General features: G+C 62.7%; 56 protein-coding genes and 1 pseudogene (1 of these 57 only partly in view). 16 read left to right on the forward strand and 41 right to left on the reverse strand.

The features are described 5' to 3' along the window. Positions 1 to 19, reverse strand: the 5' end (the start) of a protein-coding gene (coxB, locus tag E4O92_RS08385; RefSeq protein ID WP_229483174.1) for a cytochrome c oxidase subunit II. It extends 929 nt beyond the left edge of the window; only the first 19 of its 948 coding nucleotides appear in the window; its start codon is at positions 17 to 19; its stop codon lies off the left edge, out of view. Between the two features lie 469 nt (positions 20 to 488). Between coxB and E4O92_RS08390 the strand changes: the two genes are divergently transcribed. Next, complete coding sequence (locus tag E4O92_RS08390; RefSeq protein WP_135189314.1) at positions 489 to 863, forward strand: hypothetical protein; 375 nt, start codon at positions 489 to 491, stop codon at positions 861 to 863. Beyond that, complete coding sequence (locus E4O92_RS08395) at positions 860 to 1,081, forward strand: hypothetical protein (protein WP_135189315.1); 222 nt, start codon at positions 860 to 862, stop codon at positions 1,079 to 1,081. Before E4O92_RS08390 ends, E4O92_RS08395 begins: the two co-directional genes overlap by 4 nt. A 180-nt stretch (positions 1,082 to 1,261) precedes the next feature. On the opposite strand, the gene infA is transcribed toward E4O92_RS08395, so the two are convergent. From infA to bufB, 10 genes are all read right to left on the reverse strand, one after another. Then, on the reverse strand, positions 1,262 to 1,528 hold the full coding sequence (gene infA, locus E4O92_RS08400; protein WP_135189316.1) for a translation initiation factor IF-1: 267 nt from the start codon (positions 1,526 to 1,528) through the stop codon (positions 1,262 to 1,264). A gap of 441 nt (positions 1,529 to 1,969) precedes the next feature. Next, a complete protein-coding gene (locus tag E4O92_RS08405; protein ID WP_135189317.1) occupies positions 1,970 to 4,033 on the reverse strand; it encodes an alkaline phosphatase D family protein in 2,064 nt (687 codons plus the stop codon). A 199-nt stretch (positions 4,034 to 4,232) separates the two neighbouring features. Beyond that, the gene (locus E4O92_RS08410) at positions 4,233 to 4,649 is read right to left on the reverse strand and encodes an OsmC family protein (protein WP_135189318.1); all 417 of its coding nucleotides are present in this window, start codon (positions 4,647 to 4,649) and stop codon (positions 4,233 to 4,235) included. A gap of 245 nt (positions 4,650 to 4,894) precedes the next feature. Continuing rightward, the gene (locus tag E4O92_RS08415; protein ID WP_135189319.1) at positions 4,895 to 6,289 is read right to left on the reverse strand and encodes an adenylate/guanylate cyclase domain-containing protein; all 1,395 of its coding nucleotides are present in this window, start codon (positions 6,287 to 6,289) and stop codon (positions 4,895 to 4,897) included. Between the two features lie 14 nt (positions 6,290 to 6,303). Continuing rightward, positions 6,304 to 6,591, reverse strand: coding sequence for a BufA1 family periplasmic bufferin-type metallophore (locus tag E4O92_RS08420; protein WP_135189320.1), 288 nt, complete (start codon positions 6,589 to 6,591; stop codon positions 6,304 to 6,306). A gap of 136 nt (positions 6,592 to 6,727) precedes the next feature. Further along, positions 6,728 to 7,762, reverse strand: coding sequence for a patatin-like phospholipase family protein (locus E4O92_RS08425; protein ID WP_135189321.1), 1,035 nt, complete (start codon positions 7,760 to 7,762; stop codon positions 6,728 to 6,730). 60 nt (positions 7,763 to 7,822) lie between these two features. Next, a complete protein-coding gene (locus tag E4O92_RS08430) occupies positions 7,823 to 8,152 on the reverse strand; it encodes a BufA1 family periplasmic bufferin-type metallophore (protein ID WP_135189322.1) in 330 nt (109 codons plus the stop codon). A gap of 132 nt (positions 8,153 to 8,284) precedes the next feature. Next, on the reverse strand, positions 8,285 to 9,049 hold the full coding sequence (locus tag E4O92_RS08435; protein ID WP_135189323.1) for an MBL fold metallo-hydrolase: 765 nt from the start codon (positions 9,047 to 9,049) through the stop codon (positions 8,285 to 8,287). Beyond that, a complete protein-coding gene (locus tag E4O92_RS08440) occupies positions 9,040 to 9,843 on the reverse strand; it encodes an HvfC/BufC N-terminal domain-containing protein (RefSeq protein WP_167759736.1) in 804 nt (267 codons plus the stop codon). Before E4O92_RS08440 ends, E4O92_RS08435 begins: the two co-directional genes overlap by 10 nt. Then, a complete protein-coding gene (gene bufB, locus E4O92_RS08445; RefSeq protein WP_135189325.1) occupies positions 9,830 to 10,687 on the reverse strand; it encodes an MNIO family bufferin maturase in 858 nt (285 codons plus the stop codon). Before bufB ends, E4O92_RS08440 begins: the two co-directional genes overlap by 14 nt. Before the next feature lie 384 nt (positions 10,688 to 11,071). Between bufB and E4O92_RS08450 the strand changes: the two genes are divergently transcribed. From E4O92_RS08450 to E4O92_RS08470, 5 genes and pseudogenes are all read left to right on the forward strand, one after another. After that, the gene (locus tag E4O92_RS08450; RefSeq protein WP_135189326.1) at positions 11,072 to 11,875 is read left to right on the forward strand and encodes a winged helix-turn-helix domain-containing protein; all 804 of its coding nucleotides are present in this window, start codon (positions 11,072 to 11,074) and stop codon (positions 11,873 to 11,875) included. 608 nt (positions 11,876 to 12,483) lie between these two features. Continuing rightward, positions 12,484 to 12,825: a CzcE family metal-binding protein gene (locus E4O92_RS24775; RefSeq protein ID WP_167759737.1), complete on the forward strand. Its 342-nt coding sequence runs from the start codon at positions 12,484 to 12,486 to the stop codon at positions 12,823 to 12,825. A gap of 116 nt (positions 12,826 to 12,941) precedes the next feature. After that, positions 12,942 to 13,046, forward strand: a pseudogene (locus E4O92_RS08460) (metallophosphoesterase family protein); the annotation flags it as partial. 65 nt (positions 13,047 to 13,111) lie between these two features. Beyond that, on the forward strand, positions 13,112 to 13,783 hold the full coding sequence (locus E4O92_RS08465) for a heavy metal response regulator transcription factor (RefSeq protein WP_135189328.1): 672 nt from the start codon (positions 13,112 to 13,114) through the stop codon (positions 13,781 to 13,783). Further along, positions 13,780 to 15,171, forward strand: coding sequence for a heavy metal sensor histidine kinase (locus tag E4O92_RS08470; protein ID WP_135189329.1), 1,392 nt, complete (start codon positions 13,780 to 13,782; stop codon positions 15,169 to 15,171). Before E4O92_RS08465 ends, E4O92_RS08470 begins: the two co-directional genes overlap by 4 nt. Before the next feature lie 91 nt (positions 15,172 to 15,262). On the opposite strand, the gene E4O92_RS25445 is transcribed toward E4O92_RS08470, so the two are convergent. The 5 genes from E4O92_RS25445 to guaB form a co-directional block, all read right to left on the reverse strand. Next, on the reverse strand, positions 15,263 to 15,922 hold the full coding sequence (locus E4O92_RS25445; protein WP_135189330.1) for an ankyrin repeat domain-containing protein: 660 nt from the start codon (positions 15,920 to 15,922) through the stop codon (positions 15,263 to 15,265). Between the two features lie 1,764 nt (positions 15,923 to 17,686). Next, complete coding sequence (locus tag E4O92_RS08480) at positions 17,687 to 18,232, reverse strand: superinfection exclusion B family protein (RefSeq protein ID WP_229483176.1); 546 nt, start codon at positions 18,230 to 18,232, stop codon at positions 17,687 to 17,689. A gap of 285 nt (positions 18,233 to 18,517) precedes the next feature. Then, positions 18,518 to 18,721: a retroviral-like aspartic protease family protein gene (locus E4O92_RS25450; protein ID WP_135189397.1), complete on the reverse strand. Its 204-nt coding sequence runs from the start codon at positions 18,719 to 18,721 to the stop codon at positions 18,518 to 18,520. 166 nt (positions 18,722 to 18,887) lie between these two features. Continuing rightward, positions 18,888 to 20,498 carry a glutamine-hydrolyzing GMP synthase gene (gene guaA, locus E4O92_RS08490; RefSeq protein WP_135189332.1) on the reverse strand — a complete coding sequence of 537 codons (1,611 nt, stop codon included), beginning with the start codon at positions 20,496 to 20,498 and terminating at the stop codon, positions 18,888 to 18,890. Between the two features lie 135 nt (positions 20,499 to 20,633). Beyond that, the gene (gene guaB / locus E4O92_RS08495; RefSeq protein ID WP_135189333.1) at positions 20,634 to 22,094 is read right to left on the reverse strand and encodes an IMP dehydrogenase; all 1,461 of its coding nucleotides are present in this window, start codon (positions 22,092 to 22,094) and stop codon (positions 20,634 to 20,636) included. 150 nt (positions 22,095 to 22,244) lie between these two features. On the opposite strand from guaB, the gene E4O92_RS08500 reads away from it, so the two are divergent. Next, complete coding sequence (locus E4O92_RS08500; RefSeq protein ID WP_135189334.1) at positions 22,245 to 22,748, forward strand: DUF4124 domain-containing protein; 504 nt, start codon at positions 22,245 to 22,247, stop codon at positions 22,746 to 22,748. Here E4O92_RS08500 and E4O92_RS08505 read toward each other — a convergent pair. After that, a complete protein-coding gene (locus E4O92_RS08505; protein ID WP_135189335.1) occupies positions 22,745 to 23,044 on the reverse strand; it encodes an RnfH family protein in 300 nt (99 codons plus the stop codon). The genes E4O92_RS08500 and E4O92_RS08505 overlap by 4 nt on opposite strands. Then, entirely contained in the window at positions 23,037 to 23,468 is a 432-nt protein-coding gene (locus E4O92_RS08510; protein ID WP_135189336.1) for a type II toxin-antitoxin system RatA family toxin, read from the reverse strand. Before E4O92_RS08510 ends, E4O92_RS08505 begins: the two co-directional genes overlap by 8 nt. A 121-nt stretch (positions 23,469 to 23,589) precedes the next feature. Between E4O92_RS08510 and smpB the strand changes: the two genes are divergently transcribed. Beyond that, complete coding sequence (gene smpB / locus E4O92_RS08515) at positions 23,590 to 24,039, forward strand: SsrA-binding protein SmpB (RefSeq protein WP_135189337.1); 450 nt, start codon at positions 23,590 to 23,592, stop codon at positions 24,037 to 24,039. A gap of 166 nt (positions 24,040 to 24,205) precedes the next feature. Here smpB and E4O92_RS08520 read toward each other — a convergent pair whose 3' ends face one another. Then, positions 24,206 to 25,402: a multidrug effflux MFS transporter gene (locus E4O92_RS08520; RefSeq protein WP_135189338.1), complete on the reverse strand. Its 1,197-nt coding sequence runs from the start codon at positions 25,400 to 25,402 to the stop codon at positions 24,206 to 24,208. A 176-nt stretch (positions 25,403 to 25,578) separates the two neighbouring features. Here E4O92_RS08520 and E4O92_RS08525 point away from each other — a divergent pair, with 176 nt between their 5' ends. Further along, complete coding sequence (locus E4O92_RS08525; RefSeq protein ID WP_135189339.1) at positions 25,579 to 26,694, forward strand: TIGR03118 family protein; 1,116 nt, start codon at positions 25,579 to 25,581, stop codon at positions 26,692 to 26,694. Positions 26,695 to 26,707: 13 nt separating this feature from the next. Here E4O92_RS08525 and lepB read toward each other — a convergent pair whose 3' ends face one another. The 5 genes from lepB to ppsA all read right to left on the reverse strand — a co-directional run bounded on the left by lepB (position 26,708) and on the right by ppsA (position 32,137). Further along, positions 26,708 to 27,373: a signal peptidase I gene (lepB, locus tag E4O92_RS08530; RefSeq protein WP_135189340.1), complete on the reverse strand. Its 666-nt coding sequence runs from the start codon at positions 27,371 to 27,373 to the stop codon at positions 26,708 to 26,710. 59 nt (positions 27,374 to 27,432) lie between these two features. Next, positions 27,433 to 27,795 carry a hypothetical protein gene (locus tag E4O92_RS08535; protein WP_135189341.1) on the reverse strand — a complete coding sequence of 121 codons (363 nt, stop codon included), beginning with the start codon at positions 27,793 to 27,795 and terminating at the stop codon, positions 27,433 to 27,435. A gap of 46 nt (positions 27,796 to 27,841) precedes the next feature. Beyond that, positions 27,842 to 28,762, reverse strand: coding sequence for an SPFH domain-containing protein (locus E4O92_RS08540; RefSeq protein ID WP_135189342.1), 921 nt, complete (start codon positions 28,760 to 28,762; stop codon positions 27,842 to 27,844). Between the two features lie 31 nt (positions 28,763 to 28,793). Next, on the reverse strand, positions 28,794 to 29,213 hold the full coding sequence (locus E4O92_RS08545) for an NfeD family protein (RefSeq protein WP_135189343.1): 420 nt from the start codon (positions 29,211 to 29,213) through the stop codon (positions 28,794 to 28,796). Between the two features lie 476 nt (positions 29,214 to 29,689). After that, on the reverse strand, positions 29,690 to 32,137 hold the full coding sequence (gene ppsA, locus E4O92_RS08550; RefSeq protein ID WP_267873784.1) for a phosphoenolpyruvate synthase: 2,448 nt from the start codon (positions 32,135 to 32,137) through the stop codon (positions 29,690 to 29,692). 176 nt (positions 32,138 to 32,313) lie between these two features. On the opposite strand from ppsA, the gene ppsR reads away from it, so the two are divergent. After that, positions 32,314 to 33,162, forward strand: coding sequence for a posphoenolpyruvate synthetase regulatory kinase/phosphorylase PpsR (gene ppsR / locus E4O92_RS08555; RefSeq protein WP_135189344.1), 849 nt, complete (start codon positions 32,314 to 32,316; stop codon positions 33,160 to 33,162). A gap of 148 nt (positions 33,163 to 33,310) precedes the next feature. Here ppsR and E4O92_RS08560 read toward each other — a convergent pair whose 3' ends face one another. From E4O92_RS08560 to rpsB, 17 genes are all read right to left on the reverse strand, one after another. After that, on the reverse strand, positions 33,311 to 34,507 hold the full coding sequence (locus tag E4O92_RS08560; RefSeq protein WP_135189345.1) for an EAL domain-containing response regulator: 1,197 nt from the start codon (positions 34,505 to 34,507) through the stop codon (positions 33,311 to 33,313). Between the two features lie 53 nt (positions 34,508 to 34,560). Next, the gene (locus E4O92_RS08565; RefSeq protein WP_135189346.1) at positions 34,561 to 35,346 is read right to left on the reverse strand and encodes a TrmH family RNA methyltransferase; all 786 of its coding nucleotides are present in this window, start codon (positions 35,344 to 35,346) and stop codon (positions 34,561 to 34,563) included. Further along, a complete protein-coding gene (gene rnhB / locus E4O92_RS08570) occupies positions 35,343 to 35,990 on the reverse strand; it encodes a ribonuclease HII (RefSeq protein ID WP_135189347.1) in 648 nt (215 codons plus the stop codon). Before rnhB ends, E4O92_RS08565 begins: the two co-directional genes overlap by 4 nt. Then, positions 35,987 to 37,147: a lipid-A-disaccharide synthase gene (gene lpxB / locus E4O92_RS08575; protein WP_135189348.1), complete on the reverse strand. Its 1,161-nt coding sequence runs from the start codon at positions 37,145 to 37,147 to the stop codon at positions 35,987 to 35,989. The genes rnhB and lpxB overlap by 4 nt, the downstream gene beginning before the upstream one ends. Continuing rightward, entirely contained in the window at positions 37,131 to 37,919 is a 789-nt protein-coding gene (gene lpxA, locus E4O92_RS08580) for an acyl-ACP--UDP-N-acetylglucosamine O-acyltransferase (protein ID WP_135189349.1), read from the reverse strand. Before lpxA ends, lpxB begins: the two co-directional genes overlap by 17 nt. Beyond that, the gene (gene fabZ, locus E4O92_RS08585; protein ID WP_135189350.1) at positions 37,919 to 38,404 is read right to left on the reverse strand and encodes a 3-hydroxyacyl-ACP dehydratase FabZ; all 486 of its coding nucleotides are present in this window, start codon (positions 38,402 to 38,404) and stop codon (positions 37,919 to 37,921) included. The genes lpxA and fabZ overlap by 1 nt, the downstream gene beginning before the upstream one ends. Then, positions 38,401 to 39,450: a UDP-3-O-(3-hydroxymyristoyl)glucosamine N-acyltransferase gene (gene lpxD, locus E4O92_RS08590; RefSeq protein ID WP_135189351.1), complete on the reverse strand. Its 1,050-nt coding sequence runs from the start codon at positions 39,448 to 39,450 to the stop codon at positions 38,401 to 38,403. Before lpxD ends, fabZ begins: the two co-directional genes overlap by 4 nt. A gap of 31 nt (positions 39,451 to 39,481) precedes the next feature. Continuing rightward, positions 39,482 to 40,027 (reverse strand): OmpH/Skp family outer membrane protein, encoded by a 546-nt coding sequence (locus tag E4O92_RS08595; protein ID WP_135189352.1) that lies wholly within the window; start codon positions 40,025 to 40,027, stop codon positions 39,482 to 39,484. Between the two features lie 40 nt (positions 40,028 to 40,067). Next, entirely contained in the window at positions 40,068 to 42,404 is a 2,337-nt protein-coding gene (gene bamA, locus E4O92_RS08600) for an outer membrane protein assembly factor BamA (RefSeq protein ID WP_135189353.1), read from the reverse strand. 67 nt (positions 42,405 to 42,471) lie between these two features. Beyond that, on the reverse strand, positions 42,472 to 43,809 hold the full coding sequence (gene rseP, locus E4O92_RS08605) for an RIP metalloprotease RseP (RefSeq protein WP_135189354.1): 1,338 nt from the start codon (positions 43,807 to 43,809) through the stop codon (positions 42,472 to 42,474). A 17-nt stretch (positions 43,810 to 43,826) separates the two neighbouring features. After that, entirely contained in the window at positions 43,827 to 44,999 is a 1,173-nt protein-coding gene (ispC, locus tag E4O92_RS08610; RefSeq protein ID WP_135189355.1) for a 1-deoxy-D-xylulose-5-phosphate reductoisomerase, read from the reverse strand. 12 nt (positions 45,000 to 45,011) lie between these two features. Next, positions 45,012 to 45,842, reverse strand: a complete 831-nt coding sequence (locus E4O92_RS08615; RefSeq protein ID WP_135189356.1) for a phosphatidate cytidylyltransferase — start codon at positions 45,840 to 45,842, stop codon at positions 45,012 to 45,014. Continuing rightward, positions 45,836 to 46,594 (reverse strand): polyprenyl diphosphate synthase, encoded by a 759-nt coding sequence (gene uppS, locus E4O92_RS08620; protein ID WP_135189357.1) that lies wholly within the window; start codon positions 46,592 to 46,594, stop codon positions 45,836 to 45,838. The genes E4O92_RS08615 and uppS overlap by 7 nt, the downstream gene beginning before the upstream one ends. A 112-nt stretch (positions 46,595 to 46,706) precedes the next feature. After that, positions 46,707 to 47,267, reverse strand: coding sequence for a ribosome recycling factor (frr, locus tag E4O92_RS08625; RefSeq protein WP_135189358.1), 561 nt, complete (start codon positions 47,265 to 47,267; stop codon positions 46,707 to 46,709). A 179-nt stretch (positions 47,268 to 47,446) separates the two neighbouring features. Continuing rightward, positions 47,447 to 48,163 (reverse strand): UMP kinase, encoded by a 717-nt coding sequence (pyrH, locus tag E4O92_RS08630; RefSeq protein WP_135189359.1) that lies wholly within the window; start codon positions 48,161 to 48,163, stop codon positions 47,447 to 47,449. A 165-nt stretch (positions 48,164 to 48,328) separates the two neighbouring features. After that, on the reverse strand, positions 48,329 to 49,237 hold the full coding sequence (tsf, locus tag E4O92_RS08635) for a translation elongation factor Ts (RefSeq protein ID WP_135189360.1): 909 nt from the start codon (positions 49,235 to 49,237) through the stop codon (positions 48,329 to 48,331). A 142-nt stretch (positions 49,238 to 49,379) separates the two neighbouring features. After that, complete coding sequence (rpsB, locus tag E4O92_RS08640) at positions 49,380 to 50,129, reverse strand: 30S ribosomal protein S2 (RefSeq protein ID WP_135189361.1); 750 nt, start codon at positions 50,127 to 50,129, stop codon at positions 49,380 to 49,382. Positions 50,130 to 50,488: 359 nt separating this feature from the next. On the opposite strand from rpsB, the gene map reads away from it, so the two are divergent. From map to E4O92_RS08665, 5 genes are all read left to right on the forward strand, one after another. Further along, the gene (gene map, locus E4O92_RS08645; protein ID WP_135189362.1) at positions 50,489 to 51,313 is read left to right on the forward strand and encodes a type I methionyl aminopeptidase; all 825 of its coding nucleotides are present in this window, start codon (positions 50,489 to 50,491) and stop codon (positions 51,311 to 51,313) included. Positions 51,314 to 51,330: 17 nt separating this feature from the next. Continuing rightward, on the forward strand, positions 51,331 to 53,910 hold the full coding sequence (locus E4O92_RS08650; protein WP_135189363.1) for a [protein-PII] uridylyltransferase: 2,580 nt from the start codon (positions 51,331 to 51,333) through the stop codon (positions 53,908 to 53,910). Positions 53,911 to 54,109: 199 nt separating this feature from the next. Beyond that, complete coding sequence (locus tag E4O92_RS08655) at positions 54,110 to 54,856, forward strand: pseudouridine synthase (RefSeq protein ID WP_135189364.1); 747 nt, start codon at positions 54,110 to 54,112, stop codon at positions 54,854 to 54,856. Positions 54,857 to 54,975: 119 nt separating this feature from the next. After that, on the forward strand, positions 54,976 to 55,239 hold the full coding sequence (locus E4O92_RS08660) for a hypothetical protein (protein WP_135189365.1): 264 nt from the start codon (positions 54,976 to 54,978) through the stop codon (positions 55,237 to 55,239). A gap of 117 nt (positions 55,240 to 55,356) precedes the next feature. Then, positions 55,357 to 55,746, forward strand: coding sequence for a hypothetical protein (locus tag E4O92_RS08665; protein ID WP_135189366.1), 390 nt, complete (start codon positions 55,357 to 55,359; stop codon positions 55,744 to 55,746). The last annotated feature ends 185 nt before the right edge of the window (positions 55,747 to 55,931 follow it).

A 55,931-nucleotide genomic window follows, 5' to 3' on the forward strand; every position in this document is an offset into this window, starting at 1 on the left:
CGGTTTGCAGGTAACTCATTGGGGCCTGCGCGTGTGCAGGTAGCAAAGCCGCAAAGAGCGCGCCGCAGAATGCAAGTGTCCATCTGGATACGTAGGGCTGCGTTTTTTGCATAGGCTCACTCAGCGAAAGCGAGGTCCAACCGTGCACGGACGCCCTCTTAGAGTACGCGTGCGTGCTGCAGGTTCATGGCGCCACTCCGGCGGTACCGGTTGCAAGGTGCGCATGATGCCCCAACGCTGGCAAATGGACGACAAAAAAGCCGTTGATCATTCACTCAAATGATCAACGGCTTCGGTAGATTGACTTTTAACTTCAGCTGAAATACCACGTGCGGAAAACAACGCCCACGCCCGCCGAAAAAGAGCGGCCAGGTTGGCGGGAAGAGGATATAGTCGTCGTGGCGGGCATGGGGCCCGCATCGCCAGTGCCTCCTGTCATGGGCCAGGAACCACCCGGTTACTTTCGTCACCCAGTCAAAAGGCCCCACATGCGGACCACGCAATCCAGAGGAGAACCGCCGCTTGACGAACCGGACCTGGGCATCTGGTTCGACGGCCGCACCTGCCACTATCAGGAAGATCGCCACGACATACTGGAGGATGCTATTGCCTATGCGAAGGTAGTCCAGCGCCGGCCCGGGTACCGTCCGATAGCGCTGCCGCAGATCTGGGAACAATGGCTGGGCTCCACCAGTGACGAGGCCGACCTCATGGCGACCTTCGGCATCGACTCCGAGCGCGGCACATATCGCTACAGGGAGTTCCATTACGATTTCCTGGAGCAGGCGCTCGATTACGCGCGCCGTATTTCAGCGGCCCCTACCGAGGATGCAGCCCGGCCGCGCAAGGCCGGCATCCCATGACCGCCCGGCAGCGACGCAGTGATGAGGCGACGGCCAATGCGGTCGCCCGTGGGCTCAATATCTTGGCTGTGCGCAACGCCTCGCTGGCGCGCCGCTACATGGAATACAAGCACGTTCCCGCCACCGTGATCGCGCGCGTTCTTGCGGACCCCGCCTTGCGGCGCCGGGAAAGCGCTGAGCAAGCCATTTCGGAAGCGATCACACCGGACAAACCGTGATGCCGCAGCACAAGGAACCATCGCATATCACAGCAAGCAAGAGACCGGCCTGAACAACAGGCATGTGCACCAGCACCGAGGGGGCTATCCCGACATCGCCCTCCTCGCCCGGCTGCAGACCAACCTGGATGCGTTCAATTTCTTGCGGCAACGTTCGTACCAGCGGCATTGCCGCTTGGCTCAGCGGTTACGCCGGAAGGTCTGGCGCGCAGCTGTCCGCTTGGGAGTATCGATATGGCGGAACGTGATGCGGCCTTTGCTCAGATCGTACGCCGACAGTTCCAGGGTTACCCGGTCGCCGGCAAGGATGCGAATAAAGTTTTTCTTCATGCGGCCGGCTGAGTAGGCAACCAGACGATGGCCATTTTCCAGCTCAACGCGGTAGCGGCTGTCCGGCAGGATTTCTTGCACCACGCCTTGCATTTCAATAAGGTCTTCTTTTGCCATCGCTTACGACCGTGGCACAACGTGGATCTGGGTGGCGCGCCCGCCAGATGCCGACTCGACCAGCTCATAGGAGACTAGCTTGCGCTCGAGACTCCCCGGAGGCAGAGAACAGTCGAAGTCCCCGATATCGGCCAGGACATCGTGTCCGCCAGCATCCGGCCTGATCTGTCCGATGCCCTTCAATCTGCTGAACCAATGAATGGTCCCGGTATATGTACTCATGTGATGCTCCTTACTGTAGACGAGCGAACCCAGTTCTCAAGTAGAGCCAGTGGTCGAGGATCGGACAGGAATGGCCAGATGGCCGAGACAGGAAGGAAACCGGACGGTGACAAAGTACCGAAGTGGGTCACACAGTGTACAGGACATTGCGGGATTCGCCTAATGCATCAGTGACAGCGCGTCAAAAGGCCACGATCTTGGAATAACGGCCTGAGTCCGTCACATTGCAAGTCCAATATCGCCTTCCAGCACGGACGTCTTCAGTTGCGGTCGCGCTCCGCTCTTCCACAGCGCAGCGGTGTGCACTACCCGATACCTGATGGGCCCCCCATCCGGTCCTTCGCTGCGCGTGATTGGGCGCGGGATGCAGACAAACTCCGTACGCATCTCATCGCCCGACAATCGAACCTTCGAATAGCCGTGTCCTCCAAGATCGACGAATTCGAGGTGAGGCGCCAAGTCCGGATTGGATAGGGATCGTGCGCGCTTGAGGTCAAAGCTCTTTGCATATTCCAGGCATGAACGCACACCGTGCTTCAGCAGCATGTTGTGGGTCCAGTCCGGCTTGGCTCCCCCCTCCTTGTCCGCAAGGAACAGCGCACGCAAGGGCGCGTCCTTTGGAAGCTTGTGCTCATAGGCTTCCATGGTGCCGGCACTGGTAAGCGACCCGCCCACGAAACTCAAGCCGACCGGCTCGAACTTACCGGGCGGAAGCTGCGCAGACGCATATCCAGCCCAGAAGCTGTGACGGTCGCCCGAAACGATCGCAAAGCCAGTGATGTGTGCGTCGCGCACGTGCTGGTAGATTTCAGCGCGCTCCGTCCAGGCTGTGCCGTAATCATATCCGCTCAGGGCTGCGAAGGTATGAGGCGGCCAGGGCTCCTTGGTCAGTCCGGCAGGCAGGTTCTGCGGGTCGGCGCGCGAATCAAGCGCGCCAAGCGAATTCCCCCAGATTTTCCACGTCGCCGTTGATGTCCGCAGCTTGTCCTTGAACCACGCCTTCTGCTCCATGCCAAGGATCGTTTGCGGCGGCGCGTTTCGTTGCGGGTTGGGCACATGGACGTCGTTGTGGCTGACGACCGCAGGAGGATTGCCGCCGTTGAAGGCGCGCCCGCCGTCCAGGATCTGCATCACTGACTCAGGAAGCATCCCCATGAACTCCTTACCGACCAGTTTATTGAGCGACGGATCGCCGAAGGAGTCCGCACTCCGATAGCTGTGCTGATCGGTAATGATCAGGTCCAGGTGCCGACCATACCGCAGCGCCCGATAGCCCTTGAGGCTGTTAATCGCTGCCAAGTTGTTCGGCTCCATCCCTAGCCCATGGTCATCGAACTCTTTAATCGGAACGTTTTTTACGGCGGGCGGATCGAAGCGTTCGAGCAAGCGGCTCCCGCGCGTGACCCGTGCGGGGAGATACTCAAACCAGGCTTGATTCGCCGCCACCTTAACGCTCTGGCCAGGCTGCTCGAACGAGCCCGCCTTGACGATGCTTTGCCAACCTTGAAACGAGAATTCGTGGTTATCCCACATGGCGACGAACGGCCAGCGCGCGCGCGCGTCCTGAAGGTCGGGGTCAAGGAGATAGCCCTTGTAAATGGCCCTGTATCCGTCGACGGTCAGCGGGATGTGGAAGTTGCCGACCTTGTGGCCGTCCGGGATGCGCGCGACCTCATAGATCGTGCGATCGTAGCGGGTCTGCACTTCGTCCGGGTACTCGACCATCTCGTAGATGAAATCGCCCAGGTGCAGAACGAAGCCGAGCTGTTCGGCGGCAGGCGCGCGTTCGTCTTCGTAGATCATCCGGCGGTAGGCGTTGAGCGTGCCCTCATTGACATCCTGGCAGCTCACGAATGCGAAGTTCACCGTGCGCGGATCGTTGGGCAAGGGCGCGGTGATCGTGCGGCCGACCCGGCTGCCGTTTCCGTCGGCGTCGGCAAACCGATACCAGTAGATGCGCGCCGGGCTGAGACCGCCAAGCAAAACGCGCGCGGTCCAGTCCGCGGCGCTGGAGACCGGTACCTTGGCCTGCGCGATGACTCGGTGGAATGCCTCATCCTCCGCGACCTCTACAGTGAGGAATTGGTGCGCTTGCCCGTCAAACGGACGCCGGGTCCAGAGAATGACGCTGTGCGGGTCGGGATCACCCGAGGCGACCCCTTGTGGATACAGATCACGCCGCTCCTGCCAGTGGATACGCGAAGCCCGGGCCGGGCCGACCCATGCCAGAGAAGCGCCTATTGCTGCGGCAGCTTTGAGGAAGGATCGGCGGCTGGTCGTCATTGTTGTTTAGTCCGTTCGATTGGGGGTGGCGCGGCCTCAGGATTCGGCCGCCAACGTGCACTATAAGAATTATATCGTTCGTGCATCATAGCCTGATGGCAATATGGTCGAGAGAACAAAAAAGCTCGCCGAAGCGAGCTTTGTAAAAATATCAGAGCGGGAAATTCCTCAAGAAAATCTCCCCGGCTTGGACGAATTGTTAGGCCGCAGACTCATGCCATGCGACCCGCTGGACCGGGCAGCCCGCCCTGAGTGTGTTGTGAACCTCCGCCATGCGATCTGTTTCCGCGAGCAGCAGCTCGATCTGCTCTGGTGCGGCGGATGAATCCACCTTGGCGGAATAAACAACTGACTCGGCGGCCAGCCCAACCCCGTTGAACTGCGCGGTGGCGATGACCTCACAACCGTTGATTGCGATGCCAAGGCGGGCGGCTTCACGGTAGAGGTCATTGCAGTAGCACGTTGCTAGCGCGGCCATAAGGAACTCGCCGCCATTTACAGCGCTGCCCCGGCCCGCGGCCTTCGCGGAGACAGCCAAATGCTGCTCGGTGCCGGCGGTGGAAAGCCGAACTTCGTGCTCGCTCGAACCATTGAGGACATGGGCTGAAATTTCCATACACGAAATTCCTTCTCAAGCGGCCTAACGTGGAATTAACCGGCGTGCTTTAGCGCGTCGTGTTGAATGGCTGGTTATGCGATGCCAAAGTGACACCTGGACGAAGACGTCTTGGAACAACTGGAGTACGTGACGGCCAGCCTCCGCGTGATCGGCCAGTGCGCTCCAAACTCGCCTGATTTTGATCGGTGAGGCCAACTGCAGACGGCATCGCCGGACAAGCCGCGCTGATGCTGGTTACAGTCTTATGTTTGACGCACGTGGCCAGCCAAACGCTCCTGCATTTCTGTCGCGGCAAGGGGCGCCGCCACCACAAGATCGACGGTTTGCCCCGCCACCGTGCGCGCCGAAAGTACAGTCTTGACCATGCCATAGCCTTGGGCTTTCGCCAGCTCATAGGCGGCCAGGGTGGTCAACGCACGGGTGCGCTCCACCTTGTTGTGCTTCTCCAGCTTGGCCGCGAGGTTGACCGCGTCACCGATCACCGTGTATTCGAGCCGGCTGCGTTCGCCAATAATGCCGAACACGACCTCGCCACAGGCGAGCGCGGCGCCAACGTCAGGCGCGCACTTGCCCGCGCGCCGGCGCTGTTCGCGCCACCCGTCCACGGCGTCCATGATCGCATCCACGCAGCGCAACGCGGCCGCCGCATAGTCCGGGCGGCGGGCCACTGCGCCAAAGCTCGTCAGGATGCCGTCGCCCAGGAATTTGTCAATACTGCCGCCATGCGCCTTAATGATCGGCACCAGCAGTCCCTGGTACTCACCGAGCAACCCGATCACCTCATCGGGGCTGAGTGCGGCAGCGGCTTCGGTGAATCCCCGCATGTCGAGAAAAAGGATGGCCGCTTCCCGCAACTCGCCCTGCCCCGCCATGATTTCCCCTTCCGATTGGGTGATGCGGCGCGCCACCGAGTCATCGAAGAACAGTGACAGGTCGGCCACCGCCTGTTCACCCGACACCGCCTTGGCCAGCAGCTCGCGCGCGCGATACAGCGCCAGCGCCAGCACCGCAGTGACCATGAGAACGGCGAGTAGCTTTTCGAATTCCCCGCCGTAGTAGATCTGAATCGAACGCAGCGAGGTGACGTAATCGTGTGTGACCGGATTGGCCGGGGCATGGGTGATGGCATATCGCAAAATCGCAAGCCAGCCGCCGAACGCGGTCAGCCCCGAAAGAATCACCCAGGCCGGTTCGAAGCGCAGCGCCCGCAGCGCGATCAGGATAAAGACAAAGGTGAACTCGGTGCTCTTCAGGGAAAACTGCGGCGGCTGCTCGTATTGCAAGTGGCAGGCCCAGATCGTGAACAAAAGCACCGCCATCTCGCCGACCACGGTGCAGGCCAGCAGCCAGCGAGTCAGCTGCCCGGTCAGCGCAAAATAGAGGCGTAGCAACGCCAGTACGGCGAACAGGGTTAGCCCCAGCGGCGCGGCCATGATGGGCGCATCCGGCGAAAAGTCAGGCGGAGCTCCGGCATGCAGCGCCGCCAGCGTGCCGACGATGGCCAGCTGCACCACAGTGACCAGAAGCTCGCTGCGATACTGCTCCCGCTCCAGTTCACGCTGCACCCGCAGTGGCGCACGTATGCCGCGGCGCGCAGGCAGGATCAGTTCTACCAGCTGTTTCCATTGTCCGGACATGGCTTGCCGCTCTTTCAGACCGGCGATGGCCAGAGCGTGCCGCCGACGATCTTGTCGCAGGTGCCGGCCGGCAGCATCAGCCATTCCTCGGGCTGGGCATCGCGCGTTGCCCGTCCGGCGCATACATGCACCGCGTTGCCACAGTCGTTCTTGCCCGCCCGCACCACACCGTAGCAACGCTCGCGCGCCAGCGCGAAGCGTTGGCTCGATCCCGGCAGTGTATGGGTGGTCTGCTGTACCGCGACCAGCACGGTAGCGATGGCGGCGGAGATCACCGCAGCATTGCTGATCCGGTAATCCATGCCTGCTCCCGCCGGATCACGTTTTGCATGATCTCGATCTCCTCACAAGAATCGCGCTGGACGGCCGAGCGATGTGCGCACTTGGCGTCTGGACGTTGCACGCTAGTTTAAGCAAATCTCAGGTCTCCTTCACAGTTCACAGGAACTCCGCCTGCAGGTCGACGCTCGACAACGTGCCAATGGCGTCATAGTTGCGCGCCAGCCAACGCTCGGCCTCTGCCCTGCCCTTCTCATGCAAGAAGCAGAGAAAGTCCCAGTCGGCATTGAACTTGCTCGATACGCCCAGCTCGGCCATGGTTTCATCCGAGCGCACCGAATGGATAAAAATTTCCTTCATCTCGCCCGGCGCGATCTTGCCTTGCTGGATCAGCGAAGTGACGAAGCGGATCGCCCGCATCTCCCGCATCAGCGACGAATTGAAACTGACTTCATTGATGCGGTTGAGGATCTCGGGCGCGGTCCTCGGCACGCCGCGGCGCACGATCGGGTTGATGTGTACGATCACGATATCGCGTGTGGCGCAGTTGTAGATCAGCGGGAAAATTGCGGGATTGCCCATATAGCCGCCATCCCAGTAGTACTGGCCATCGATTTCCACCGCCTGGAACAGGAACGGCACGCAGGCCGAGGCCAGCACGGCGTCGATGCAGATCTCGTCACTGGGGAAAATCCGTATCTTGCCGGTCTCGACATTGGTCGCGGACAGGTAAAGAAGTATCGGGCAGGCTCTTCTCAACGCCTCGAAATCCACGTGGCGGCCAAGCACGTCGCGCAGCGGGTTGAGGTTGCGCGGGTTGAATTCATAGGGCGACATCACGCGCAGCAGCAGGTCGGTCAGGAAGTACAGCGGCGATTGGTCCAGGGTATAGGAATGGCTGAAGAAGCGTTCCCAGGGCAGCTTGCGAAAGGGGCTGCTGGCCTGTGCCGCGTTCGCAATGTCGCGCCAGAACTCCCTGAGCGCGGCGCGGGCGCGCTCCGGTCCGCCCTGCAGCAGACCGTAGGTCAGCACCGCGGCATTCATCGCGCCGGCGCTGGTCGCGCTCACGCCTTCCACCGACAAACGCCCGTCTTCCAGCAGCCGGTCCAGCACGCCCCAAGCGAATGCCCCATGGGCGCCACCGCCCTGCAGCGCCAACGCAATTGGCTTTGGACGGCGTGTGCTGGCATTCATGCTGCGCCCCTCAATGCTGCGTCCAGCCATTGTCCATGGTGGCCCACCGCGACGCCAGGCCTAGCCGTGGCCAGCTGCCTGCGCGGCCTTGGCTGCAGGACTCAGTTGCCCACTCTTGCCGCCCGGCTTGGCATCGAGTGAGGTCTGCAGGCGCCCGCCGGCGATCCTCTCGCAAGTGCCCTTGGGCACCAGGATCCAGGCTTCCGGCTCGCGATCCGCCTTGGCCGTGGCAGCGCACGAACTGACACTGGTGCCGCAATCGTTCTTGCCAGCCTTTGCGATGCCCGCGCATTTTTCCGAGTCCCCCTTTGCCGCCTCGGCCGGTCCGGGGATCACAACCATCGCGAACAGACTGGCAATCGCGCCCTGTACGATGTGCTCGGTCTTCATGGCTTGACCTCCCCTCGTGGTGGGTAAGCATCTGTTGGAATGAAGTCCATCCCGGGAGCGCAGTATGCGAAGGCAGCATCACGTGGCGGTCACAGAAAAATCACATTTTTGTCGCGGTGGGTGACCAGCTTGTCAGAACTGCAGCACCTGGCCGTGCGCCAGCACCTGCGGCCGGTATTCGGACGCCGCCTCTTCGATTTCGCGGATCAATGATTCCCTGTCGGCTGGCTTCAGGTGGGTAACATGAATCTGCACCGGCCGTTTGAGCATGCCGAGTTCGTGCCTGAGCAGCCGCGGGCACAGGTGCCGCGCGGCCAGCGCCAGCGCGCAATCGCGGTCGCAAAAAGCGGTCTCGATCAGTAGGTGGCGCAGATTCGCGATGGCATTGACGGCTTCCCACAGTGCCGGGTTGGGGCCGGTATCGCCGCTGAACACCAGGCTGGCGGCGCCGCTGTCGATCCAGTAGCCCACCGCCGGCACGGTATGCGCAGCCGGAATCGCCGTGAAGCCGCGCCCCGCGATCTCGACCCGCTCCCCCGTCCTGATCTCGTGCAATTGCAGGTAGGGCGAGCCGGGCCGCGGCAAGCGGGTGAAATCAGGCCACAGTTGGCCATTGAACAGGTGCCGGCGCAGCGCCTCGATCGTTTCGGCCAGCGCGTGCACCATCAACGGTTGCGCGCGCTGCCGGCCGACGGCGTCGGCCAGCAGCGGAAGGCAGCAGACATGGTCGAGATGGGCATGCGTGAGAAAGACGTGGTCAATGCATGCCAGTTCAGCGATGGCGAGATCGCCCACCCCGGTGCCCGCATCGACCAACACATCGTGGTCCGCCAGCATCGCGGTCGTCCGCAGGCCCGGCCCGATGCCGCCGCTGCATCCGAGTACTTTCAGCCGCATGGCGTGCTCCCGGACGCGGTGCTGGCGGCCACACGGAAATCGACGAGAGTCTGCTGCGCCACGTGGCGCAGCAGGGAACCTGCAAGATCGAATCCAGGATCCGCCCCGAGGGCGCGGCCAAGGGCCGCGGCCAGTGACTCGCCTTCGGACATTGCATGAAGCAGCACCAAGTCCGCTTCGGCAAGCGCGCAGCATTCGGCCGTGTCGCCGCTGCGCCGGACCAGGAGATGGCCGCCCTCGCCGGAGATATCGAGCATGCCGTCCCGCTGCCCACAAGTTTGATGCCACTCCCATATCCGCAGCACCGGGAAGGACGAGCTCAGCAAGCGGCACGCGGGATGCAACCTGAACACGAGGGCGGCATGGCTTTCGATGGGCACCTGCTCCAGCCTGACCAACTCCAGCGGCGGATGGTCGGCTGCATGCAGGCATTCGTGCAGCGCCCATTCCAGACGGGCGACATCGGGCAGGTAGGCCAGCGCCGCCGCCGGCGGAAAGTGTTGCAGGAATGCGGGGAAGGCGCCGCCGTAGACGTTCAGGTCCCCCGATGCCGACGGATGGCTGTCGATGTAGCGGCTTGCCGCGCCATCGAAGAAAGCTTTCCCGACCAATTGCTCGACTACAGAATAGACGCCGCGCAGGGCTTCGCGTAGGTTGTGGTGCATGTTGTTGCGGTAGACCTCAAGACGCCTGTCAACCTTGACACCGCCTTCCACGATCCAGGATTTCAGCGCTTCCCCCTCGCCGCCGGCCACGGCCGCAGCGAACGCGTCCTGCAGCTCAGCAAGCAGCATGGTATACCTCGAGGAGTTGCTGCGCCCTGCCGGCCTCATCCTGCAGCACAGGGAAGGCGGGTAGATTCGTGTCCCATTCGATCAGGGTCGGCAGCGGGCCGAAGCGCTCGACCGCAGCGCGGTACAAATCCCATACAGGATCGGCGATCCGGGTGCCGTGCGTATCAATCAGCAGATCGCCGGCATCCTCGAAGCCGGCAAGATGGAATTCCCGCACCGCGCCGCTTGGAATTCGACGCAGGTAGGCATGCGGATCGATGGCATGGTTGACAGCATTGACGTAGAGATTGTTCACGTCGAGCAGAATGCCGCAGCCCGTCGCTGCAACCAGTTCGGCGATAAACTCGTCTTCCGTCATGATGGAATGGCGGTAGCTCAGATAGGCGGAAATATTTTCGATCAGGATCTGCCGCCCAAGAAAGTCCTGGGTCTCGTCGATGTGCGTGCACACCTGGCGCAAGGCCTCCTCCGTATAAGGCAGGGGCAGCAAGTCATTCAGGTGGCGTCTGCCGATCGCGCCCCAACTCAGGTGTTCCGACACCAGGCCGGGGGCGAAACGGTCGACAAGGCCCTTTAGCTTGACCAGGTGTTCCCGGTCCAGGGCATCGCTTGACCCCAGCGACAAGCCGACGCCATGCAGGCTCAATGGATAGCGGCTGCGGATCCGCTCCAGATAATGAATGTGCGGCCCGCCCTCGGCAAAATAATTTTCGGCATGCACCTCGAACCAAGCGGCGGGCGAGGCGGACGACAGCGCCGCGTCGTAATGCGCTGCGCGCAAGCCGATTCCCGCCGCGTGGGGTATTCCCGATGCAGAATCATCGCCGCTTCTGTGCGAGCTCATGGCATCCCCTTGCCCTCGGGTGGTGGACCTATTCTTCGCTACGAAAATCACGAAATTGTCACGGCAGGTTCAAATATTGGTCACGCGCGGTGGGCGCGGCAAAGCGGCCCCGAGGCAAGCGCCCTCGAGCGCGGATAGCTGCTCGAATAGGGATGTTCGTTGGATCCGGCCAGTTGCTTATAGCGCGGCAGGAAAAAACATCGACAGCTTGCGTAACTGCCTCGTGCAGCGGGTCGAAACACATTGACCAAACCGCGCATCCGCCGGTGCGTTCCCGGGCAGGCAGCCCCGGCATTGCGGCTGATTGCAGTCCGGAAATCGTGCAAAAGGATTACGACAAACTGCGCCTGCCCGAAATCCGCTGCAGTGCAAGGAGAATTGCTTATGTCACGTCAAGTACTGGTCATCGAAGCAGACGAGGAAACCTTTGTTGCAATTGGCGCCGCGCTGGGCGTGCTGTCCTGCGAGGTCAAGCATGTAGGCGATGGCCGGGAAGCCTTGGCCGAGGCCATGTCTCATCCCTATGACCTCATCATTTTGGACCTTTCCCTGCAGCAGCTCAATGGACTGGAATTGTGCTGCCGCATCCGCGGGATTGAACCCTACATGCCCATCATCATGCTCTCATCCGAAGCAAGCGAAACCGACCATGTGCTCGGTCTGGAATTGGGGGCAGACCTTTTCGTGACCAAGCCGTTTAGCGTGGCCGAATTGATTGCACGCATCAAGGCGATCTTCCGCCTGGTCGACAAGCTCTTGCAGTCGCCGTCCGCCGCACCGCAAATCCTTCATTGCGGCAACATGCGTATCGACGCGGAGAGCCATGAAGTGAGCATGGGCGGCAGGCAGGTCGATCTCACTGCCAAGGAATTTCAATTGCTGCTGCACTTTGCGCGCAATCCGGGGCGGGTGTATAGCCGCTTGCAGCTTCTGGAACAGGTATGGGGTTACCAGCACAGCGGTTACGAACACACGGTCAATTCCCACATCAACCGCCTGCGCGCAAAGATCGAGAACCACCCGGACGAGCCGTCGTTCATCCAGACGATTTGGGGTGTCGGCTATAAGTTCAATGCCCAGGCGACAAGCCCGGGGCGGACAGGTGATCGTGCGGCGTCTTCCACGGGCACCAGCAGCAACGCAAGACGCTCGGCCAGAAGTCGCCATGCTTGGTCGGGTCGCGCATAAGCGGAGCTACTGCATCGCGGCTTGCGCGACCTTGTCGTGGATCTGGCGCTTGAATTCAACCAGGTCTTGCGCATTGATGTCGGAGATAGCGGAAAACTGCATGCCATTCTGGCTCCAGGGTAGCAGCTGGAAGCCCTGACGCGAGCTGACGTGTGGCGCGGTGTCGTGGCGCCGGGGCACGCCCGGCGCGCGGTCGGTGAAAGTGATTGCCGTACCCTTGACCAGCCTGTGTCGCGCCGCCGTGAGCAGTATGTTGCCATCGGTGCTGCGGCGATACGCCGCCTCGCCGCCATGGCATTTCCGGTCTGTTCTGGACCTCAGATGCCGCGTCCTCAATCACGGATTTTTCAAAAGCCACCACCTCAGCGCCGGGAGATCGTGCGCTGGGTAGTCAATCAGGGGCGCGCAACGATCAAGACGGCATGCATGGCGTTTGGCTTCAGCCAGACGTGCCTTCGATATGCCCGCGGCAACGGCATGAGGGACGTCGCCGCCTTCGTCATCAACTCGTAATGCCGGTGACATTCTGCCGTCAGAGCCGCCTTCTTAGACTGTCTTCACTGTCTGCACATCGGGTTCAGACGCCAACCACACTGGAACTCAAGATCATGATCACTCTGCCTCGCCTCGCTCTCGCCGCTTCCTTCCTCCTCGCCCTGAATGCGCCCGTTTACGCCATCGGCCTAACCGGCACCGTCGCCGACTATGGCAATCCCGCCCCCGAAAAGGCCGCCGGCCGCGTGATCACGCTCGGCGCCGACAGCAAGTACATCAACGTCGAAAACGGCGAAACTGTCACCATCCGCGTCAACGGCAAGGCCATCACTTGGGCCTTCTACACCTTCCCTAGCATCACAAGTTTCGATCTTCACACGATCGCCCCGCAAGACGTCGCGGCAGGCGCCATCCGCGTCTACGTCGCCGACAACCCGCTCTACCGGGGGGGATGATCATGAAAGCGTTGCTCGGCGCCGCTGTCCTGTTCGCCGCCGCCAATACCCGGGCGGCGGGCAGTATCGAACAGGGTCAGAAGCTCTCCGCCGCCATGTGCGCGGCCTGCGTACGCCTCATCCCGGGCGAGCACGACACTTCGCTCGACCACGGCGCCCCGTTCAAGGAATTCTTCGGCCCGACCTTTTATACCTTCGACCACAGGGGAGTACACTTTATCTTTTGCGGCAGCGGCCATGAAGAAATGAACGGCAAGTTCATCGTCAAGGCCTGAACGGAGCCCCCATGCGTTTGCTGATTGTCGAAGACGAGCCCAAGACCGGCGCCTACCTGCGCAAGGGCCTGAACGAATCGGGATTTGTCGCCGATCTGGCGGCCACCGGTCTCGACGGACTCGACATGGCGCTCGAACTCGACTACGAACTGGTCGTGCTCGACGTCATGCTCCCCGGCATGGACGGCTGGACCTTGCTACGCCAGCTGCGCGCCAGCAAGGACACGCCGGTGTTGCTGCTCACCGCCCGCGACGAGGTCAGCGACCGCGTCAAGGGCCTCGAGCTCGGGGCCGACGACTATCTGGTCAAGCCTTTCGATTTTTCCGAGCTGGTCGCACGCATCAAGACCATCATGCGGCGCGGCAAAGCACGCAATGTCGACACCGTGCAGCTGGCCGATCTCGAAATCGACGTCTTTAAGCGCAAGGTGACCCGCGCCGGCCGGCGCATCGAGCTAACCGCCAAGGAATTCGCCCTGCTCCATCTGCTCGCCAAGCGCCCCGGCGAGGTGCACTCGCGCGCGATGATTGCCTCCCAGCTGTGGGACATGAACTTCGATTCGGACACCAATGTCGTCGACGTCGCCATCCGCCGCCTGCGCGCCAAGATCGACGATCCATTTGAGAAAAAGCTCGTGCACACTATGCGCGGCATGGGCTACCTGATGGAAGAACGAGATTGAACCGGCTCGCTTCCTCCACTTCGATCACCCTGCGCCTGACCCTGCTGTTCGCGGTGGTGGCGGCGCTGACGTTTGCATCGGTCGGCGCCTACCTCTACGGCGCGCTGGCCGGGAGCATGGCCCACAACGACGACCTCGAAATCCTTACCCGGGTGCGTCTGATGCGCCAGTTCCTGTCGACTGCGCCGTCGGCCGAGGCGCTGCACACGGCGCCCCATCCGCTGATCGACGCCGTCTTCTTGAACGAAGGCTGCGTACTACGTGTCGCCGGGCTCGATGGCCGGCTGCTGCTGCAAACCTCGGTCCCCTCGCATCCGCTGCCGGCAATGGCGCCGATATCGGTCGCCATCGCGCCGAAGGTAACCGATCTCGTGGACTGGGGCGTAGGCCGCTCGGTGCAGGTTGAGGCCAGACTTGGCGACGGCACGCCGGTAATTGCGACCATCGCCCGCGAGCGTTCGGACCGCGCCGCCATGCTGCAGCGTTACACGCGCAACCTCACCGCCGCCATCGCCGCCGGCGCCCTGCTGGTCGCCTTCCTTGGCTACCTCGCCGTGCGCCACGCCATCGGTTCGCTGCGGGCGGTCATCGGCAAGGCCAACGACATCAGCACCCACTGCCTGCAAACCCGGTTGGCCATCGACAGCATGCCCAGCGAAGTGCGCGAACTGAGCGCCGCCTTCAACGGCATGCTCGACCGCCTGGAAGACGGCGTGCAGCGCCTTTCCGGCTTTGCCGCCGACCTGGCGCACGACCTACGCACGCCGATCAACACCCTGATGGTGCAGACCCAGGTGGCCCTGTCGCGCCCGCGCCAGCCCGAGGATTACCGGGCGCTGCTCGCGTCGTCCATCGAAGAATACCAGCGCTTGGCGCGCATGATAGAGAACACGCTGTTTCTCGCCCGCGCCGACAACGCGCAGCTGGCCGTGCACCGCGAGATGCTGGACGCCGAAGCGGAGCTGCAGCGCATTCGCGACTACTTCGAGGGCGTGGCCGAGGAAGCCGGCATCATTCTCGATGTCAGCGCCAAGAATGTGCGCGTACACGCCGATCCTATCCTGTTTCGCCGCGCCGTCAACAACCTGGTATCGAATGCCATCCGCTACACGCCGCGCGGCGGCGTCGTGCACCTGAGTGCGGGCCAGCCGGGCGGCGGCGTCGAAGTCGTCGTCGAGAACACCGGGCCGGGCATCGCCGTCGAACACATGCCATACATCTTCGACCGCTACTACCGCGGCGACCCGGCGCGCTCGGCCGCTGGCCATTCGGTGGGTCTGGGTCTGTCGATCGTCCAGGCCATCATGAGGCTGCACAGCGGCGAAATCGACGCCGACAGCACGCCGGGCGTACGCACGCGCTTCTGCATGCGTTTCGGTACTGCCTGAAAAATACATCCCATACTTAGCGGTGACATAGCCAAAAATAATGGCTCCGAGAGATGAGAACTGCCTCTTGCGCCTCGGCTCGCGCGAGGTATTAGGCGTCCTCGCGGCAGCACCTACCGGCCATAAGTGTTGAACGCAGGTTGTAGGTAGCTGATGAGCTGCTTTTCCAATGGGCCACGCTCATTGCGTTCGTGCCACCGTATCCAGATACCGGAGTCCGTATGACCGAATGCACGATACCTCTGCTGAAGTTCGATGAGGAGCAGCACCTTGCCGGGGTGACGTAACGAAGTGGATAGACGCTGCCCTCCCGATCGTGGGGACAACAACAAAATCTCGTTGGGATCGGCGAGGTAGCTTTGGAGTCGCTCGTGAAGTGTCTTGGCCTTCCCAACATACAACACTCCAGTGTTGCGTTCGAGCGGCCCATCGTAGTTTGTGAATACTCCTGAAGATCAGCGCCGCGCGCCGCGAACCAAGCAAACAACTCCTTGTATCCGAGTTGAGCTACCTCGAAAACAACGGGAGTTCCAAACTTGTTCTTCGTATCTATGTCCGCCCCTTTTGCATGAAGCCACGCGACTGCCTCCATGTCATTCTCCAAAGCGAGGAAATGAAGCACCGTCTCGCCGAGTGAGTCGGCTAGATGGACTAGCGCTGGGGTCTCTGCGAGAAGCTTTTCCGCAACTTCGAACTCGCCGGCGTAGAGCACATCTCGGAACTGGTACCAAATTTGGGGCGTCTCGCTCATAAAGCGCCTAACGTAGAGCTAAGCGGCTGCCGCCAGCAAACTAAATCCGTTTCGAACGACCTGTTAGCGTTCATGCCGCAACGCGCGCACTCTTGAACCATGCGCTCGCGTTCCCGGTGAACAAGGGAACCAGGGCGGACACTTGCACGAGCATAGGGATTACATCAAGCGGGTCACTTGGGCGCGGAGGAGCAACGAGAATGCCGAAGACCAATAGCAGTGGGTAAACCCACCGGGCCGAGTTGCGGCCGCTTGAGATCCCGACGATGAAGTATCCATGAATTGCCACCCCGATAACCGAGAGCCAAAGGAGCTTCGCTAGGCTCACTCCATATGAATCAAATAGCGCGAAGCGAACGATGATGCCGAACGCGAGGACGGCCCAGAGAACGTGGACCGAAAATCGCACGCGCTTTGGGGCGTCGAATGGAGGAAGGAGCTTCATAGTTTGAGCTCAAACGTTGCGATTAACCGGCGCGCTTTAGCGCGTCCGGGTTGAATGGTTTGTTAGGGCCTCCAATTGGCAGGAGGAAGCAACTTGCACAAAGGACGAGCAGTACTAGGACGCAGATAACTGATGCCGCATGCAATGCCACGGAGCCAAGACAGTAAGCAGCCAATAGCGCCGCTACCAACGCGGCGCACAGAGCCATTCGAATCCGAACTAGGCGTTTCAGCGGGAGGACGGCCGCCGTAGCGAGGCAAACAGCGAGGAAAAAGACCGGGGAATAGATTTCAAAGAACAATGGCCAAGCTATGACACCGAGAATGCCGAGATTTGAAGCCCAAAAGAATGGCGCAGCCCCCGCCAAAGCGGCAGCAAGTAAGAACAGCATTCTCAGGGCAAAGACTTTCAAGATCATTCCCTAACGTGAAATAGGCACCCAAATGGGTGTGCTTGTTTCCGACAAAAGCCTGCTATCCGATCATGGCGCAGCGCCCATTCCTCACTATTATCAAATACTTACATCCACTTTAGCACGCCCTAATAGCTCCCTGCAACCGGATAGCGCCCGCTGGTTGGGACCTTCGTAAGCGGGCCAGGTACCGAACCTCTCACGCTGGAGTAGTTCATTTGAGGGCGGACGTAAGGCACCCGGTGTTTTCATTTGCCACGCGCGGCGGCTTCGCTGTCGGGTTTGGCTGGAAACGCTGCTGCTTTCATTGCCCGCCAGCGCCCGCCGCCCGCTAGCTGGCCGCCGATACCGCAGCGCGTCCGCTTCACTGCGGCGAGCTGATCAGCCTCGCGCAGCTAGTGGCCTCTCCGGTACCTGGCCGCAGGTCAGGTGCGCCGCCAACGTCCCCAACGCGAACGAACTGATCACTGGCGCCGGGGCTTGCTGTCAGGGACAGAAGCCCGAATGGGCGAGACCGCAGGCCAGAGCCGTCCCGGTTTTCGCGGCCGCGTGCTCGCGAAAATGCCCCTGCCCTTGCCCTTGCTTCTTACGCTGGTGTTTTTTTCAGAGGGTTGTCTCGGATGCCCGGGCGAGCCGTACCAACTGCCACTTCCCACGCCGCTGCATTGTCGGCGGCGCGCGAGCCGATTTACCAAAGACGCCAGGCGGCAAGTCGAACGTCGCCGCCGGTAGCAAGCTGCCTTGGGCGAACCAGCGCGTTCCGTCAAGCGCATGAGAATCATCGCAGCGCCACCAGCCGCTTGCAGGGCACGTCCGGCCTGTGCTCAGATAACAGGCCCGGAAAATAACAGTAGCGCGGCACGGCTACTGACCGGTGCTCGCGCTTCCGCGCGAGGTTTTCCCGGTACTATAGCGCCATCCAGTCATGCTGGCCACGCGCAACCTCCTCGGCTCCGTCGAGAAATTCAGGGCGCGCCAAAAGAGCTTCGCGAGCCCAAGGCTGGAGGTTGTAAGGGAAACCACGGATCGCGTGCCCAAGATTCGATGCGCGATACAGAATGCCCTTCCTTTGAAGGCCGCCGACGACTCCGTCCTCAATGGGAAACGTGACCGATGCGCGTTCGTCTCGAATGTAGGGTATCAATCGTCCCTTCTCGTCAGGCGTCAGGCTTGCTAGCCACTTCGTACGTTGCTTATCGAGCGACCGAGCAGCCTGCCACCCTCTAAGGCTATCCGTAAGATATTTGACGGCATGGGCCAACAAGTACGCACACGAAAGCGTGAAGGTGCCGCCGACCCACGGTCGATACTCGCTCACCAGCTCGGTCATTCCGGCCGGGCCAAGAATTGACACCGGTGCGAAAATTAGAAAGCCACTGCCAAACGCCAATGCGAGAAGCGGCTTTACTGCTATTTCACCGAACGCCTTTATGCCTTCCTGGATTTCATTCACTACACCCACATGAACTCCCTTCAATTATCGACGATAGAGGGGCCAAATGTGCGCGCACTACGAGTCGAGCTTGCCCAAATATACAGCGCTGGTGACTTAGCTCTACGCGGTTGGCCGTTACACCGACCGTGCTCATGGTTTCCTCAATATGGTTTATACCGTTTCCCCAAGGAACGTCAACGTAGGTGCAATCCATAACCGGCGGCCGGGCCCTCTCAATGCCTCAGCCCCGTCGTGCGGGGCGTGATGTACTGCTAGGCTTTTCCTCGATGTTGAATTATGTCATCACGTCGCGGCGTTGGCCGCTGTCAGCGGGCCAACAATGGAGCTATTTGCCAGGGCGTCTGCGGAGCACCATGTAGTCCCGCGCGCTACTTCGTTCGTTATGGATACGGCAGTTGCGCCGGTGTCAATGAGGAATCGAACATGTACGCCATTGACCGCCCCGTTGGTCTCAAAATGACCAATTTCCCCTCGCTTGATACGCAGTGGTACAGCGCCACGACAGCACCATCATCGATACCATCAAACTTTGCTGCTTCATGTTGCCCGCAATTGCCGGTTCTTGCCGAACCGGGCATTAAAAAAGCCCCTGAAATCAGGGGCTTGGGTCACTTCAAATGCCTGAGATTGCCAGGCATTGCCGAGCTGCGAATCACTCCCACTCAATCGTCGCCGGCGGCTTCCCCGAGATGTCATACACCACACGGTTAATCCCGCGCACCTCGTTGATGATGCGGTTCGACACCTTCCCCAGCAGCGAATGCGGCAGGTGCGCCCAGTGCGCCGTCATGAAGTCCAGCGTCTGCACCGCGCGCAGCGCGACCACGTACTCATAGGTGCGGCCGTCGCCCATCACGCCCACCGACTTTACCGGCAGGAACACCGCGAACGCCTGGCTGGTCGCCTCGTACCAGTTCACCGGCGCCTTGCCGGGGTCGATGCCCGGCACCAGCGGCGCTTCGAACGGGGTCTTGCGCAGCTCTTCGATGAAGATCGCGTCGGCTTCGCGCAGCAGGTCGGCGAATTCCTTCTTGACTTCGCCCAGGATGCGCACGCCCAGGCCTGGACCCGGGAACGGATGGCGATACACCATGTCGTGCGGCAGGCCCAGCGCTACGCCCAGCTTGCGCACTTCATCCTTGAACAGTTCGCGCAGCGGTTCAAGCAGCTTGAGGTTCAACGTTTCCGGCAGACCGCCCACGTTGTGGTGGCTCTTGATGGTCTGCCCTTTCTTGCCCTTGCCGGCCGATTCGATCACGTCCGGGTAGATCGTGCCCTGCGCCAGCCACCTGGCGTTGGTCAGTTTCTTGGATTGTTCCTGGAATACCTCGACGAATTCGCGGCCGATGATCTTGCGCTTCTGCTCGGGATCGGTCACGCCGGCCAGATGGCCCATGAATTGCGCGGACGCGTCGATGTGCAGCACCTTCACGCCCAGGTTCTTGGCGAACATGTCCATGACCATCTTGCCTTCGTCCTTGCGCAGCAGGCCGTGGTCGACGAACACGCAGGTCAGCTGGTCGCCGATCGCGCGGTGGATCAGGGCCGCCGCCACGCTCGAATCGACGCCGCCGGACAGGCCGAGGATCACCTCGTCGCCGCCGACCTGCTCGCGGATCTTGGCAACGGCTTCGCCGATGTAGTCGGGCATGTTCCAGTCCGACTTGCAGCCGCAGATCTCGTGCACGAAGCGGCCGATGATGGCTTCGCCCTGCGTCGTATGCGTCACTTCCGGGTGGAACTGCAGTGCGTAGAAACGGCGCTCCTCGTCGGCCATGGCGGCGATCGGGCAGCTTTCGGTGCTGCCCATCAGCTTGAAGCCCGGCGGCATGTCGAGGACCTTGTCGCCGTGGCTCATCCAGACCTTGAGCATGCCGTGGCCTTCGCCGGTGACGAAGTCGTTGATGCCGTTCAGGAGCTTGGTATGGCCACGCGCGCGCACTTCGGCGTAACCGAATTCGCGCACCAGGCCATTTTCGACCTTGCCGCCCAGCTGAGCGGCCATCGTTTGCATGCCGTAGCAGATGCCCAGCACGGGCACGCCGATTTCAAACACGGCTTGCGGGGCGCGCGGCGAATCGCCTTCCAGCGTCGAGTTGTGGCTGCCGGACAGGATGATGCCGGCGGCGCCGTAATTGCGGACGAATTCGTCGCTGACGTCGTAGGGATACACTTCGGAGAAAACGCCGGCGTCGCGCACGCGGCGCGCGATCAGCTGGGTAACCTGGGATCCGAAGTCGAGAATGAGAATTTTCGAGTGCATGTAATGCGAGAAAAGTGGCTAAATCGGTGACACGTAGGGTGTATGCGAGCGATTGCGGTGCGATTGCGTCCGCGTGCGCACTGGTGCGCACCCTACGAAAAAAACGCGGCCGGAATGGGGCCGCGTTTGTTCAATTTATTCCGAACGGTAGTTCGGCGCTTCCTTGGTAATCTGCACGTCGTGTACGTGCGATTCGCGCATGCCGGCCGACGTGATTTCGACGAACTCGGCTTTCTCGCGCAGTTCTTCGATGGTCTTGCAACCGCAGTAGCCCAGCGACTGGCGCACGCCACCGACCAGTTGGTAGACGATCGCCAGCACGCTGCCCTTGTAGGCGACGCGGCCTTCGATGCCTTCCGGGACGAACTTCTCGGCCTTGGCCTGCGCGTCCTGGAAGTAGCGGTCGGCCGAGCCTTCGGCCATCGCGCCCAGGCTGCCCATGCCGCGGTACGATTTGTAGCTGCGGCCCTGGTACAGCACCACTTCGCCCGGCGCCTCTTCGGTACCGGCAAACATGCTGCCCATCATGACGGTATGCGCGCCCGCTGCCAGTGCCTTGGAGATGTCGCCCGAGTAGCGGATGCCGCCGTCGGCGATGCATGGCACGCCGGTGCCTTCCAGCGCCTGCGCCACATTCGAGATTGCGGTGATCTGCGGCACGCCCACGCCGGCCACGATCCGGGTGGTGCAGATCGAGCCCGGTCCGATGCCGACCTTGACCGCGTCCGCGCCATGCTCGACCAGCGCCTTGGCCGCGGCAGCGGTGGCGATATTGCCGCCGATAACGTCTACGTGCGGGTATTGTTCCTTGATCCACTTGACGCGGTTCAGGATGCCCTGCGAATGGCCGTGCGCGGTGTCCACCACCAGCACGTCCACGCCGGCCTGCACCAGCAGGTGGATGCGCTCTTCGTCGCGCTCGCCGACGCCCACCGCCGCGCCTACCAGCAGTTTGCCTTGCGAATCTTTCGATGCCAGCGGGTGCTCGTGCGACTTCAGGATGTCCTTGACCGTGATCAGGCCGCGCAGTTCGAAGTCGTCGTTGACGACCAGCACGCGCTCAAGGCGGTGCTTGTTCATCAGGCGCTTCGCCTCAGCCGTGTCCGCGTCTTCCTTCACGTACACCAGCTCTTCGCGCGGGGTCATCTTGGCACGTGCTTCCGCGTCCAGGTCCTCTTCAAAACGCAGGTCGCGGTTGGTGATGATGCCCACCACTTGCTTTCCCTCCACCACCGGGAAGCCGCTGATTCCGTGCTGGGCAGCCAAGGCCAGCACTTCGCGGATTTTCATGGTCGGCGGAATCGTGATCGGGTCGCGCAGCACGCCGGCCTCGAAACGCTTGACGCGTGCCACTTCGCGCGCCTGGTCCTTCGGGCTCAGGTTCTTGTGCACGATACCGATACCGCCTTCCTGCGCCATTGCGATTGCCAGGCGTGCTTCGGTGACGGTGTCCATCGCCGCCGACAGCAGCGGAATATTGAGCGAGATATTTCGGGTCAGCTTGGTGCGGAGGGAGGTTTCGGCCGGAAGAACGTTGGAGTAGGCCGGGACGAGCAGCACGTCATCGAACGTGAGTGCTTTTTGGAGTAGACGCATAGCATTTTCCTATAGGCGCAAAAGCGAATTATACAGAAAGACGCTGCGCACGTCTCGACGCTGCCCGAAAAATTGCAGCCGAGCTTGCCTGAGATTGACAGCCTCGGCAATTCGTGGCGAAATCGGACGAGTTATCCGAGGAACCATCACATGAACCAGCTCGTCCGTTCGATTCCGCTGCGCCGGTTCGCCTGCGCCGCCCTGTTGCTGTATGCCGGCCTCGCGCAAGCGCAATACGTGTGGATTGATGCCAAGGGCGTCCGCCAGTATTCGGACCGTCCGCCGCCGCCAGGCACCCCGCGTGCGCAGATCCTGAAGGCGCCGAAGGGGCTGGCGCAGGAGCCCGACGCGCCGCCAGCTGCCCAGGCCCAGATTGACAAAAAGAAGGGGCCGCCCACGCTCGCGGAACGTGAGCAGGATTTCCGCAAACGCCAGCAGGCCCGTGCCGAAGAGGATACCAAGGCTGCCGAGGAAACCCAGCGCAAGCAGGCGCAGGCGGAAAACTGCGAGGCGGCGCGCCGGTACAAGGCTGCCCTCGAGTCCGGGGAACGGATGAGCACGACGACCGCCAGCGGCGAGCGCGGCTTCCTCACCGACGCGGAGCGCACACTGCGTCTGGCCAAGACCATCCGCGTGCTCGCGGATTGCCGCTAAGCCTGGCGCGCGGCGTCCTTTTTGGCGGCGCGCTTGCGGCGCGAATCCTTGGGATCGGCCACCAGCGGCCGGTAGATCTCGATGCGGTCGCGCTCGCGCAGCACCGTCTCGAGCGTTTTCTTCTTGGCGTAGATGCCAACCGGCTGGGTGACCAGGTTAATTTCAGGGAACTGGGCCAGCACACCGCTCTGCTCGATCGCCTGGCCGATGGTGGTGCCCTGCTCCACCCGCATCGGGCGGATGAATTCGCGCTGCGCGGTGGCGTAGCAGACGTAAACCTGAAGAGGCTCAGCCATATAAAGTCTCCGCACGCTTGCAGAACGAATCGACCATGTTATTGGCAATCATGCCGAACACCGGTCCGATCAGCTGTTCAAGGATGATGCTCGAAAATTCATAGTGCAGGTCGAACTCGATCTTGCACGCATCGGCGCGCAATGACTTGAAATTCCAGGTCCCTTCCAGCACCTTGAACGGCCCGTCGACCAGATGCATTTTCATCAGCTGCGGGCGCTGGTTGTGGTTCGAAGTCGTGAAGCTTTGCTTGACGCCGTGAAAATTGATCGAGAGGCAGGCCACCAGTTTGTCCTCGGACTGCTCGATCACCTTGACCCCGCCGCACCAGGGAAGAAACTTGGGATAGTCTTCGACTTTCGCCACCAGGTCGAACATCTGTTCGGCGCTGTAGCCGAGAAAAACTGATTTGTGTACTACTGCCATCGGTCAACCGTTTGTTATGATGTTGGGTGTGTTGCTTTTTTCGCTTCCAGAGGTTTGTCGAACAACCTGTTGGGAGCGGGAACAACAGTAGTTTAACCGACCCGCGGAATTTAGCGATTTCATGAGCATTGTTGATAATAAAAAAGCCTTTTTCGACTACTTCATCGAGGACCGATACGAAGCCGGCCTCGTGCTTGAAGGGTGGGAAGTGAAGGCGATCCGCGAGGGACGCGTACAGATCAAGGAAGCGTACGTTGTGGTTCGCAATGGCGAACTGTTCCTGTTCGGCGCGCACGTCAGCGCCTTGACCACCACCTCCTCCTTCAGCCACCCGGAAGCGCTGCGCACCCGCAAACTGCTGCTGCACAAGGCCGAGATCGACAAACTGGTCGGCAAGGTCGAGCGTTCGGGATACACCTTGGTGCCGCTGAACCTGCACTTCAAGGCCGGGCGCGTCAAATGTGAGGTCGGGCTGGCCAAGGGCAAGAAGCAGCACGACAAGCGCGACACCGAAAAAGACCGCGATGCCAAGCGCGAGGTGGAAAAGGCGATGAAGCAGCATCGGCGCTGAGGGCGAGGCGCGAAAAGCCCGTCCACGCATGCCGACTTGCGGCTGCCGCATCGATTACGCTACGTTCGCGAACCGCGTGCGCACAGGTGCGCACCCTACGCCTCCTGCTATTGTTAGGTTGATGCACGCTCTGTTTGAACGCGTCGGCGGGAGGACCCGCCCACCCTTAACCAACCACCGCCGAGGCAGCTTCCGAACGCGACCGCACGCTCATCCTCCAGCTCAGAAGGCTTAGCACCAGCCCCACAGCAAGCCCGCACGCCAGCTTGAATGCGCTGCCAAACAGCAGCGGCGCCACCAATCCCGACATCAGCGCGAACGCCATCATCTGCACGAACGACAGCATCGACGAGCCCAGTCCGCGGTTGTCCGGGAACAGCGCCAGTGCCATCACCTGCACCGCCGGCATCGCGACCGACAGCCCAAAGGTGTAGACGAACAGTGGCAGCACCGCCCACGGAAGCGCGGGCGCGAACAGGGCCGTGTAGCCGACGTTCAGCGCCGCCGCCGCCCCCATGATCGCGTAACCGGTCCACTTGCTGCGCGCCGGCGTCCACTTCGCCGCATGGCGCCCACCCCAGGCCGCGCCGATCACCGAGCCCGAGATGAGCGGGATGAACAGCCAGCCGAACGCGGTCTCCGGCTGGTGCAAAATTTCCATCACGAAGTTGGCGGCCGAGCCGATGTACAGCGACAGGCCGCCGAACGCCAGGCCCACCGACAGCGCCAGCAGCAGGAACTGCGGGTGCCCCAGCACCTTGAGGTAGTTGCGTCCGATGGCGACCGGATGGAAGGCATGGCGCTTTTCAGGCGGCAGGCTCTCGGGCAGCAGGTGCCACGCGAGCGCGATCATGGCGGCGCCAAACAGCGCCAGGAACAGGAAGACCGAACGCCAGCCGAAGCTCACATACAGCCAGCCGCCGAGCACCGGGGCGACCGCCGGCGCCAGCCCGAACACCATCATGATGTGGGACATCATCTTCTGCGCCTGCGCCCCGGCAAAGCGATCCTGCACGATAGCCTGGCCGATCACCATGCCGGCGCCCGCCGACATGCCCTGCAGCGCGCGCAGCGCCAGCAGGGCGCCAAAGCTTGGCGCGCAGGCGGCGCCAAGCGAGGTCAGGGTGTAGACCGACATCGCGGCCAGGATGACGGGCCGGCGCCCGAACGAATCGGACAGCGTGCCGTAGAACAGCATCATGAACGCGAACGCGAACAGGAACACGCTCAGCGTCTGCTGCACCGCGACCGGGCCGACCGCAAACGCGCGGCCGATCGCGGGCATCGAGGGCAGGTAGGCATCGATCGCGAGCGCGCCCACCATACCGAGACAGGCCAGGACAACAGTCAGCAATCGGTGCATCAGTACTACTCCAGAAAATAAATGTCGGCGCCGTAATCCGTGCGCCAGGGAACGGGATTGTACCGGCTTTCCAGAACGGATGAGTACGCCTGTTTAGGCAGCCTCAACACGAGCCGCGAGGGCGCGCGCAAGATGAGTCGCACCGACCTGCACATCAACCTTTAGGGGACTTGCAAATGAACACCTTGAACAAGCGCCTGGCCACCGCGCTGGGCACGCTCCTCATCGCGGCGCTCGCCACCGGATGCGTCACCCCGCCACGTGAGGGCATCTATCGCCAGCGCAATCTCGTGACCGACACCCCGACCATTCCCGCCGAACACATCGACCCCAACCTGGTCAACTCCTGGGGTGTCGCCTTCAATCCGTTCGGCCCCGCGTGGGTGGCAGACAATGGCACGGGCGTGGCCACCCTGTACAACGGCAACGGGGTGCCGCAGCCGCTGGTGGTGACGATCCCTGGCCCCTCGCCGGATGTGCCGGGCACGCCGACCGGTGTCGTGTTCTATGGCGGACCCGGCTTTATCGTCACCCAAAACATATTTTCAGGCCCAGCCCGCTTCATCTTTGCCGCCGAGGACGGCGGCATTTCTGCCTGGGCACCGAATGTCAACACTACCAGCGCGATCCGCGTGTTCAGCAGCACCGACGGCGCCGTCTACAAGGGCATTGCGCTCAGCGCAAATGGCACCGAGCCGCTGCTGTACGCTGCCGACTTCCATAACAACCGGATCGATGTGTTCGACACCAACTTCCACCTGGTCACCCTGCCCCCTAAGCGCTTTCACGACCCGCGCCTGCCGAAAGGCTTCGCCCCGTTCGGAATCCAGGCGATTAATGGCGACATCTACGTGAGCTACGCCAAGCAGGACGAAGCCCGCCATGACGATGTGCCCGGCCTGGGCAACGGTTTCGTCAACGTGTTCGATCCGGAAGGACGCCTGCTGCGCCGGCTGATCTCGCGCGGCGAGCTCAATTCGCCGTGGGGAATGGCGCTCGCTCCAGCCAGCTTCGGAGAATTCGGCAGCCGTTTGCTGGTCGGCAATTTCGGCAATGGCAGGATCCATGCCTACGAGCTCGAAAGCGGCAAGTTTGTAGGAACGCTGCGCGGTGTGGACCGCAGGCCGATTTTTATCGACGGGCTGTGGGCTCTGCAGTTCGGCAACGGCGTGGAGAGCCAGCCGACCAATACCCTGTTCTTCGCCTCAGGCCCCGATGGTGAAATGCACGGGCTGTATGGGCGGCTGGACCCGGTGGGCCGTGACGACGGCAACGTCGTCATCACCAAGTAGTGACTGCCGCGCGTCAGTGGAGCTTCATCCCGAAGCGCTCGGTGCGCGGCATCCAGTTGCCCTGGTAGTCGGCCGATACGAGCACGCGTACGGCGCGGCCGATCAGGAGATTGCGCGGCACCAGGCCAATAAAACGCGAGTCGGCGCTGTTGTCGCGGTTATCGCCCAGCATGAGGAACTGGTCGGCAGGGATGGTGACGGGACCGAAATTGCGCGCTGCGTCGATCTGCGGGACCACCTGGATGTCGTGCACGCGTCCGCCCAGCGTCTCGGACAGGCGCAGCGCCGGCGCCAGCTGCCCGGCGATCGGCTCGAGAGTATGGCCCAGCAGCGCGTAACTGGCGCCGCGTCCGTTGATGAACAGGCGCTCGTTGCGCATCTCGACCACATCGCCCGGCAAAGCGACCACGCGTTTGATCAGGCGCGTGCCGTCGCGCGGCGAGGCAAAGGTGACCACGTCGCCGCGCTGCGGGTCGCCCAGGCGCGCCAGCACCACGTCAGTCAGCGGCAGCTTGAGGTCGAACGCAAGCCGGTTGACGAACACCACGTCTCCCTCCAGCAGGTTCGGGTGCATCGATCCGGACGGGATCGGATTCCAGTCCGCCACGGCGGTCCGGAAGATGCCGAACAACAGGAGGAACGCGACAAAGCCTTTGTTCGCACGCAGCCAGCTTTTCATGACGGATTCCCTGATGAGTTGTAATAACAGCGTTATACCCGCCGAATCTTTAACGATGCTTAAACCGCATGCCTGCCCAACAATACGCCGACCGCGGACGCCAGTAACATGAGAAAGGCAAAACCCGCACATTTGAAAATTGCGCGCAACTTCTCGCCGCGCTGGCGGCTACGTACCAGGTAGTACGGCACCGCGAACGGCATCAATCCCACTATGCAGACATTGAGCCAGCGCGAGCGTATGTAGTGACGCGCATCGCTGTCGTAGCGATACCAGGCGAAACCGAGGAAGTTAAGGGCCAGCTCCAGTGACAAGTTCCAGCCAAGCGACTGCGGCAGGCCGCTTGCGCGATAAGCCGCGTCCAGCCCGCTGAAAAAGCCGATCATCACCAGCATGATGATCAGGACGCGTTTGGAGGTCATGGGAATTCCCGTTTGGCGCTTCCTCGTAGGTTACTGGTTTGCGCCCTTACTTTTGCGCCTTCACGATTTGCAGCGCGCTGGCAATCAGGCCGCTCATGTCGCCCAGATCGGCCGGCACGATGATCGAGTTGTTGGTCTTGGCGAGGCCACCGAAAGCATCGACGTAACGCTCGGCAACGCGCAGGTTCACCGCGTCCATGCCGCCCGGCGCATGGACCGCCTCGCCCACCTGACGCAAAGCGCTGGCACTGGCCTCGGCCAATGCCACGATCGCCGCGGCTTCGCCCTGCGCGCGGTTGATCGCGGCCTGCTTTTCGCCTTCCGAACGGGCGACGGCCGCCGCGCGGTCACCCTCTGCGATGTTGATCTGCTCCTGGCGGCGGCCCTCGGACGCGGCAATGCGTGCGCGCTTTTCCCGTTCGGCGGTGATCTGGGCCTGCATCGCATGCAGGATTTCGGCCGGCGGCGTCAGATCCTTGATCTCGTAGCGCAGTACCTTGACGCCCCAGTTGGCAGCCGATTCGTCGATCGCGTTGACGATCGTGGTGTTGATGTGCTCGCGCTCCTCGAATGTCTTGTCGAGCTCCATTTTGCCGATCACGGAACGCAGCGTGGTCTGCGCCAATTGGGTGATGGCCTGGATGTAGTTGGACGAGCCATACGATGCGCGCATCGCGTCGGTGACCTGGAAATACAGGATGCCGTCAACCTGCAGTTGGGTGTTGTCCTTGGTGATGCAGACCTGGGGCGGCACGTCGAGTGGAATCTCCTTCAGGACGTGCTTGTAGGCGATGCGGTCAACAAATGGAATCACAATGTTCAGGCCAGGCGCCAGCGTCGCGTGGTATTTGCCAAGCCGCTCGACCACCCAGGCATGCTGCTGCGGTACCACGTTGACCGTCTTGATTACGAAGACCAGCGCGAGAATAAAGATAACCAGTGCGACCGAACCGAAAGTCATGTGCATCCTTTATTTGTCAGTGAGTTTTTGGTGAAGCTTACGAATCCGAGACGATCAGGCGGCTGCCCTGGATCTCGACGATCTTGAAGTCGCCCGGGTGCGGCGCTGCGCCTTGGCCTAATTCGACGTCCCACATGGCGCCACGGTATTTGACGCGCGCCTTGCCCTGCTCCCAGACCGGCACCGTGATGTGCTGGCCGATGTCGAGATTGACATTGCGGTCGCGCGCCGGATTGGTCCTGGGCCTGGCGATCCGGCTGCGGTGCAGCATTCCGGTGGCAAGCACGCCGACGGCGCCTGCCACGATCGCCTGCAGCGACATGCTGGCTCCCAGCAGCGCGGCGAGCGCCCCGAAAGCCAACCCGATGGCGATCATCAGCAAGTAAAACGTCCCGGTGAACAATTCCAGAATCAGCAGCAGGCCGGCCGCGGCGAGCCAACTTAACCAAATCGACATCTCGTCCTCCATACGTCGGTCAATTGCAAAAATCCCGCAGCCATTGGCGCCAGTGCGACGCGCCGGGCGACAAAAAGCCCCCGCATCCCTTTTAGGGCTGACGAGGGCTTATGGTTGCGCTGGTCACAGTTAGAATGCTTATTTACCAATCAATTCAATATTCATAGTCTAACTGGTTTTAGCGATTAGTCAACACGTGCGAATTCAAGCTTTATACGGCCTTTAAATCGACAATATCAAACAATGCTGGATTGCCAATACGACAATTAATCTGGCAATAACCTATTGGCGCGCAGCGAATTGCTGAGCTTTAATTATTTCCCTTTTGTTGGCCCTGAATCGGAAATAAAAAACCCTCGTCGAACGCATCGACGAGGGTTTTATATTGTGGGGCGTAACGGGAATCGCCAGGCACGTCGTCCCCGCGCAGGCGGGGACGACGATTTTGGGACTGCGTGCGCTGGCGCACCCAGCGATTACATCGCGGCCAGCTTCTGCCAGGTTTCGATCACCGAGTCAGGATTGAGGGACATCGACTCGATACCCTGCTCCATCAACCACGCGGCAAAGTCCGGATTGTCCGACGGCCCCTGGCCGCAGATGCCGATGTACTTGCCCTGGGCGCGGCAGGCCTTGATCGCCATCGACAGCAGCGCCTTGACCGCCGGGTCGCGCTCGTCGAAGTCCTTGGCCAGGAGCGCCATGCCGGAGTCGCGGTCCAGGCCCAGGGTCAGCTGGGTCAGGTCGTTGGAGCCGATCGAGAAGCCGTCGAAGTGCTGCAGGAACTGCTCCGCCAGGATGGCGTTGGACGGCACCTCGCACATCATGATCAGGCGCAGGCCGTTCTCGCCGCGCTTCAGGCCATTTTTGGCCAGCAGCTCGACCACCTGCTCGGCCTGGCCGAGGGTGCGCACGAACGGCACCATCAGCTCGACGTTGGTCAGGCCCATTTCGTTACGCACGCGCTTCATGGCGGCGCACTCCATCTCGAACGATTCCGCGAAGTCCGGGGCCAGGTAGCGCGCCGCGCCGCGGAAGCCCAGCATCGGGTTTTCCTCGTCCGGCTCGTAGCGCGAACCGCCGATCAGCTTCTTGTACTCGTTCGACTTGAAGTCCGACAGGCGCACGATCACCGGCTTGGGGAAGAAAGCGGCCGCGATGGTCGCGACGCCTTCGGCCAGCTTGTCGACGTAGAAGGCACGCGGCGAAGCGTGGCCGCGCGCGACCGACTCCACCGCTTTCTTCAGGTCCGGGTCGATGTTCGGATATTCGAGGATCGCCTTCGGGTGCACACCGATGTTGTTGTTGATGATGAACTCAAGGCGCGCCAGGCCGACGCCGCCGTTGGGCACCGCCTGGAAGTCGAACGCCAGCTGCGGGTTGCCGACGTTGAGCATGATCTTGGTCTTGAGCGGGGGCAGATCGCCGCGCGAGACTTCGGTCACTTCGGTCTCAAGCAGGCCGTCGTAGATCTTGCCCTCGTCGCCTTCGGCGCAGGACACGGTGACGAACGTGCCATCCTTGAGCGTCTCGGTCGCGTCGCCGCAGCCGACCACCGCCGGCACGCCCAGCTCGCGCGCGATGATCGCCGCGTGGCAGGTACGCCCGCCGCGGTTGGTGACGATCGCCGATGCGCGCTTCATCACCGGTTCCCAGTTCGGGTCGGTCATGTCCGCCACCAGCACGTCGCCCGGCTGCACCCGCTCCATCTCGGACGGGTCGTGGATCACGCGTACCGGACCGGCACCGATCTTCTGGCCGATCGCGCGGCCGGAAGTGAGCACCGTGCCGCTGCCCTTGAGCGAAAAGCGCTGCTGGGCGTCGGTCGCCTTCTGCTGCGACTTCACCGTCTCGGGACGCGCCTGCAGGATGTACAGCTTGCCGTCGCGGCCGTCCTTGCCCCACTCGATGTCCATCGGGCGGCCGTAGTGCTTCTCGATGATGACCGCATACCGGGCCAGCTCCACCACTTCCTCGTCCAGCAGCGAATAGCGGTTGCGCATCTCGATCGGCACGTCCACCGTCTTGACCGAGCGGCCGGCCTTGGCCTCGCTGGTGAACTCCATCTTGATCAGCTTGGAACCGAGGTTCCTGCGGATCACCGGGCGCTTGCCCTGCTCGAGCATCGGCTTGTGGACGTAGTACTCGTCCGGGTTGACCGCGCCCTGCACCACCGTTTCGCCCAGGCCGTAGCTGGAGGTGATGAACACCACGTCCTTGAAGCCGGACTCGGTATCGATCGTGAACATCACGCCCGACGCGCCCAGGTCCGAACGCACCATGCGCTGCACACCGGCCGACAGCGCCACTTCCGAGTGGGTGAAGCCCTTGTGCACACGGTACGAGATCGCGCGGTCGTTGTACAGCGACGCGAACACGTGCTTCATGGCCTCGAGCACGTTGTCGATGCCGACCACGTTAAGGAAGGTCTCCTGCTGGCCGGCGAACGAGGCATCGGGCAGGTCTTCGGCAGTGGCCGACGAACGCACCGCGAACGACACCTCGGTCGAGGAGCCGGCCACCAGGCGATCGTAGAAGGCATGGATCTCGGCCTCCAGGCGCGGCTGGAACGGCGTGTCGATGATCCAGCCACGGATCTCGGCGCCGGCCGCGGCCAGCGCGCGCACGTCGTCCACGTCCAGGCTGGAGAGGCGCGCGGCGATGCGCGCGGCCAGTGACGGACCGCCGTCGACGCTGTGGTCGAGGAAGTCGCGGAAGGCCAGTGCCGTGGTGGCAAAGCCGCCCGGCACGCGCACCCCGGCTTCCGCGAGCTGACTGATCATCTCGCCGAGCGAGGCGTTCTTGCCGCCGACCGTTTCAACATCGGTCATGCGCAAGTCCTCGAACGAGGCGACGTAGACGCCTGTGCCGCCGGCGGCGCCCGCGATGGGCTCCGTCAGCGCTGCATTGGACAAGTTAGTCATGGTAATAACACCTTTTTGATGATGGAAATCTTTGCATCAGGCTGGAGGGCTGTTTTCTTGTTATGCTTGGCGCCGCAGCAGAATCTGTAACCGTTCAGAGCATTTTACCGCTTGCCGCTGGGATTTACAGCGCACAATCTCACATCTCTTCAGCAAAGCATGAGCTACACGAAACCATGAGCATTGAAACCCGACCCTCTCCCCTCCCCGCCGCACGTACCGTTTTCTTTGTGTCCGACGGGACAGGTATAACGGCGGAATCGTTCGGTCACGCGGTGCTGAGCCAGTTCGAAATGCGTTTCCGCCAGATCCGCCTGCCGTTCATCGACAGCATCGACAAGGCGCGCGACGCGGCGCGGCGGATCAACGAAACCTATGCGATCGACAACCAGCGGCCGATCGTTTTTTCGACGCTGGTGAAAAACGACCTGTCGGCCGTGATTCGGGCCGCGAATGGCATGCACATGGACCTGTTCCAGACTTTCGTCGCGCCGCTGGAACTGGAACTGGGAATGAAGTCGACGCACACCGTGGGGCGGATCCACAACGTGGTCGACAGCGAGGAATACAAGAACCGCATCGAGGCGATCAACTTCTCGCTGGCGCACGACGACGGGCAATCGCACAAGAACCTGGCGGAAGCGGACGTGATCCTGGTGGGTGTGTCGCGTTCGGGCAAGACGCCGACCAGCCTGTACCTGGCGATGCAGTACGGCATCAAGGCAGCCAACTACCCGCTGATCCCGGACGACTTCGAGCGCAGCAAGCTGCCGTCGTCACTGCCGCCGTTCAAGCACAAGCTGTTCGGGCTGACGATTTCGCCGGAGCGGCTGTCCGAGATCCGCAACGAACGCCGCGCGGGCAGCAAGTACGCCTCGCTGGAGAACTGCCGCTACGAGGTCAACGAGGCGGAGATCCTGATGAAGCGCGAAGGCATCCGCTGGCTGTCGTCGACCACCAAATCCATCGAAGAAATCGCCACGACAATACTGCAGGAAATCAAACCCGATCGGCGTGAATATTGATCCCCTGAAAATGGGGTCAGAGTCGAATTTCCGAGCAATTTGCAATATTTCCCATTAATTCGACTCTGACCCCACTTCTTAAATAGGGTCAGAGTCGAATTAATCGGAAATTGTTAAATGTTCCGAATAATTCTACTCTGACCCTCATTTAGAAGAAATGGCGCCAGTCTTCGAGCCAGCCGGGGAAGTCTTCGGCGGCCATCGGGTTGGCGATGTGGTAGCCCTGCGCGTAGGTGCAGCCCAGGCCTTGCAGGAAGTCCCAGTCCTGGCGCGTTTCCACGCCAACCGCGACCGACATGCGGTCCAGGCTGTGCGCGAGGCCCAGGCAAGAACGCAGCACGGTGCTCAAGGGGCGCTTGCGCGATGCGCCGTCGACAAAACTGCGGTCGATCTTAAGTTCGGAGAACGGAATCCGGGCGAGCAGCTGCAAGTTCGATCGGCCGGTGCCGTAGTCGTCGATCGCCAGGCCAAAGCCCATCATCCGCAGCCGGACCAGGCGTTCGATGAAGTTGGGGTCGCTGTTTAATACCGATGATTCGGGCATTTCGAACGTCAGGTAGTCGGGCATGACCCGGTGCCGTCCGATGCAGGCCGTGATCTGGCGCACGAAATTGGGGTGCGTGATCGTTTCGGGCGCGACGTTGATCGAGATGGAGATCGGGATGCCCTGGTCGTGGAACCAGCGGCAGCGCTCGACCGACATTTCGATCATGCTCCAGTCGAGGAAGTCGATGCGGTTGTTCTCTTCCAGCGCGCCGATGAAGGCCGATGGGCCCAGCACGCCGTGCTCGGGGTGGCGCCAGCGTGCGAAGATCTCCAGTCCTTTTACCTGCCCGCTGGCCAGTTCAATCTTGGGCTGGAAGAAGGGTTCGAACTGGCGCTTTTGCAGGCCGGTGCCCACTTGGGAGAAGGTGAAGGTAGGCTCGATCGGCCGCGCGTGCGGGCGCGCGGCTGGAACGTAGTTGTCGAGCAGCGCCTTGAGTTTGGGCTCGGTCACCGGCTTGACGATGGTGCCGAGCAGGTCGATGCCGAACGCCTGCGCCAGCGTCTCCACCGCGAACATCAGGTTGGGGTGCTGGGCGCCGACCACGATCAGGCGCGCGCCGGTCTCGAGAACGGCCAGATTGCGAATCAGCTCGAGACCGTCCATGCCGGGCAACTCGAGGTTCACGATCGCCACGTCCACCCCGGGCGTCACCCCAGCCTGGCACGCGCGCAGCGCCATGTGGCCGTCCGGGACCTCGGTGACGCGCCGTGCGCCGAGCGCGCCCAGCAGGTCCAAGAGCGCCGTGCGCTGGGGGTTGTCAGCTTCCGCTACCAAAAAGTGCAAATGACCGATGTCCATCTCTGCTCCACATTACGACTTTTGGCAGATTAACCCGAAGGCCGCGCCGCCGTCTATGCCTGAAGTTGCCGCAGCTGTTCAAAAAAGCACACCGCAGCGCAGGCGGCCACGTTCAGCGATTCGACGCGGCCCGCGTGCGGCACCGCGACGCGGTGGGTGGCCAGCTCCAGCAGTTCGCTCGATACGCCCTGCCCTTCGTGCCCCAGCACCCAGGCCACCGGGCGCCGCAGGTCGACGTTGTACAGGCGCTCGCTGGCGTAGCCGCTGGTGGCGAGCACGGCGACTTTCGATGAACGCACCACGTCAAGGAGCGTCACGTTCTCGAATATCTCGAGCACGAAGTGCGCGCCCATGGCGGCGCGCAGCACCTTGGGCGACCAGCAGAATGCGGTGCCCGCGCCCGCGTACACCTGCTTGATGCCGGCGGCTGCCGCGCTCCTCAAAATCGAGCCGACATTGCCCGGGTCCTGCACGCCGTCGAGCAGCACCGCCGATTCGGTGAGCCTGGCGGGCTGGGCGGGATGGGGCGTGTCGATTACGAACAGCAGGTTGATGCCGTGTTCGACCTGGCTGACCGCGCCAAACAGCGCATCGGGCAGCGCGGTCACGTGAGCGTGCGCGGCCTCGAGCCGCTGCACGATGGCCGCGACTTCGGGGTTGGCGAGCGCGCCTTCGGACACCACGCAGTACAGTGGTTCGCCGTGCAGGTCGAGCCAGGCCTGGCACAGGTGCACGCCATCGAGCACGCTGCGGCCGGCTTTGCGCCGCGCCTGCGAGCTGGTCGCGAGCTGCTTGAGCTCCTTGTAGAACGCGTTCTCGCGCGAGGTGATGGTCTTCATGGCGGGCCGAACAAATCAGGTTCGAGCATGGCGCGCACCGGCGCGAACGAGCGGCGGTGGATCGGGCACGGCCCGTGCAAACGCAGGCGCTCCAGGTGCAGCGGCGTGGAATATCCCTTGTGCTGGTCGAAGCCGTATTGCGGATACTGTTCGTGCAGCGCCACCAGCGCGGCGTCGCGCGCGGTCTTGGCGAGGATCGAGGCGGCCGAGATGGCGAACACCTTGTCGTCGCCTTCGACGATTGCATGCGCGCGGATTGCCAGTTGCGGGCAGCGGTTGCCGTCGATGAGGGCGATGGTCGGCGCCATGGCCAGCGCCTCGACCGCGCGCCGCATGGCGAGCATGGTCGCCTGCAGGATGTTGATCGCGTCGATCTCCTGGTGCGAGCATTCGGCCACCGCCCACGCCAGCGCGCTTTCCTTGATCTGCGGCGCCAGTTCGTCGCGCTGTTCGGCGGAGAGCTTCTTGGAGTCGCGCAGGCCTTCGATCGGCCGCGCGGGGTCGAGGATCACGGCGGCGGCGTACACCGGGCCGGCGAGCGGGCCGCGCCCGGCCTCGTCCACGCCGCACACGATGTCTTCCAGCGTAAACGGCCGGTCCTTGGGCGGCAGGCCCGGGTAAAAATCGATCTTCTTCTTTCTCATGTCTTGGAACCGATGACGCGCAGGACCGCGTCCGCGCTGGCCGCTGCGCTGTCACGCAGCAGGCTGTGATGCATGTCGGTGAAGCGCTGCTTGAGCCGGTCGCGGCCGGCCGCGTCTTCCAGCTGCCGCCAGAGCGCCTCGGCCAGATTGGCGGGGGTGGCTGCATGCTGCAGGTATTCGGGCACGACGAATTCGCGCGCCAGGATGTTGGGCAGCCCGATCCAGGGCATGTAGCCCATGTGGCGCATGATCTCCCAGGAGGCGCGCATGACCTTGTAGGCGATGACCATCGGCTTCTTGAACAGCGCCACTTCGAGCGTCGCGGTGCCCGACGCGGCCAGCACCGCGTCGGCGGCGGCGATCGCGGTGTGCGACTGTCCGTCGACCAGTTGCACCGGCACGTCCGACAGGCCGGCCTTCGCCACCAGGTCGTTGAAATAGCTGCGCTGGCGCTCGCCAGCCATCGGCGCCACGAAACGCAAGGATGGGTCGCGCTGCGCGAGCAGTCTGGCGGCGCCGACGAACGGTTCGCTCAGGTACTTCAGTTCGGCCATGCGGCTGCCGGGCATGAGCGTGACCACGCGTGCGTCAAGGGGAATCCCGAGCGCGCGCCTGGCCGCGGCCTGGTCGGGCTGCAGCGGAATCTGCTCGGCCAGCGGATGGCCGATGTAAGTGACGGGCACGCCGGCGTCTTGGTAGATCTTTTCCTCGAACGGGAAGATTACCAGCATGTGCGACACGGCGCGCTTGATCTTTTTGATGCGCCCGCCGCGCCAGGCCCAGATCTGGGGACTGATGAAGTGCACGGTGGGGATGCCGGCGGCACGCAGCTGTTCCTCCAGCCCCAGGTTAAAGCCGGGGTAGTCTGCGCCGATGAAGGCGGCCGGGCGCTCGGCCAGCAACCGGTCGCGCAGGCGGTTCTGGATGCCCTTGAGCTCGCGGTAGCGCGGAATGACTTCGAACAGGCCACGTATGGTCAGGGTGTCCATCGGCACCTCCGACACGAAGCCCTGCTCCATCATGCGCGGCCCGCCTATGCCGTGAAAGCGCGCTTGCGGCAGGTGCGGCCGCAGTCCCGCCAACAGGCGCGATGCGAGCATGTCGCCGGAGACTTCGCCGGCGACCAGGGCCAGCGAGATGTCAGCGGACGATGCCACGGCTGGCGACGCCGAGGAATTCGCGCATGGCCTGCACGCACGGCGCGGCCTGCGGCGCAGCCTGTTCCTCCTCCAGCAGCGCGGCCTTGGCTTCCTCGAGTGTGAGCCCGGAGCGGTACACCAGCTTGTAGGCGTTGCGGATGGCGTCGATCTCGGTGCGGCTGAAGCCGCGGCGCTTGAGGCCCTCGACGTTGATGCCGCGCGCGCCGGCCGGGTTGCCGGAGACGAGCACGTACGGCGGCACGTCCTGGGTCAGGCTGGTGTACATGCCGATGAAGGCATGCGCGCCGATCTTGCAGAACTGGTGCACGCCGGCGAAGCCGGACAGGATCGCCCAGTCGCCAACCTGGACGTGGCCGGCCAGCTGCGCGTTGTTCGAGAAGATCGTGTTGCTGCCCACCTGGCAGTCATGCGCCAGGTGCACGTAGGCCGACATCCAGTTGTCGTTGCCCAGGCGGGTGACGCCCTGGTCCTGGACTGTGCCGGTGTTGAAAGTGCAGAATTCGCGGATCGTGTTGCGATCGCCAATCTCCAGCCGGGTCGGTTCGCCGGCCCATTTCTTGTCCTGCGGCTGGGCACCGATCGACGAGAACTGGAATATCTGGTTGTCCCTGCCGATCGTCGTGTGGCCTTCGATGACCACGTGCGGCCCGACCACCGTGCCCGCGCCGATCTGCACGTGCGGTCCGATGATCGAATACGGGCCGACCTCGACGGAGCTGTCCAGCTCCGCCCTCGGGTCGACGATCGCGCTTGGGTGAATCTTTGTCATTACTGCCCCGCTGGCTGGCTGGCGTCGCCGGCGGCACGGATGGTGCACATCAGCTCCGCTTCGACCGCGACCTTGCCGTCCACGCTCGCCACTGCCTTGTACTTCCAGATGCCGCGCGCGACGCGCAGGATTTCTACGTCCATCTTCAACTGGTCGCCCGGCTCGACCGGGCGCTTGAAGCGCGCGCCGTCGATGCCGACAAAATAGACGACCGAGTTCTCGTCCGGCTTCACGTCCATCGTCATGAACGACAGGATGGCGGCGGTCTGCGCCATCGCTTCGATCATCAGCACGCCCGGCATCACCGGCTTGTGCGGGAAGTGCCCGTTGAAGAACTCTTCGTTCACCGTGACGTTCTTGATCGCGGTGATGCGCTTGCCCAGTTCATAGTCCAGCACGCGGTCCACCAGCAGCAGCGGATAGCGGTGCGGCAGGTATTCCTTGATCTGGTTGATGTCCAGGGTCTTGTTTTCGGTAGTGGTCATGTATCTTTGGTGAGTGTTTTAATTGTTTTCTCAAGCGCGCGAATTTTTTCGCGCATCGCCGTCAGGTTGCGCACGATGGCGGCGCTGCGTTCCCACTCGGCGTTCTTGGCCAGCGGGTAGAAACCGGTGTACTGCCCCGGCTCCAGGACCGAGCGCGACACCATGCTGCCCGACGAAATGTGCACGTTGTCGGCGATCTCGAGGTGCCCCAGCACCATCGCCGCGCCGCCGAACGTGCAATGCTTGCCAATCGTGGCGCTGCCCGCCACGCCCACGCAGCCGGCCATGGCGGTGTGCGCGCCGATCCGGCAGTTGTGGCCGATCTGGATCTGGTTGTCCAGTTTGACCCCGTCCTCGATCACGGTGTCGGCCAGCGCGCCGCGGTCGATGGTGGAGTTGGCGCCGATCTCGACGTCGTCGCCGATCACCACCCGCCCGGTCTGCGGGATCTTGATGTAGACGCCGGATTCGACCGCAAAGCCGAAGCCGTCCGCGCCGATCACCGCGCCCGAGTGGATGATGCCGCGCGCGCCGATCACGCAGCGCGCATGGAAGGTGACGTTGGCGAACAGGTGCGTGCTCGCGCCGATCAGCGCGTCGCGCCCCACGAAGCAGCCGGCGTCGATACGCGCCCCGGCGCCAATCTTGGCGCCCGCCTCGATCGTCGCATGCGGTCCGATGAACGCGCGCGGGTGGATATCGGCGCTGTTGGCCACGCTGGCGCTCGGGTCGATGCCGGGGCTGGGCAGCACTTCTTCCAGCGCGGCGAAGTACTGCGCCACGCGCGCAAAGTAGGCGTAAGGGTTGGTGGTGATGATACGTGCGCCGCCATAGGTGGCAGCCACGGTCGGTTCGTCCAGCGGCGAGAGTATCAGCGCCGCGGCCTGGCTTTGCGCGGCCAGCGCGCGCAGCTTGCTATTGCTGAGAAAACTGAGATGACAGTCTTGTGCGTCGGCCAAAGGCGCGATGCCAACAACTTCAATTTCCGGGTCACCCGCCAGTTGTCCACCAAAGCGTTCGACCAATTCACCCAGTCGAGTGCCCATCCTGGTCCTTCCAAATCCGGTCAAAACGTGTTTACTTGCCCTGGTCGAGCAGCCTTAATACCTTGTCGGTGATGTCGATGCGCGGGCTCGACCAGGCCGATTCCTGCAGCACCGCGTCCAGGTGTTCCTGCTCGGCGATCTGCTCGATCAGCTTGAAGGCCTTCTGCGCGATCGCGGCGCGTTCCTCGTTGGTGCGCTGCAGCAGGTCTTCCTGGTACTCGCGCTGCATCCGCTGCACGTCCTTTTCCATGTCGAACAGCTCGCGCGCACGCTTGGTGCGCTCAATGTCGGTCAGGCGCGGCGCGTCGGCGTCGAACTTCTCGGACATCTTTTTGAACTTTGTCACCATCTCCTCGTTCGCCTTCTGGCGCTTGGAGAATTCGGACTGGATCCGGGCATCGGCCGCCTTGGCCATCTTCGATTCGGACATCAGCCGCTCGGTAAACACAAACCCGATGCGGCTGGGCGCGTACTGCGCCGCGGCCGGAGCCTGTGCCTGCGCCTGGCTGAATGCGCCGGCGCACAGCGCGGCCACCACCAGGCTACGGGGCAGCGAGGCAATCAGATTTTTTAACATAGTTCTCCGCTATCGTAGGATAAAGGGCTCGTTTTGCGCGTCAGAAGCCGGTACCCATCTGGAACTGGAAGCGTTCAAGACGGTCGCCCGGCAAGGCATTCAAAGGCTTAGCATAACTCAACTTGAGCGGGCCCACCGGGGAAATCCACGACAGGCCGATACCGGCCGAGGCCCGCAGCTCGTTCAGGCGGATCTTTTGGTTTTCCTGCCATACCTGGCCGGCATCGCTGAACACGAACCAGCGCAGGCTGCGGTCGGTGCCGCCGCCGGGGAACGGGAACTGCAGTTCGGCGTTGCCGATCAGGCGCTTGGAGCCGCCGACCGCATCGTAGAAGGTCGGGTCGACCCGGCCGAGCGTGGAGCTCTCGTAGCCGCGCACCGAGCCGATGCCGCCCGCGTAGAAGTTCTTGAATACCGGGTAGGCGTGGCCCTTCAGACCGTGGCCGTAGTCGGCTTCGCCGCGCAGCGCGAGGGTCATCCAGCGCGTGAGCGGCTTGTACCACTGCTGCTCGTACACCGCACGGTAGTACTTGGAGTTGCCGATCACGTCCAGCTCGAGGTTGGCGCGCTGGTAGCGGCCGCGGGTCGGCGTCATCGCGCTGTCGCGCGTGTCGCGGCCCCAGGCCACCGTCAGCGGAATGGCGTTGGTGCGCGCCATGCCGACACCACTGGGCGGGCCGCCGTTGTTGGTCACGAAGGTCTTGTACAGCTGCGGGCTGGTCTCGTCGGTCTCAAGGCGGGTGCTTTCCACGCCGGCGCCGAAGAACACGGTGTCGGCTTCGGAGAACGGCACGCCGAAGGTCATGTTGCCGCCGGTCTGGCGAATCGTGAACATGCCGACGTTGGCCAGCGGCGGTTTGGTGGTGCGCAGGTAAACCTGGAACGAACGCGAGACGCCGTCGTCGGTGAAGTACGGATTGGTCTGCGAGAATGCGATCGTGCGGCTGTACTTGCTGGTGTTCAGTTCGAGGCCGACCGTGTTGCCGCTGCCGGCGAAGTTGGCCTGCTGGATCGACGCGGTAAAGGTGAACCTTTCGGCCTGCGAGAACGCGCCACCGATCATGAAGTTACCGGTCGGTTTTTCGATCACGTTGATGTTCACGTCGACCTGGTCCGAGGTGCCCTGCGATTCCGGCGTCTCCACCGTCACTTCCTTGAAGTAGCCGAGGCGGTCGACGCGGTCGCGCGAGAGCTTGACCAGGTCGGCGTTGTACCACGAGCTTTCGAACTGGCGGAACTCGCGCCGGATCACTTCGTCACGGGTGACGGTATTGCCTGCGATGTTCATGTGGCGCACGTAGGCGCGCTTGCCAGGATCGACGAAGAAGGTGAACGCCACCTTGCGATTGGCGCGGTCGATCTCCGGGTTGGCGGTCACGTTGGCGAACGCGTAGCCGAAGGTGCCCAGGCGCGCGGCGATGCGCTTGTTGCTCTGCTCCTGCAGCGTGCCCGAATAGGTCTGGCCGGGCTTGAGCAGGATAAGCTGCTTGAGCTCTGCCTCGCGGCCGAACAGTTCGCCGTCCAGCTTGATCCCCGAAACCGTGTACTTCTCGCCTTCGGTGATGTTGATGGTCAGGTAGATGTCCTTCTTGTCCGGGGTGATCGCGACCTGGGTGGACTCGACGTTCGCTTCCAGGTAGCCGTGATCGAGGTACCACGACTTGATCGCCTCGATGTCGCCGGTCAGCTTGGTCTTGGAGTACTGGTCGGCCTTGGAATACCAGGTGAACCAGCCCGAGGTCGACAGCTGCAGCAGTTCGCGCAGCTGCTTGTCGGTGAACGCGTGGTTGCCCACGATGTTGATCTGCTTGATGCGCGCGATCTCGCCTTCGTCCACGTTGAACATGACGTTGACGCGGTTGCGCTCGATCGGAGTGACGGTGGTGGTGATCTTCACGCCGTACAGGCCGCGCGACAGGTACTGGCGCTTGAGCTCCTGCTCGGCGCGGTCGACCGAGGCCTTGTCGAAGATCTTGGTCTCGCCCACGCCGATGTCCTTGAGCGCCTTGACCAGCATGTCCTTTTCGAATTCCTTGGTGCCGGTGAAGTCGACCGATGCGATCGCCGGGCGTTCCTCGACCAGCACGACCAGCACGCCGTTCTCCTCTTCCAGGCGCACGTCCTTGAAGAAGCCGGTCGCGTACAGGGCCTTGATGGCGGCGGTGGCCTTGTCGTCATCGAAGGTTTCGCCCACGCGCACCGGCAGGTAGCTGAATACGGTGCCGGCTTCGGTGCGCTGGATGCCCTCGACCCGGATGTCCTTGACCACGAACGGGTTGACGGCAAGCGCTTGGCCAGCACACAGGGCCAGCACGGCTGCGCCGATCAGGCTGCGACGAATGAACGGCAGGGCAAAACGATTCGAGTTTGATTTCATCGGTAAGAAACAATCGGTCAATCAAGTGGACACGTACGTATTCGCAGCCAAAGCGAGCCAGCCCTTTTCAGAGCAGCCGCGCCAGGTCATTGAAGACGGCGAGCGCCATCAGCATGAACAGCAGGCCGACCCCTGCACGCTGCGCGACTTCGCCGAAGCGTTCAGGCAGAGGCCGCCCGGTCAAAACTTCCAGCGAATAATACAGCAAAAGCCATCCATCCAGAACCGGAATTGGTAACAAGTTCATTACGCCCAGACTGATGCTGACGAAGGCGATGAACTGCAAATATGGCGTAGCGCCCGCGCTTGCGGTCTGTCCTGCGACGTCGGCAATCGTGATCGGGCCACTGACGTTCTTCCACGAGACCTGGCCGACGATCATCTTCCCGATCAGCTTGACGGTCAGCACCGCCGTTTCCCAGGTCTTGCGGGCGCCTTGCACGAACGCCTGGAGCGGGGCCGCGGAGACCGTCACCATTTCGGGAGTCTGCGCGACCTGCACCTTGATCACGCCGTGGCCGGACGCGTCGCGTTCGGGCGTGATCGCAAGCGGGAAATCGCGCCCCGAGCGCTGCACCTCCAGCTGCAAGGTGCGCCCGCTCGATGCGCGCACCGCTTGAACCAGGTCCACGCCGTCAAGCAGCGCCTTGCCGTTCACCGCCACGATCAGGTCGCCCTTTTCCAGGCCCGCGTGTTCGGCCGGCCCGCCCGCGATCACCTGCTCGACCGTCGGCCGCGGGCGCCACATAGCGATGCCCAGCGCGCCCAATACGTCGCTGTCCACGTCCAGCTGCGCGATCTTCGATGCGGGAATCGTGGCGCGATAGGTATTGCCGCCCTCCGAGCGCACTTCGAGCCGGGCTTCGCGCTTGTCCACGGCCGCGGCCACGATCGCCATGCGCAGGTCGGGCATCGATGCGACCGCCTCGTCGTTGACAGCAAGGATGGTGTCGCCGCCGCGCACCCCGGCCTGGTAGGCCGCGCTGGTGGCCGGCATCGCGCGCAGGCGCGTCGACGGCTCCTGCACGCCGTGCATCGAGAGCGCGGCGAGCACCACGATGGCCAGGATGAAGTTGGCCAGCGGGCCGGCGGCGACGATGGCGATGCGCTTGTAGGCCTTCTGGCTGGTGAATTCGCGCGCGAAGTCGGCCTGGGTTTTGGGCGCGGTGCTGGGATCGCGCGCATCGAGCATCTTGACGTAGCCGCCGATCGGCAGCGCGGAGAGCGCCCATTCGGTCTGGTCCGGGCCGAAGCGGCGCGACCAGACGACCTTGCCCATCCCGATCGAAAAGCGCAGCACCTTCACGCCGCACAGGCGCGCTACCCAGTAGTGTCCGAGCTCGTGGAAGAGGATCAAGAATCCCAGTGCGACCAGGAACGCGAGTATTGTATGTATCAGGTTCATCGGCGAAGCTCCGTCCGTCAGGCGCGGCCGGCCGCGAACTGCGCGGCGGCGCGGCGCGCGCGCTCGTCCTGCGCCATCACGGCCTCGATCGACGCCGCCGCTTCATGCGGGATGTCTTGCATGACGCGCGCAACTAAGCGGTCGATGTCGCGAAAACCGATGCGGCGCTCGAGGAAGGCCTGCACCGCCACTTCGTTGGCCGCGTTGAGCACCGCCGGTGCGGTGCCGCCGGCGCGCAGCGCATCGAACGCGAGCGCCAGGCACGGAAAGCGCGCGAAGTCCGGCTGGTAGAACTGAAGCGCGGCCATCTGGGTCAGGTCCAGCTGCGGCACGCCCGATTCGATCCGCTGCGGGAACGCCAGCGCGTGCGCGATCGGGGTGCGCATGTCCGGGTTGCCGAGCTGGGCCAGCACCGAGCCGTCCACGTACGAGACCATCGAGTGGATCACGCTTTGCGGGTGGATCACCACCTCGATCTTGTCGGCCGGGGCGCCGAACAGCCAGTGCGCCTCGATCACCTCCAGGCCCTTGTTCATCATGGTCGCTGAATCGACCGAAATCTTGCGGCCCATGACCCAGTTCGGGTGCTTGCACGCCTCTTCCGGCGTGACCTCTTCCAGCGTCTCGACCGCGCGCTGCAGGAACGGGCCGCCCGAGGCGGTGAGCAAGATGCGCGCCACGCCCGCTGCATGGGGCGAGCGCGCGTAGGATTGCGGCAGCGACTGGAAGATCGCGTTGTGTTCGCTGTCGATCGGCAGCAGGGTCGCCTTGTGCTCCTTGACCGCGTCCATGAACAGCTGGCCGGACATGACCAGCGCTTCCTTGTTCGCGAGCAGCACCTTCTTGCCGGCGCGCGCCGCGGCCAGCGTGGGCGCCAGACCGGCGGCGCCGACGATGGCGGCCATGACGGTGTCGGTATCCGGGCTCGCCGCGATGTCGCACAGCGCCTGTTCGCCATAGTCGACTTCGGTGGGCAGGTCCGCGATCAGTTGTGCGAGATGGCGCGCCGCCTCGGCGCTGCCGACCACCGCCCGCGCCGGCCGGAACGCGCGGCACTGGGCCGCCAGCTGTTCCACGCGGCCATGCGCCGACAGCGCGTGGACCTGGTATTTTTCCGGATGACGCGCAAGCACGTCGAGGGTCGAGGCGCCAATCGAGCCGGTGGCGCCAAGAATGGTGATGCGTTGCATGTAAAGCTCCTTCTACAGCCAGGCGCCGATTAACGCCGCCAATGGCAATACCGGGATCAGGGCGTCGATCCGGTCCAGCACCCCGCCGTGGCCGGGCAGCAGGTTGCTGCTGTCCTTGACGCCGGCGCGGCGCTTGAGCTGTGATTCGAAGAGGTCGCCGACCACGCTGGCGGCGACGATCACCACCAGGATCGCCAACATCGCCGCCCAGCCCAGCTTGGCTTGGGCGCGCACGGCAAAGGTGTCAGCCAGCGACTCGCAGCGGCACAGCACCGACGCCGATGCCAGCACCAGCACCGCGCAAGCGCCGCCGATCGCGCCTTCCCACGACTTGCCAGGCGAGATCGAAGGCGCCAGCTTGCGCTTGCCAAAAGCCTTGCCGGCAAAGTAGGCGCCGATATCGGCGATCCAGACCAGGGCCATGACCGACAGCAGGTAGACCGGCGAATGAACAAAGAGTGCGATGATTGCGGCAAAACAGCCGACAATCGCAATCGCGTATGTGATGCTGAGCAAAGTGTTACCACCGCTGGCCAGCGGCGGCAGCCCGAATTTGAGCGACGGCGCGCAGCGCACCGCCCAGATCAGCACGCTGATCGCGAACCAGAATACCGCGCTGGCCGGGCCGGCGACGAAAAAGCCGTAGGCAAAGGCCGCGGTCCAGAACAGCGCGATGACCAGCGCGCGCGCCGAGCCGGGGTTAAACAGGCGAAAACTTTCCCAGATCGCGGCGCCGAAAAACACCGTCGCCACCACTGCGAACAAAGTAAAGTTGTTGAGATATAGAACTGGCAACAATACTGCCAGCAGGACGACAGCGGTGATGACGCGCGTTTTCAGCATTCGGTTTTCTTCTTGGCCACTTGGTCGCCGGTCTGGCCGAAGCGGCGCTCGCGCTTCTGGTACGAGGCGATGGCCGCGTCCAGCGTGTCGCTCGAAAAATCGGGCCAGAACGTGTCGGTGAAATACAGCTCGGAATAGGCGAGCTGCCACAGCAGGAAGTTGGAGATGCGCTCTTCCCCGCCGGTGCGGATGAACAGGTCAGGCTCGGGCGCGTAGGCCATCGCCAGGTGGGGCGCGAGCATCTCTTCGGTAAATGCGGTCACGCCCGGATTGGCCGCGATCATCTTGTTGGTGGCCTGCATGATGTCCCAGCGGCCGCCGTAGTTGGCGCACACGGTCACCGTCAGGCGCGTGTTGTTGGCGGTCTTGCGCTCGGCATTGGCGATCATTTCCTGCAGCTTGGAGTCAAACCGGGACAGGTCGCCGACCACCTTCAGGCGGATGTTATTGGCGTGCATCTTCGACACTTCACGCTCGAGCGCGGTGACGAACAGACGCATCAGCAGCGATACCTCTTCCTCTGGGCGGCGCCAGTTTTCGGAGGAAAATGCGAACAAGGTCAGGTAATCGATACCGCGCAGTGCGCAGGCCTCGACGACCCCGCGCACCGCTTCGACGCCCTTGACGTGGCCGGCCACGCGCGGCAGCAGGCGTTTGGTGGCCCAACGACCATTGCCATCCATAATGATGGCGATGTGGCGCGGTACGGCCGGCGTCTCGGGTACAGCGGTGGTCGAACTTTTAAAAATCATAAATCCTGTGCCGGCAAGGGCATTACGTAAGTGGGACGGACCGGGCCCGGCAATGCCGCGCCCGGTCCGCGACGGGCCTTGCCCGAGGGCCCGGCCCGTTACGTCGTCTGGATCAGACGGTCATGATTTCTTTTTCTTTTTCGACGACCAGCTTGTCGATCTCGGCGACAAACTTGTCGGTCAGCTTCTGCACCTCGTCCTGAGCGCGGCGCTCATCGTCTTCCGACGCGGTCTTGTCCTTGACCATTTTCTTGAGCTGCTCATTGGCGTCGCGACGGATGTTGCGCACCGCGACCTTGGCGTCCTCCGCCTCGCTCTTGACCAGCTTGACCATTTCCTTGCGGCGCTCTTCGGTCAGCGCCGGGGTCGGTACACGGATGATGTCACCCACCGAAGCCGGATTCAAGCCCAGGTCGGATTCGCGGATCGCCTTCTCGATGACGTTCAGCATCTTCTTTTCCCACGGCTGCACGCCGATCGTGCGCGCGTCGATCAGGGTCAGGTTCGCCACCTGCGGCAAGGCGGTCGGCGAGCCGTAGTAGTCGACCATGATGTGGTCGAGGATGCCGGTGTGGGCGCGGCCGGTACGGACCTTCGCCAGGTCGCCCTTCAGGGTGTCGATGGACTTGGCCATCTTGTCCTGGGCGTTCTTCTTAACGTCAGCTAAGGACATGCTGCTCTCCTGGTTTTCAAAATGTCGAGGACAGGGCACGATGAAGCCGTGGACTGTCCCGCGATTAAAAAAATTGTCGGGGACAGGGCACGATGAACCCGTGGTCTGTCCCGCGATTAACAAAAAGTGTCGAGGACAGGGCACGGAAACACCGTGGCCTGTCCCGCGATTAAAAAAAATTAAACGTGTACCAGTGTACCTTCGTCTTCACCCATGATCACGCGCTTGAGCGCGCCCGGCTTGACGATCGAGAACACCTTGATCGGCAGCTTCTGGTCGCGGCACAGGGCAAACGCGGTCGCATCCATCACCTGCAGGTTCTTCGAGATCGCCTCGTCGAACGAAATCGACTCGTAGCGGGTCGCGTTCGCGTCCTTCTTCGGATCGGCAGTATATACGCCATCGACCTTGGTTGCCTTCAGGACGATTTCCGCGGAAACTTCCGATCCGCGCAGCGCGGCCGCGGTGTCGGTGGTGAAGAACGGGTTGCCGGTGCCGGCCGCGAACACCACGACCTTGCCCTCTTCCAGGTACTGCAGCGCTTTCGGGCGCACATAGGGCTCGACCACCTGCTCGATCCCGATGGCCGACATCACCCGCGCCGTGATGCCCTGCTGGCGCATGGCGTCGGCCAGCGCCAGCGCGTTCATGACGGTGGCCAGCATGCCCATATAGTCGGCGGTGGCGCGGTCCATGCCCTGCGCGCCTGGCGCCACGCCGCGGAAGATGTTGCCGCCGCCAATCACGACCGCCAGTTGCACTCCCAGAGCGGCCACCTCGGCCACGTCGGTCACCATGCGCTCGATGGTGGCGCGGTTGATGCCATACGGATCGTCGCCCATCAGCGCTTCCCCAGACAATTTGAGCAGTACACGTTGGTAGGCGGGTTTGGTCATGATGAAGCGGGCTCCTATGTGATGATTCGAATTCGGTCTAGCCGCCGGGGCGGCCTCATCTCGCCCAGGGCGGATGGAGGGTGCGCATGGCCGGCATGGCTTCTTCCGGCCGCCCGCCATGCAGGACGCGCACCTGCAAAAACGGGCCTTGCGGCCCGCTTTCGGTTATTGCTTAGAAGCAGCCATCTGAGCCGCAACCTCGGCGGCAAAGTCGTCGACTTTCTTCTCGATGCCTTCGCCGACCACGAACAGGGTGAACCCGTTGATCGTCGTGTTGTTCGCCTTGAGCATCTGCTCGATCGACTGCTTGTCGTTCTTCACGAACGGCTGGTTCAGCAGCGACACTTCCTTCAGGTACTTCTGTACCGAGCCATCGATGCGCTTGGCAACGATTTCCGGCGACTGCGGCTGCTTGCCTTCGGCCACGGCCTTGTCGGCATCTTCCTGGGCCTTGAGCTGGGCGACCGAGCGCTCTTTCTCGATCAGTTCAGCCGGCACTTGCTCCGACGACAGCGCAACCGGCTTCATCGCAGCGATGTGCATCGCCACGTCCTTGCCGACCTGCTCGTCAGCACCCTGGAAGTCGACGATGACGCCGATACGGTTGCCGTGCAGGTAGGAAGCCAGCTTGCCGGTGGTTTCGAAACGCTGGAAGCGGCGAACCGTCATATTCTCGCCGATTTTACCGATCAGTGCCGTACGCACGTCGTCGAACGTCTTGCCATCGACCGGCAGGGCTGCCAGCGCGGCCACGTCGGCCGGGTTGTTCTCGGCGACCAGGCGTGCCGCCAGGTTAGCCATGTTCAGGAAATCGTCGTTCTTGGCCACGAAGTCGGTTTCGCTGTTCACTTCGACCAGCGCGCCGACATTGCCATTGATGTAAGCTGCCACCACGCCTTCGGCGGTGATGCGGGCTGCCGCCTTCGATGCCTTGCCGCCCAGCTTGACGCGCAGGATCTCTTCCGCACGGGCCATGTCGCCATCGGCTTCGGTCAGTGCTTTTTTGCATTCCATCATCGGGGCGTCGGTCTTGGCGCGCAGTTCGCCAACCATCGCTGCGGTAATCGCTGCCATATTTTTCTCCTAACTTGGTATACAGGGTGTGCGGATGCGGCCAACAGCCCCACCCGCCATATTTTGCTTACAAAAAGGGGCGCTCGATTTCAGGCTCGGCGCCCCCTTGTATGCAGCGGCAGGCGCGTGGCCTGCCCCTGACTTATGCTTGCTCGGAAACTTCGACGAATTCGTCGCCAGCGCCCTTGACCATCTCAACGACTTCGTTGGTGGCGTTGGCACGGCCTTCCAGGATCGCGTCAGCAACGCCGCGCGCGTACAGCGTGATTGCCTTGGACGAGTCGTCGTTACCCGGGATCACGTGGGTCACACCTTCCGGCGAGTGGTTGGTATCGACCACGCCGATGACCGGGATGCCCAGCTTGCCAGCTTCGGTGATGGCGCCCTTGTGGTAGCCAACGTCAACGACGAAGATCGCGTCCGGCACGCCGCCCAGATCCTTGATGCCGCCGATCGACTTTTGCAGCTTGGCCATTTCGCGGCTGAACATCAGCGCGTCTTTCTTGCTCATCTTGTCAACCGAACCGTCTTCGATCGCGGCTTCCATGTCCTTCAGGCGCTTGATCGAGGTCTTGATGGTCTTGAAGTTGGTCAGCATGCCACCCAGCCAACGCTGGTCGACGTACGGCACGCCAGCGCGCTGCGCTTCAGCGGCGATGATGTCGCGGGCCTGACGCTTGGTGCCGACCAGCAGGATCGTGCCGCGGTTGGCGGCGATCTGCTTGATGGTCTTCATCGCGTCCTGGTACATCGCCATCGTCTTTTCCAGGTTGATGATGTGGATCTTGTTGCGATGACCAAAGATGAACGGTGCCATCTTCGGGTTCCAGAAGCGGGTTTGGTGGCCAAAGTGAACGCCGGCTTCCAGCATCTCACGCATCGTTACGGACATATAACTCTCCAGGGTTAAGTCTTGAATATGGCCAGTCACCTGTGCGGCACCCTTTTTCGGCCATATTCGCGATTTTTAAATAAAAAATGAACGGCTTTTCGAGCCTGCTCGAATATGAATTCAAGCAACCCGAGATTCTAGCGGGATTCGGGGTGTTTTTCAAGCGACGCGCCACTGCTGCCCTGATTCATGCGCAGGTATGCATGGCGCATGGCTTACTCCGCCAGCGTCGCCGGGTATTGCCTGCCCGGCCACACGGCCAGTCGACATCCCTTATAATGGAGGGGATATTCGCACAACCCGCCATTCGCGCGGGCCGGTGTTACTGATACTTACGTTTTTCGCAGATTGGACCCGATATGTCCTCCATTTCCATCAAAACCCTTGACGAGATCGAAGGCATGCGCCTGGCCGGCCGCCTGGCCTCCGAGGTGCTTGATTACATCACACCTTTCGTCAAGCCGGGCGTTTCCACCGGCGAACTGGATCGCCTGTGCCATGAATACATGGTGAACGTACAAGGCACGGTCCCCGCACCGCTGAACTACGCCCCGCCGGGCTACACCCCCTACCCGAAAGCGATCTGCACCTCGGTCAATGACGTAATCTGCCACGGCATCCCGGGCGACAAGGTGCTCAAGAGTGGCGATTCCGTCAACATTGACATTACCGTCATCAAGAACGGCTTCCACGGCGACACCAGCCGCATGTTCCTGGTCGGCGAACCGTCGATCCAGGCGCGGCGCCTGGCCGAGGTCACCTACGAATGCATGTGGCTGGGCATTTCCAAGGTCAAGCCGGGCGCCCACCTGGGCGACATCGGCCACGTGATCCAGCAGCACGCGGAAAAAATGGGCTACAGCGTGGTGCGCGAATTCTGCGGGCACGGCATCGGCCGCGTGTTCCACGAGGAGCCGCAGGTGCTGCACTACGGCCGCCCGGGCGCCGGCGTAGAGCTCCAGGCCGGCATGACCTTCACGATCGAGCCGATGATCAACGCCGGCCGCCGCGAAATCAAGGAAATGCCGGACGGCTGGACCATCAAGACCAAGGACCGCAGCCTGTCGGCGCAGTGGGAGCACACCGTGCTCGTCACCGAGACCGGCTACGAAATCCTGACCAAGTCCGAAGGCACGCCGCCGCCGCCGGCGATCGTCGCCGACAAGAGCGCCGTGGCGGCGTAAAGCTTACGGCGTAAATCATGGCCCTGGCCGCGCCCGCCAGCCTCGCGCCCGTGCTCAAGGCGCGGCTCAAGAGCGAGCGGGCGCACGTCATCCAGGCGTTCAAGGAAGACGGCAAGCCCGAAAAGCTACTGCGCGGCCTGCGCCGCGTGGTCGATTCGGTGCTGGCCGAAGCCTGGCGCGCATCTGGCCTGCCGCATAACACGGCCCTGGTGGGCGTGGGCGGTTACGGCCGCGGCGAGCTGTTCCCCTATTCCGACGTCGACGTCCTGATCCTGCTGGAATCCCGGCCGGACGCGCTCACCCAGGCAAAGCTCGAAAACCTGGTCCAGCTGCTGTGGGACCTGGGACTGGAGATCGGCCACAGCATCCGCACCGTCGACGAATGCATGACCGAGTCGGCAGCCGACATCACGGTGCAGACCAGCCTGCTCGAAGCGCGGCTGGTGATCGGCGACCAGCACCTGTTCGCCCAGCTGCAGCGGCGCTACCACGAGGCGCTGGACCCGCAGGCCTTCTTCCAGTCCAAGACCGCCGAGATGCGCCTGCGTCACGCCAAGTACGAATACACGGCATTCGCTCTCGAACCCAACTGCAAGGAGAGCCCGGGCGCGCTGCGCGACCTGCAGGTGATCCTGTGGGTCGCCAAGGCCGCGGGGCTGGCCAACTCATGGGGCCAGTTCGCGCTGCGCGGGCTGGTCACGCGCGAGGAAGCGCGCCAGCTGATGGAAAAGGAACGCGCGTTCAAGGACATCCGCATCCGCCTGCACCTGCAGACCGGCCGGCGCGAAGACCGCCTGATCTTCGACGTGCAGACCGCGATCGCCGAGAGCTTCGGGCTGACCAATACCGGCGAAGGCGTCCACGCCCGCCGCGCCAGCGAATACCTGATGCAGCGCTACTACTGGGCGGCCCGGACAGTCATCCAGTTAAACAAGATCCTGCTGCAGAACATCGAGGCAAACCTGTTTCCGCAGCCGATCGTGCCGGTGCCGATCAACCCGCGCTTTAACGAAGTGAACGGCTTCATCGACATCAGCCAGGACGACACTTTCGAGACCACGCCATCGGCCGTGCTCGAAATCTTCGCCGTGATGACCGACCGCCCTGACCTCAAGGGCATGACGCCGCGCACCATGCGCGCCCTGTGGCACGCACGGCACCGGATCGACGAAGCGTTTCGCGCCGATCCGGCCAACAAGGCCCTGTTCATGCGCGTACTCAAAGCCCCGCAGGGACTGGTGCACGCGCTGCGCCGCATGAACGAACTGGGCATCCTGGGCCGCTACCTGCCGAGCTTTCGGCGCATCATCGGCCAGATGCAGCACGACCTGTTCCACGTCTACACAGTCGACCAGCACATCCTGATGGTGGTGCGTAACCTGCGCCGCTTCGCGATGCCCGAGCACGCGCACGAGTACCCGTTCTGCAGCCAGCTGATCGCCAACTTCCGCGACCGCTGGCTGCTCTACGTGGCCGCCCTGTTCCACGACATCGCCAAGGGCCGCGGCGGTGATCATTCGCGGCTCGGCATGCTGGATGCGAGGCAGTTCTGCAGCGATCACGGCGTATCGAACGAAGACACGGAACTGGTGGTGTTCCTGGTCGAGCAGCACCTGACGATGTCGCAGGTCGCGCAGAAGCAGGACCTGTCGGATCCGGACGTGATCGCCAGCTTTGCCGCCGTGGTCAAGGACGAGCGCCACCTGACCGCGCTCTACCTGCTGACCGTGGCCGACATCCGCGGCACCAGCCCCAAGGTATGGAACGCGTGGAAGGCCAAGCTGCTGGAAGACCTGTACCGCGTGACGCTGCGCGTGCTGGGTGGCGAACCGCACTCGGCGGACCGCGAGCTGCGCGCGCGCCAGCAGGAAGCGCTGGCCACGCTGCGCCTGTTCGGCCTGCCCGCCGACGCCCACCAAAAGCTGTGGGACCAGCTCGATATGGCTTATTTTTTGCGCCACGACGCGACCGATATCGCCTGGCAGACGCGGGCCCTGTACAACCGGCTGGGCGGCGCCAAGCCGGTGGTCAAGGCGCGCCTGGCGCCGATCGGCGAAGGGCTGCAGGTCACGGTCTACGTCAAGGACCAGCCGGACCTGTTCGCGCGCATCTGCAGCTACTTCGACCGCAAGAACTTTTCGATCCTCGACGCCAAGATCCATACCACCAAGGACGGCTACGCGCTCGACACGTTTTTGGTGACCGAAGAGACCTTCGCCCGGCACTACCGCGACATCATCAACCTGATCGAACACGAACTGTGCGAGCTGTTGCAGTCGCAAGCGCCGCTGGCGCCGCCCACGCGTGGAAGGTTGTCGCGCATGTCGCGCACGTTCCCGATCACGCCCACGGTCGACTTGCGGCCGGATGAACGCGGCCAGTTCTTCGTGCTGTCGATCAGCGCCAACGACCGCACCGGCCTGCTGTACTCGATCGGCAGCGTGCTCACCCGCTACCGCATCAACCTGCATACAGCCAAGATCATGACGCTGGGTGAACGGGTCGAGGACGTGTTCCTGGTCGACGGCGCGGTGCTGCGCAACCAGCGCGCGCAGGTCCAGCTTGAAACCGATCTGCTGGACGCGCTGAAAATCTGATGTGTCGCATTTATGTTCACTTGCACACGCGGCCGGCGCCTGACGTAGGGTGCGCACCTGTGCGCACGCGGTCAACGCATGTGGGCTTGCGGCAATGCCAACGTTCGGCACACTTTGCACCGCGTGCGCACTGGTGCGCACCCTACGCCCTCCGGTAAGCCTCTACGAAATTCAAGCCTAACTTTTTTCTTTTTCCCCTATGACTGAACCCTTACGCCTGTCCAAACGAATGTCCGAACTCGGCCTGTGTTCCCGCCGCGAGGCGGACGAATGGATCGCCCGTGGCTGGGTGCGCGTGGACGGCAAGGTGGTGTCGGAGCTGGGCAGCAAGGTACTGCCATCGCAAAAGATCACCGTCGAGCGCCAGGCCGCGGCCGAGCAGTCCAAACGGGTCACGGTCCTCATCAACAAGCCGGTCGGCTATGTCAGCGGCCAGGCCGAGGACGGCTACAAGCCGGCGGTAACACTGGTCTCGCCCGAAAACCGCTGGGCCGACGACCCATCCCCCGAACGCTTCCACCCAACCCAGCTGCGCAGCCTCGTGCCGGCCGGCCGGCTCGATATCGATTCCGTCGGCCTGCTCGTGCTTACCCAGGACGGCCGTATCGCCAAGCAGCTGATCGGCGAGGACACCTCGATCGAGAAGGAATACCTGGTGCGGGTGCAGTACACCAAGCCCGGACGGCTGCCTGACGCCGAGCTCAGGAAGCTGAACCATGGCCTGTGGATGGACGGCAAACCGCTGCTGCCGGCCAAGGTGTCGTGGCAGAACGACGACCAGTTGCGCTTTGTGCTCAAGGAAGGCAAGAAGCGCCAGATCCGCCGCATGTGCGATATGGTCGGCCTGAAGGTGATAGGCTTGAAGCGCGTGCGCATCGGTCGCGTCAAGCTCGGCGATTTGCCGCCAGGACAGTGGCGCTACCTGCGGCCGGACGAGCAGTTCTGATCGGCGTTTCCTCGGGGCCGCTAGACCCGTCCTACACGATCTGGCGTGCCCATCCTATAGCGCCCTCGCGTCGACGGCCGCATGATTGCACCACTGTGAACGACACACCGGAGGCGATCATGAAGCAGATCTTGCAACCAATCTTCGCGGGTGGCGCGCTCGTGCTGGCATTGTCCGCGTGCAGCAGCACGGGCACCACTGCCGACCAGACATCGGGCAGCAGCAACACCGGCGCCACGTCCAGCAGCACCGGAGAAGACGAAGGCAGCACGCCCGTCAAGTCCGGCGCCATCCCGCCACCCGTGATCGACAACTCGAGCACTGGCAACGTCATCGACGACCGCGTCAACAGCAATCGCGACATACCGGGCACGAACCGCTGAGAAGGCTCCGCAATATCAGGCTATTCCTACATAGCACTCAGGGTGCTCCTATTGGCCCGCTTTTCACAAAAGTCGATCATTTCTCGATCATTCCGTTTTACGTGAAAGGGAGCGGCCATGAACAGGATCTTCTACATCATCGCCGGGGGCATCATGTCCGTGGCAATGGCGGCCTGCAGTTCAAACCCTACTGCCCGTGAAAACACCGGGGGCACGGCGGGTATCGGCTCGACGATCACGAGCGACATTGAGGGCACGGGCGGCACCAGCGGAGCGCGCGCGCCCCAAACCGGATACGGCTATCAATCCGGCGGCACCTACCAGTCCGGTGGCTCCCAATCCGGTGGCTACCAGTCCGGTGGCGGCTACCAGTCCGGCGGCGACCAGTCCGGTCAATCCGGTTCTGGCTACCAGTCTGGCTCAGGCACCCCGTCTGGCTCGAGCGGCCAATCTGGCTCGAGCGGCCAATCCGGCTCGGGCAGCCAGTCTGGCGACGGCTACCAATAACCGCTCCTGAATATACTCTGCGGACGGTCGCCCGGGTGTCAGGACAGCACCGCAATTGCCCGCTTCCTCGCGGGCATGCGCCCCATGCGTTGCGGCTCGCCGCCGATCCACCGGCCTGGGCGAATTTCCCTGGCCAGTGGTATTGGTTCAGCGACGCGCAATGACATGGGGGCGCCAATACGACC

The organism is Massilia horti (assembly GCF_004614195.1).
Taxonomy (GTDB): domain Bacteria; phylum Pseudomonadota; class Gammaproteobacteria; order Burkholderiales; family Burkholderiaceae_D; genus Telluria; species Telluria horti.

Excerpts from the sequence above, each read along its gene's own strand:
- E4O92_RS08390 (WP_135189314.1), top strand. The coding sequence starts at position 489 with ATGCGGACCACGCAATCCAGAGGAGAACCGCCGCTTGACGAACCGGAC.
- E4O92_RS08395 (WP_135189315.1), top strand. The coding sequence starts at position 860 with ATGACCGCCCGGCAGCGACGCAGTGATGAGGCGACGGCCAATGCGGTC.
- infA (WP_135189316.1), bottom strand. The coding sequence starts at position 1,528 with ATGGCAAAAGAAGACCTTATTGAAATGCAAGGCGTGGTGCAAGAAATC.
- E4O92_RS08405 (WP_135189317.1), bottom strand. The coding sequence starts at position 4,033 with ATGACGACCAGCCGCCGATCCTTCCTCAAAGCTGCCGCAGCAATAGGC.
- E4O92_RS08410 (WP_135189318.1), bottom strand. The coding sequence starts at position 4,649 with ATGGAAATTTCAGCCCATGTCCTCAATGGTTCGAGCGAGCACGAAGTT.
- E4O92_RS08415 (WP_135189319.1), bottom strand. The coding sequence starts at position 6,289 with ATGTCCGGACAATGGAAACAGCTGGTAGAACTGATCCTGCCTGCGCGC.
- E4O92_RS08420 (WP_135189320.1), bottom strand. The coding sequence starts at position 6,591 with ATGGATTACCGGATCAGCAATGCTGCGGTGATCTCCGCCGCCATCGCT.
- E4O92_RS08425 (WP_135189321.1), bottom strand. The coding sequence starts at position 7,762 with ATGAATGCCAGCACACGCCGTCCAAAGCCAATTGCGTTGGCGCTGCAG.
- E4O92_RS08430 (WP_135189322.1), bottom strand. The coding sequence starts at position 8,152 with ATGAAGACCGAGCACATCGTACAGGGCGCGATTGCCAGTCTGTTCGCG.
- E4O92_RS08435 (WP_135189323.1), bottom strand. The coding sequence starts at position 9,049 with ATGCGGCTGAAAGTACTCGGATGCAGCGGCGGCATCGGGCCGGGCCTG.
- E4O92_RS08440 (WP_167759736.1), bottom strand. The coding sequence starts at position 9,843 with ATGCTGCTTGCTGAGCTGCAGGACGCGTTCGCTGCGGCCGTGGCCGGC.
- bufB (WP_135189325.1), bottom strand. The coding sequence starts at position 10,687 with ATGAGCTCGCACAGAAGCGGCGATGATTCTGCATCGGGAATACCCCAC.
- E4O92_RS08450 (WP_135189326.1), top strand. The coding sequence starts at position 11,072 with ATGTCACGTCAAGTACTGGTCATCGAAGCAGACGAGGAAACCTTTGTT.
- E4O92_RS24775 (WP_167759737.1), top strand. The coding sequence starts at position 12,484 with ATGATCACTCTGCCTCGCCTCGCTCTCGCCGCTTCCTTCCTCCTCGCC.
- E4O92_RS08465 (WP_135189328.1), top strand. The coding sequence starts at position 13,112 with ATGCGTTTGCTGATTGTCGAAGACGAGCCCAAGACCGGCGCCTACCTG.
- E4O92_RS25445 (WP_135189330.1), bottom strand. The coding sequence starts at position 15,922 with ATGAGCGAGACGCCCCAAATTTGGTACCAGTTCCGAGATGTGCTCTAC.
- guaA (WP_135189332.1), bottom strand. The coding sequence starts at position 20,498 with ATGCACTCGAAAATTCTCATTCTCGACTTCGGATCCCAGGTTACCCAG.
- guaB (WP_135189333.1), bottom strand. The coding sequence starts at position 22,094 with ATGCGTCTACTCCAAAAAGCACTCACGTTCGATGACGTGCTGCTCGTC.
- E4O92_RS08500 (WP_135189334.1), top strand. The coding sequence starts at position 22,245 with ATGAACCAGCTCGTCCGTTCGATTCCGCTGCGCCGGTTCGCCTGCGCC.
- E4O92_RS08505 (WP_135189335.1), bottom strand. The coding sequence starts at position 23,044 with ATGGCTGAGCCTCTTCAGGTTTACGTCTGCTACGCCACCGCGCAGCGC.
- E4O92_RS08510 (WP_135189336.1), bottom strand. The coding sequence starts at position 23,468 with ATGGCAGTAGTACACAAATCAGTTTTTCTCGGCTACAGCGCCGAACAG.
- smpB (WP_135189337.1), top strand. The coding sequence starts at position 23,590 with ATGAGCATTGTTGATAATAAAAAAGCCTTTTTCGACTACTTCATCGAG.
- E4O92_RS08520 (WP_135189338.1), bottom strand. The coding sequence starts at position 25,402 with ATGCACCGATTGCTGACTGTTGTCCTGGCCTGTCTCGGTATGGTGGGC.
- E4O92_RS08525 (WP_135189339.1), top strand. The coding sequence starts at position 25,579 with ATGAACACCTTGAACAAGCGCCTGGCCACCGCGCTGGGCACGCTCCTC.
- lepB (WP_135189340.1), bottom strand. The coding sequence starts at position 27,373 with ATGAAAAGCTGGCTGCGTGCGAACAAAGGCTTTGTCGCGTTCCTCCTG.
- E4O92_RS08535 (WP_135189341.1), bottom strand. The coding sequence starts at position 27,795 with ATGACCTCCAAACGCGTCCTGATCATCATGCTGGTGATGATCGGCTTT.
- E4O92_RS08540 (WP_135189342.1), bottom strand. The coding sequence starts at position 28,762 with ATGCACATGACTTTCGGTTCGGTCGCACTGGTTATCTTTATTCTCGCG.
- E4O92_RS08545 (WP_135189343.1), bottom strand. The coding sequence starts at position 29,213 with ATGTCGATTTGGTTAAGTTGGCTCGCCGCGGCCGGCCTGCTGCTGATT.
- ppsA (WP_267873784.1), bottom strand. The coding sequence starts at position 32,137 with ATGACTAACTTGTCCAATGCAGCGCTGACGGAGCCCATCGCGGGCGCC.
- ppsR (WP_135189344.1), top strand. The coding sequence starts at position 32,314 with ATGAGCATTGAAACCCGACCCTCTCCCCTCCCCGCCGCACGTACCGTT.
- E4O92_RS08560 (WP_135189345.1), bottom strand. The coding sequence starts at position 34,507 with ATGGACATCGGTCATTTGCACTTTTTGGTAGCGGAAGCTGACAACCCC.
- E4O92_RS08565 (WP_135189346.1), bottom strand. The coding sequence starts at position 35,346 with ATGAAGACCATCACCTCGCGCGAGAACGCGTTCTACAAGGAGCTCAAG.
- rnhB (WP_135189347.1), bottom strand. The coding sequence starts at position 35,990 with ATGAGAAAGAAGAAGATCGATTTTTACCCGGGCCTGCCGCCCAAGGAC.
- lpxA (WP_135189349.1), bottom strand. The coding sequence starts at position 37,919 with ATGACAAAGATTCACCCAAGCGCGATCGTCGACCCGAGGGCGGAGCTG.
- fabZ (WP_135189350.1), bottom strand. The coding sequence starts at position 38,404 with ATGACCACTACCGAAAACAAGACCCTGGACATCAACCAGATCAAGGAA.
- lpxD (WP_135189351.1), bottom strand. The coding sequence starts at position 39,450 with ATGGGCACTCGACTGGGTGAATTGGTCGAACGCTTTGGTGGACAACTG.
- E4O92_RS08595 (WP_135189352.1), bottom strand. The coding sequence starts at position 40,027 with ATGTTAAAAAATCTGATTGCCTCGCTGCCCCGTAGCCTGGTGGTGGCC.
- bamA (WP_135189353.1), bottom strand. The coding sequence starts at position 42,404 with ATGAAATCAAACTCGAATCGTTTTGCCCTGCCGTTCATTCGTCGCAGC.
- rseP (WP_135189354.1), bottom strand. The coding sequence starts at position 43,809 with ATGAACCTGATACATACAATACTCGCGTTCCTGGTCGCACTGGGATTC.
- ispC (WP_135189355.1), bottom strand. The coding sequence starts at position 44,999 with ATGCAACGCATCACCATTCTTGGCGCCACCGGCTCGATTGGCGCCTCG.
- E4O92_RS08615 (WP_135189356.1), bottom strand. The coding sequence starts at position 45,842 with ATGCTGAAAACGCGCGTCATCACCGCTGTCGTCCTGCTGGCAGTATTG.
- uppS (WP_135189357.1), bottom strand. The coding sequence starts at position 46,594 with ATGATTTTTAAAAGTTCGACCACCGCTGTACCCGAGACGCCGGCCGTA.
- frr (WP_135189358.1), bottom strand. The coding sequence starts at position 47,267 with ATGTCCTTAGCTGACGTTAAGAAGAACGCCCAGGACAAGATGGCCAAG.
- pyrH (WP_135189359.1), bottom strand. The coding sequence starts at position 48,163 with ATGACCAAACCCGCCTACCAACGTGTACTGCTCAAATTGTCTGGGGAA.
- tsf (WP_135189360.1), bottom strand. The coding sequence starts at position 49,237 with ATGGCAGCGATTACCGCAGCGATGGTTGGCGAACTGCGCGCCAAGACC.
- rpsB (WP_135189361.1), bottom strand. The coding sequence starts at position 50,129 with ATGTCCGTAACGATGCGTGAGATGCTGGAAGCCGGCGTTCACTTTGGC.
- map (WP_135189362.1), top strand. The coding sequence starts at position 50,489 with ATGTCCTCCATTTCCATCAAAACCCTTGACGAGATCGAAGGCATGCGC.
- E4O92_RS08650 (WP_135189363.1), top strand. The coding sequence starts at position 51,331 with ATGGCCCTGGCCGCGCCCGCCAGCCTCGCGCCCGTGCTCAAGGCGCGG.
- E4O92_RS08655 (WP_135189364.1), top strand. The coding sequence starts at position 54,110 with ATGACTGAACCCTTACGCCTGTCCAAACGAATGTCCGAACTCGGCCTG.
- E4O92_RS08660 (WP_135189365.1), top strand. The coding sequence starts at position 54,976 with ATGAAGCAGATCTTGCAACCAATCTTCGCGGGTGGCGCGCTCGTGCTG.
- E4O92_RS08665 (WP_135189366.1), top strand. The coding sequence starts at position 55,357 with ATGAACAGGATCTTCTACATCATCGCCGGGGGCATCATGTCCGTGGCA.